The following is a 56,644-nucleotide window of genomic DNA, read 5'->3' as shown; positions in this document are numbered from 1 at the left end:
GGCACGGTCTTGCCAAGTTCGGCGACCGCCGTATCCGGATCGAAGCCACGCTTGATGAAGCCGGTGCGCAGCATGGGCGTATTGACCTCATTCGGACAGACGGCGTTGATGCGAATGTTCTGGTGCGCGTGGTCCATGCCCATGCACTGGGTCAGCGAGGCGATTGCCGCCTTGGTCATGCAGTAGACCGCATGGTTCGGGCCCGGACGAAGGCCCCAGCAGGAGGCGGTGTTGACGATCGCCCCGCCGCCGCGTGCGGCAAGCAGCGGAATGGCGGCGCGGCTGACCCGGAACGGCGCCTGGACATTGACGCCCACGGACAGGTCCCAGTCGGCATCGGTTGTTTCGGTCACCTTGCCGCGGGTGATCACGCCGGCATTGTTGACGACGATGTCGAGCCCGCCAAGCGCGTCGAAGGCCGCCTGGGGCAAGCCATCGGCATAGGATGCCTCCAGAAGGTTGCCCGGCAGATGGGCATCGGCCTCGACTGCCGACACGTCGCGGTCGGCCACGGCCACCCGCGCGCCCTCGGCACGAAGCTGTGTGACGATAGCGGCGCCAATACCGCCGGCAGCGCCGGTGACGAGAGCCAGTTTCCCTGAAAATCTCATGTTACGCTCCAAATGTCGGTTTAGAAGCTGGCGACCGGGTTGCCGAAGATGCCTTCATCGGGCGTCACGCCAAGACCAGCACCCTTCGGCAGTGCGATATGACCGCCTTCGATCCGAACGCCGTTCTTTCTGTCGTAATGGCCTTCTATGTAGGGCGAAGCAATCCACACCCCTTCGCAGTTTTTGGGGTTGATCGTCGCACCTGCCTGCGTGCAGGCGGCATTGATGACATCCCCGCCCCAAGCGTCATCGCATGTATGCGGAAGGTTGCGGGCGGCGCAGATGTCGCGAAAGGTCGCGAAATTGTGCAGGCCACCGATGCGCGTCACCTTCATGCCGAAGCCGTCGACGAGCCCGGTGCCGACAGCCGTGATGACGGTTGCGAGATTGACGCTGTTTTCATCCATGTAGATGCCGTGCTGGACCTGCGGCCGGATCTTCTGCAGGTCTTCGATCGTGTTGCACGGCTGCTCCATGATGAAGGGAATGTCAGAGCATTCACGGCTGATGCGCAGCGCATCCCGCGTGGTCCAGCCGCGATTGGCATCAACGGCAAGCCGCATGCCGGATTTTCCGATGACTTCCCAGACCTTGCGGACCACTGCGATATCGACCTCCACCGGCCGGCCGCCCACCTTGACCTGAAGACGGGGATAGCCTTCCTCCATCTTCTCGCGGGCGATACGGGCAATGTCATCCGGCGTGCCCACGCCGGTCGCGTAGTAGGATGGAACCTTGTCGGTAGCGGCACCGCCGAGCAACTGGGCCACGCTCAAACCCAGCTTCTTGCCGATCAGGTCGTGGGCCGCGATATCGATGGCTGCCTTGGCGTAGTTGTGGCCATTCAGCAGGCTCTCCATCTTGCGCTGGAGCGCCAGCGGCCAGATATCGGCGCCGACGAGCCCCGGCGCCATTTCCGTGAGTGCCGCGACGGCACCGGCGGCATGGGATTCGGCATAGGTCGGACCGACAGGACAGGTCTCGCCCCAGCCTTCGGTTCCGTCCTCGCCGACAAGCCGGACAAGCGTCGTCTTCAACGACCAGACCTGGGCATTCGCCACCGTATAGGGACCGTTTTTCACCGGCAGGTCGTGGCTATAGAGATGAACGTGTTTGATCTTCATGTTTCAAGACTCTCGGGAATTTCAAGGTTGGCGGAAGGGGTTCAGCCAATGCCCTCGGCTGCGAGCGCTGCTTTCGCCGCCCGAAGCGCCGCGGCACTGGCCCGGTCGCGCCCGTTGAGACGGGCCGTCTGCGTCATGCCCTCGTGAAGCAGGAAGAGCGTCTCTGCGAGCTGCTCGGTGTCCCGACCGGGCGCAATGGTCTGAAGGCGTCTGCGAAACTCGTCGGCGAGCCGAGCCTTGTGATCGATGACGACCGCGCGGATCGCTTCGCTGTCAGGATGTTCGGCCAGCGCATTGAGAAACAGGCAACCTGTATTGGCCACTTCGCGCAGCCAGTCGGCAAGGCGGATGATCGGATAAAGAACGTGGTCGACACCGTCCTGCGGCCCGCCGGCAAGCCAATCGAAATAGGTCTTGTCCCGGTATTCCAGCGCCCCCACCACCATCGCCTCGCGGCTGGGAAAATACTTGTAGAGCGTGCGCAGCGACACATCAGCGCCAGCCCGCAACGCTTCGACGCCCTGCTCGGCAAAACCTTGTTCGGCAAACTGCCGGTCGAGGTCGCCTGCGATTTTCTGTTTTGTCGTGTTCATGCCGACAATGGTAGAATGATCGCTCTACCATGCTGGTATCAAAACGACCCCCTTTGGTGAAAAAACGCATGGCTGGTGGCGAGACAGCTTAATGTGTGCATCGCCCTTGGAACGTCGCACCCTCGGGCGCCGACGTGACCAGCGCAAGGGTCAAAGATGCCCGCTGCCTTTCAAGGCGACTGCGAAGGTTGACAAAGGCGCGACCAGCGTCCGCGGCCGATCCCCGAGCGGTTCGGCGCCAAAGCTGGCATACCATTTCGCGGCCGGGTCGTTCTTCGCGTCGATGATCATCAGAACATCGCCGACGTCCTGTGTGCACGAATACATCGGAGTGCTGCCGCCAGCAGTAGCTGTCCGCCGAGCCCCCTGCCCACCACAAACAAAGACCTCTCCCCTCCCTTTGCCGGCCTCTACATGCGCGGCTGCGCACGCCGGCAGCCAGTGACGCTGCCAAACGAAGCTCGGCGGAACCAACTGAGATGCCTGCGTTTTCGCGTGGATTTTACGGCTCGTCACGATGAGGCTTCAACCATTTCACAGCCTTGAAACAATTGAAACGAATTTCACCGCGCCCGGACAACCGACTGAAACAAACAAGCATCAAACCCACCACCACGCAAAACAGACCGACACAAACCCAGAGGCATAACAATGACCGATACAGTTCAGATAGGCATTTCGAACGATCAGTACGATATCAACGGCTCGGACACGACCTACCAGCTGGCATATGGAAAATACATTCTTCAAACCAAAGACGACGGTTTCGCGGGCATCAAGGAAAGTTCTGCATCCCAGAACAACACTATCCAGGTAGACGGAGCCGTGGGTTCGACCGGCGTTGCAGGACGTGGAGTGGACGGCAACATTTGCTCCTTGTAAATCAATGAATTACCGAGCAAATTGCCGTACCTGTTCAATTGGGACAGCAGAAACAGCCTTCGGATGACAGTTCGCCCTCAGCCGGAACCGCCCCTATGATTATCCCACTTATGTAAATTTGGAGGTTCAAATGCATCTTATGCGTAAGATATTGACTGGATTTGCTATTCTTATTTCGCTTTCGATCGCCGGCCCGGTTTTTGGCGCGGATGACGGGTTCAAAGCGTTCTGGGCTAAATTCACTGCCGCCATGGACAAGGGGGACGTGAAAACCACGGCGAAATTGATCAAGTTCCCACAGCCGATTGGCACACCCGACATAACAGCGGCAAACTTCGCTGACCGCTGGAAGGAGTTTCTGCCGCCAGAAGTCCGCAAGTGCCTCGCCAAAGCGAAGCCGGTCGCCGACAAGGACGCGGATGGCAAACCCTACTACGCCGCCACATGCGACGAAGAGTACTATGTCTTCAGCAAGACCGGCGATCACTGGCTGTTGAGCGATATTGGACCGAATGATTGAGGCTTGATGTGCTTAGGTGATTGCTGTGCGAACTATCACCGGGCGCGGCGTGCTCGCACGGGTGTCATTTCGCCCCGAGCCGGAACCGACCCCAATAAGCGGCGCCACTTATCGCGAGGTGATCGACCCGCGCACCAAGTTCGCCTTCCCCCGTGTCGTCTCGCTCCCGGGCGGCGGCGATATCGCGCCGGTCAATGCCATGCTCGACCAGCGGCGCTGGGCTACCAACTTCGTCGGCTTTGAGTGCCTCGGCAGGGACTATCGCAGCGGTGGTTGGATGCCTATCCCGTTCGGGACTGGCGGCGCCTCGCTGGGCGGGATCGATCAAGACCGCATCTCGATTGACTATCTCAGCGACACGGTGATGACCATCCGCCAGGCCGGCCGCAGTTCTTGCGGCGGAGGGGCACCCGACGACGGCACCAGCTACTACACCTACGACGTCCGCGCGGGTCGTGCCCTCGATCCCAGCCAAATTTTCAAGGACTGGGACGCCGCCAGCAACGCTCCGACTCAGCCATTGATCGACTGGGTCATCGCGGCCTATCGCAAGGCATCCGATTACGATGCCGATCGTACCGCCGGGTGCGTAACCAACGACAATATGACCGAGGGTCTCGATGTCAGCTTTGCCCAGGACGATGTTGCGGTATTCTTCATCGGCGATATCGAGGATACCGGCTGCATGGGAGCCATCGTCTCCGTCCCGCTGGCCGATATCAAAAACCTGCTAACCGACAAAGCTGTCGATTATTTTCCGTCGCTGAAACCCTGAGGAACGATAGGTATCAGATATCGACAGTGATCCGTCCAAGGTTCTTGCCCCCGAATTCCGCTCTTTTGCGTCGGCGTGCTCTGGCGAGTGGGACAAAATCGCCGGATCGCTTTTTTGATTTGACGCCGGGTCGATAAGGGTAACATTAGCGACCGGTGCTTTGCCCAACGGCATGGCGCCGATCTGTCTATCGTCCCGGAGAACTCATATGAAGGACATCGGACTCAGATTCTCGTCAGCAGCCGTCATGCTGCTGGTGGTTTCTTCCACCGCGTCGCTCGCAATCGATCACGGCAATACGACGACCCAGCGCCTGCATGCCGTGAAAAGCGAGAAAGCGCCACTGTGGAACGCTCACTATAATGGTTGCAACGCCGGCGAAGATCCGCCTCCCGGCACCAACTGCTCGAACTGATCACGAAGCAGGTTCGGGAAAAGTGTCCCACGGTTTTCCGACAGAACCTGCGACAAGACAAAGGACTCTCAGCGGATGAATCGCCGGCTTGCCGACGAAAGTCCGCTTTGATCGGCATCCGCTTGCACAAGGATTGATGGGAAGCGGATCGAGGAAATAGGCCTGCTCCCGAAAGTATCGACGATATCCGCCGCAGCGGATGCGCCTGGTTGCTGAACCAGCGACGCTTTCGGGAGGGGCAGCAAGGGGCACCGTATGGTGCAGCCGCCGCGTCCTTGCTGTCGTCGAGATCGGTATTCCGATCCCGTTTCACTTTCTCCCGCTCCTCCCCCCGGCGACAGCGCTGGCGACGCCGCAAAAAAATGCTCGGGGGTCTTGAAAATCAGGTTGAAATTACGACTTGGATGTTGGGGAAATATGTCATTTTAGACCATCTCTATAGAGTGTGTTATTCGCGCAACGCCAAAGGCGTTTAGCGGTTTCCTGCGGCCAATTAATATGGCCTCCTGATTGTTCGCGATTTCTCGAAATGTTAGGCGTGGGTCGAGATCAGTTGTTACTGTCTCGCACGCACAAGGATCCGGACAGGGGTAGCCGCCTGGCGGCAAGGCCCGGACCCTGATCGAATTATTACTGGAGATCATCCCATGACAATCAAGAGCCTTTTGCTCGGCTCGGCAGCCGCATTGGCAGTCGTGTCCGGCGCTCAGGCCGCCGACGCCGTCGTTGCCGCGCAACCGGAACCGATGGAATATGTTAAAGTCTGCGATGCCTATGGCACCGGCTTTTTCTACATTCCGGGCACCGAGACCTGCCTCAGGATCGGTGGTGAACTGCGCTACGAGAAGCGCTTTTCCAAGGTAGGCGGTGAGTCGGCCACTTACGACAACCACGGCCGCGTCAAGTTGGACGTCGAAGCCAAGAATGATTCTGAATGGGGCACGGTCTACAGCTGGGTTCGCATCCAGGGCGATGAAATCAACAATGGCCAGGATGCTGCCGGTACACCTGGCGACAACGGCACCGACGCGCTGAAGTGGTACTACATCTTCGGCATCGGCGGCCTGGAATTCGGCAATTTCGACAGCCAATGGCAGAAGTTCTTCGGCTATGGCGGCTTCACCGACGATGGCGGTTTTTACTATTCGAACGACAATTTCCCGGATTCACGCCAGTATATCAGCTACACCGCGGAATTCGGTTCGCTGAAGGCTTATGTCTCGCTCGATAACGACGCCGATGAATACAATTCGCCTGAAGAGCACAATACAAGCGACTTCTGGGATGTGACCAAGGACACCAACGCTCCGCGGAAGGGCCATAAATACATGCCCGACGTCGAAGCCGGCGTATTGGACACGTTCGGCGACTGGCAGGTTGCCGGCGGCGTGGGCTATGACGAGTCCGACAAGACCGTCGCCTTCAAGGGCCTGATTGCCGGTCAGTTCGGCATGTTCGGCGTCCGTTTCATGCCGATGTATTCCTACAGCAACCAGAACATCTTCTTCAACTATGACGGCTTCAGCGCCATCCTCGGCCTGCAGGCCAAGGTCACCGACACGATCACGCTGTCGAACGACCTCCAGTTCTGGGATGACGGCTCGTGGCGCCTGGTTGGTGACGTGAGCTGGCAGGTGGCTTCCGGCTTCTCCGTCCTGGTCGAAGGCATCTATGGCGATCCCCATGACGGCCCGAAGACCAAAACCGGCCTCCTCCGCTTCCAGCGGTCGTTCTGATCGTATGACAATAAGCGGCAGCCCGACAGGCTGCCGCCTTCTTCCATTGCGCATGTCTTTATCCCGAAACCAGTTCCCACTGTCGGGAGACATGCGTTAGCCTTGGATGCGAACGCACTGACCTCCAGTCGTCGCGCCAGAGCCCGGTTCGCCCTCCCTGCCGAACCGGGCTTCTGGGCGTTCTGAAGAGATTGTCTTTTATGCAGGCGATCGCGCACCCGAGGCGTAGCGCTCGGCCCATAAGACGCAAACATTCATGGAAAAAGTGCCCACGTGAACGCGGCGCATAAGAGAAATGGTGCGATCCACGACAGCCGATGGATGATTCGATCCCGGGTGCCTACAAAGTAGGTGGGCGCCATGTGTTCCAGCCCACGAGCCGGAATAGGGACAGCTCCCATAAGATCGAGTATGGCCCCTGGGTATATTTGAAATCCTGTCGGGGCGCGCAGACCGCCTTCGTTATATAGTTCGAATCCGGCTAAAACAAAAGGGCGAACATCGACAATTCACCGGTGTCGTGAGAACCGGGCAGTTCGCTGTAGCCAGGAAACCTCAAGTCTCGTCCGGCGTGCCGTTGAGCTTGGCGGAAATCGCCTTCACCTGGGTGGTGAGCTCGGTCAGCATGCTTGCCACCGCCTCGTCGTTGCGTTCGGCCGCGACGGCGGCGCCATCCTGATTCTTGCGCAGGCTCGCGAGCTCTGCTTCCAGCGCCGTCCGTTGGCGGTTGGCCTCGTGCAATTCGTCCATGATCATGATCGAGGCCATGACCGTCACCCGGAGGTCGCCGATCTCGCCGAACTGACGCTTGAGATGGCCGACATATTGGTCGAAATTCTGGGCAAGCCCCATCAGGTGCTCTTCCTGGCCTTCCTCGCATGCCATGCGATAGGCCTTGCCATCGATCGTCACTGTTACCTGGGCCATGGGACCTGCGCTTTCAGTTGCTTCAGCGGTCGAGGACGGCGCGAATGGTTTCCATGGCGGTCACCAGACGTCGCGACACTTCGCGATTGACTTCCTCGAGGCGGTTGGCGCGGAATTCCGCCTGGTCGAGCTCCTGGGCAAGACGGGAACGGTCGGCATGCGTACGCCGAACCTCGCCTTCGAGCTCGGCTGAATCGTGCTCGCGCTCGAAGCGCAGGTCGACCGCCCGGTCGAGTTCACCGAGCGCCCTGCGAAGGTCTTCGATCGCCGCTTTGACTGCTGCCCCTGCCGGCATTGTCCTCGTCGTCCATGAGTGGGCGAATCGTCACTGCTCCGCCGCATTCCGCCAATATCAATTCTATGGGAAGCCCAGAGCTCCCGTCAATCAAAAGAAGTGGAGAAAAATCAGGCAATTCTGTGGAAGAGTTGCAGTTCTGCATTGCCTTCCCCAAAACTCTTCGCTGCACCGGCTTCGGCAGGGCGGCACAAATTTTCCGCAGTGCACGCACAAAGCCTGTGCGTATTTGTTGACAGAGCCCGTCCAACTGCTATGTCTCGCCTGCTTTACCGGCAGTCTCCCGCTGACTGCCGCCTGAAAAAACTCCGGAGCCGGCGAAAGACATGATCTCACGCGAAACACATGACCGGATGGCAAATGCGATCCGTTTCCTTGCCATGGATGCCGTTGAGAAGGCAAATTCGGGCCATCCCGGCCTGCCGATGGGCGCCGCCGACGTGGCGACCGTGCTGTTCACCCGCTACCTGAAATTCGATCCGAAGGCGCCGCACTGGCCCGACCGCGACCGCTTCATCCTCTCGGCCGGCCATGGCTCGATGCTGCTCTATTCGCTGCTTTATCTCACCGGTTACGAGGATATGGGCATCGAGGACTTGAAACAGTTCCGCCAGTTGCATTCCAAGACTGCCGGCCATCCGGAATATGGTCACGCCACCGGCATCGAGACGACCACCGGTCCGCTCGGCCAGGGCCTCGGCAATTCGGTCGGCTTCGCCCTTGCCGAGCGCAAGCTGCGCGAGGAATTCGGCGAGGACCTGCAGAGCCATTATACCTATGTGCTGTCCGGCGACGGCTGCCTGATGGAAGGCATCAGCCAGGAGGCGATCGCGCTGGCCGGTCACCTCAAGCTCAACAAGCTGATCGTCTTCTGGGACAACAATTCGATCACCATCGACGGCGCCGTGTCGCTGTCGGACTCGACCGACCAGATCGCCCGTTTCCAGGCGGTGCATTGGAACACGATCGCCGTCGACGGCCATGATCCGGAAGCGATCGCCGCGGCCATCGAAGCCGCGCACAAGTCGGACAAGCCGACGCTGATCGCCTGCAAGACGACCATCGGCTTCGGCGCCCCCAACAAGCAGGGCACCCATAAGGTGCATGGCTCGCCGCTTGGCGCCGACGAGATCGCCGCCACCCGTGTGGCGCTCAACTGGCCCTATCCGGCCTTCGAAATCCCGCAGGACATTCTCGACACGTGGCGCCAGGCCGGTGCCCGTGGCGCTTCCGTCCACAAGGAATGGGAAAACCGTCTGAACGGCTCTGCCAACAGGGCTGAGTTCTCGCGCCGCTTCGCCGGCGATCTGCCGGAAGCGCTCGGCCCCGCCGTCAAGGCATTCAAGCAGAAGCTCGCCGAGACCAAGCCGACGGTCGCCACCCGCAAGGCGTCGGAAGATGCGCTGGAAGTGATCAACGGCATCGTCATCGAGACGATCGGCGGCTCCGCCGACCTGACGCCGTCGAACAACACCAAGACCAGCCAGATGAAGGAAATCACACCGACCGATTTCTCCGGCCGGTACATGCATTACGGCATCCGTGAGCATGAAATGGCCTCTGCGATGAACGGCATCGCGCTGCATGGCGGCCTGATCCCCTATGGCGGCGGCTTCCTGATCTTCTCCGACTACTGCCGCCCGCCGATCCGGCTGGCCTCGCTGATGGGCATCCGCGTCATCCACGTGCTGACGCATGACTCGATCGGCCTTGGCGAAGACGGCCCGACCCACCAGCCGGTGGAACAGCTCGCCGCTCTGCGCGCCATTCCGAACATGGTGATGCTGCGTCCGGCCGATGCCATGGAAACCATGGAGTGCTGGGAAATCGCGCTTGCCGCCAAGGACCATCCGACCGGCCTGGCGCTGACCCGCCAGAATCTGTCGGCCGCCCGCACCAGCTATTCGGACGAAAACCTGTCGGCCAAGGGCGCCTATGTGCTGCATGAAGACGCCAATGCCCAGGTATCGATCTTCGCTTCCGGTTCGGAAGTCGAGATCGCGCTGAAGGCCAAGGATCTGCTCGCCGGCAAGGGCATTGCCGCCCGCGTCATCTCGGTGCCGGGCGTGGCCCTGTTCGACAGGCAGCCGGCCGAATACCAGGCCGCCGTCCTCGGCAATGCCAAGGTCAATGTCGGCGTCGAAGCGGCTGTCCGCCAGGGCTGGGATCACCTGATCGGCCGCGACGGCGTGTTCATCGGCATGCATGGCTTCGGCGCCTCGGCACCGTATAAGGCGCTCTACGAACATTTCGGCATCACGGCGGAACATGTCGCGGATGCAGCTGCGGCAAAGCTTGCATAAATCGATTAAATACGTTTGATACAGCTCTGTAACGACGGAGCTGACGGAAAGAGCTGGAGAGAAACATGGTCGTCAAGGTTGGTATCAATGGGTTTGGCCGCATTGGCCGTAACGTGCTGCGCGCTATCATCGAGTCGGGCCGCACCGACATCGAGGTCGTCGCACTCAACGATCTCGGTCCGGTCGAGACCAATGCTCATCTGATGCGCTATGACTCGGTGCATGGCAAATTCCCGGGCACTGTCACCGTTTCGGGCGACACGATCGATGTCGGCCGCGGCCCGATCCGCGTCACCGCGGTCCGCGATCCCAAGGAACTGCCGTGGTCGGATGTCGATATCGCGCTCGAATGCACCGGCATCTTCACCAGCAAGGACAAGGCCGCGGCGCATCTCGCCAACGGCTCCAAGCGCGTGCTGGTGTCCGCTCCCTGCGACGGCGCCGACAAGACGATCGTTTATGGCGTCAACCACAGTGCGCTGACCAAGGACGACGTCGTCGTCTCCAACGCTTCGTGCACCACCAACTGCCTGGCTCCGGTTGCCGCCGTGCTCAGCAAGACCTTCGGCATCGAGAAGGGTTACATGACCACGATCCATGCCTATACCGGCGACCAGCCGACGCTGGATACGATGCACAAGGACCTTTATCGTGCCCGCGCTGCAGCCTTGTCGATGATCCCGACCTCCACCGGCGCTGCCAAGGCCATCGGCCTGGTTCTGCCGGAACTGGCGGGCAAGCTCGACGGCTCGTCGATCCGCGTGCCGGTGCCGAATGTCTCGGTCGTCGACCTCAAGGTGATCACCAACAAGGCCGCCACTGCCGAAGAAGTCAACGCCGCGATGAAGGCCGCTGCCGAAGGCGAACTCAAGGGCATTCTCGCCTATACCGACGAGCCGCTGGTTTCGAGCGACTTCAACCATGACAGCCATTCGTCGAGCTTCGCCTCGGCCCAGACCAAGGTCATGGGCGGCAATCTCGTGCGCATCCTGACCTGGTACGACAACGAATGGGGCTTCTCCAACCGCATGGGCGACACCGCGGTGGCGATGAGCAAGCTCATCTGAACACGCAGTCGATATTCAGCGATCGCTGGATGCAGAGGGGCGGGTGAAAACCCGCCCCTTCTTCATGATATGGGTTTGATCTGACCGCGTTCGATTGAGAGCATGTCGCCCGAAAGCGGTCACCGGTTTGGGTACAACGACATGTGAAAACAAAGAGATAAAGCGCGTCTCCTGAATCCGGCAATACGCGACGCGCTCTATTGGGTCGCTGAGCCCCAAGCTGAGGCGCCGGCAACTTGTGYGCAGCCATAGCCGCGTCGATCACTATGCGACGTTCTGCGCACGACTTTCCTGGTTTTTGGCCTTGCGGTGATAGTAATTGAAGACAATGGCGCGGCCGACCTGCATCGGCGTGCTCGGTCTCCGCTTCGCCTCCGTGTCGGCGGTCGAAATGACCTCTCCATCGTCACCTCGAGATGATATGACCGGCGCCGCGCTCTCTCCAGTGCCGGCCCGCTGCCATATCCGATCTTTTATTCTCAACAGCGGAGAGATGAACGCACCGAAGAGTGTGTTGAATTGCTGCAAGTCGGCGTCGCTATACCCCGATATCCCGTAAATTATTTCCTCGCCTCTTGCCGGCTTGTAACCCGTGTTGAACATCCAGTCGAAGATCGACAGGTTGTTGCCGAAATTCTTGTCCCAATGCTGCTCCAGCTTGCTGTGATGCACCTGGTGCATGTGAGGGCTGATAAGGATCGTGTCGAGCCAGCCGAAGCCAAGCGGAATGTGGGAATGTTTCAGGGGGCTGAGCGTCCAGAAATTGGTTATCTTGTTTGTGAACGCCTGCAGGGCAATTGCTTCGATAAAGCTGATCTTGAACAGGAACATCAAAATGCCGGCGGTCGGGCCGACGATGAGACCCGAAACAATTCCAGAATAGACCAGCGAGATCGAATGGTTGCGCCTTGATGTCAATGGGTTGATGAAATCCGCGGAGTGGTGAACTTTGTGCAGTTCCCACAGAACAGGTATTTTGTGCTCGGCATAGTGAACGATGTAATCAGACAGTTCGACTGCCAGTAATATTGCAACGAAGCAGATGAAAGCGGCGATATAGCTGAATTGGCCCGCCGTGTAATGCGGAGCAAAGCCGGACACCCATGTGGCGACGGCATTTGACACGAGGGCCATGACGATCAATCCGGGGAAATAGAAAACAGAATCCGTCGCCGCGTGTATAATATTCATCATTACATCCATGCGAAAGCTCTTTGAATGCAAGACGTCGAAGGGTACGCAATGCTTTAGCAAAGCCTTAAGAGAAAAGTTTTTGCGATTTCTTATCAGCTGAACCAGGAAACTTATGCTTCCGGCGCCGAAGAAAAAAATTCCAGTAATTAGAAGTTGAGAACAATTCATGAAATACTTGTATAAGTCTTCCATTACTTCTACTCCCTCTTCAACGCTACTACTTCTCTCGGAATTTCACGCGGTCGTTTTTTCTGTGTCCCGCCATTCTATGGTTAATTAATTGTATATATCATCGCTATAAAATCAACTCACGTTGGCGTGCAATACATAAATTTCTACATCCACGCGTATTCTGCGGCCTCTTGATGACACTGGTCGGGATCTGGCTTTCTCATCGGGCTTGGCAACCACCTGTTGATTTCTGCCAAGGCATGGTTGGATCACAGCGGCCAGTTAGACGTCCCGGTCGTTTGCCGTCATTGCCAAATCCCCCCGAGCAGCAGCCAGACCTTTCTTCCAATCGGCGCCCAAACGTCCGTCCTTGTCATTTCCATGTGACAAAGGCCTTATTCTCGTCCAATATGATCCTATTGATTTGGATGCCGGTTTGCGAACCGTGACGTCAAAAGCCGTTGCGGACTGAATATTGTCCGCGTCACGGAATTAATGATCAGTATATTTTTTAAGGACGGGCAGTTTATCGGTCCGCCGCGCTGAAACTATATGGAAGGGGCAGGGTTTGGATTCATTTTATCTGGTCGTCCTGGTCGGCACCGCGCTGGTGTTGCTCGCCGCCATATCCTCCCTGCTTGCCTTTCGCTTTGGAGCGCCGCTGCTTCTTCTTTTCCTGGCCGTCGGTTTGATCGCCGGCGTCGATGGTCTCGGCGTGGATTTCAGCGACAACAATGCTGCCTATATGCTGGGCTCGATAGCGCTTGCCGTCATCCTGTTCGATTCCGGCTTCGGCACGCCGTTCAAGGCGTTCCGGCATGCAGCGGCGCCGGCCATGGCGCTRGCCTCAGTGGGCGTGGTGATCACCTCGGGCCTGTTCGGCCTTGCGGCCATGATGCTCCTGAAGTTCAGCCTGATCGAAAGCCTGCTTATCGGTGCAATCGTCGCCTCCACCGATGCGGCTGCGGTATTCTTCCTGCTCCGGGTCGGCGGCATCAATATCCGCGACCAGATCACCTCGACGCTGGAAGTGGAGTCGGGCACCAACGACCCGATGGCGATCTTCCTCACCGTCACGCTGGTCGAACTGGTGGCGGCCGGCAAGGGGCTGTCCGGCCTCGATTTCGGCGTGCTCTTGTCCTTCTTCGAAGAAATGGGTATCGGCCTGGTGACCGGCATTGCCGGCGGCTGGCTGATCGTCACGGCGGCCAATCGCTTCGACCAGGACCGCGGCCTTGCGCCGATCCTGGTGCTGGCGCTGGCGCTGCTGGTCTTTTCAATCACCGGCGCCGTGCATGGCAGCGGCTTCCTCGCCGTCTATGTCGCGGGCCTGGTGGCCGGCAATCGCCAGATCCAGTCGAAGATCGCCATCAAGCGTTTCCAGGAGGGCATGACATGGCTGGCGCAGATCGTCATGTTCGTCTCGCTCGGCCTGCTCGCCACGCCGTCGCAGTTCGATGTCATCGCGCTGCCGGCCGTCGTCCTCGGCCTGTTCCTGGTCTTCGTCGCCCGGCCGCTGGCGGTCTGGCTCTGCCTGCTGCCGTTCGACTTCGCCCAGAAGGAGATCACCTTCGTTGCCTGGGTAGGCCTGCGCGGCGCGGTCTCGATCCTCTTGTCGATCCTGCCGATCCTGAGCAAGCTCAAAATGGGCCAGGAAATTTTCAACGTCACCTTCATCGTCGTACTGGTCTCACTGGTGGTCCAGGGCTGGACGATCAAGCCGGTGGCGCGGCGGCTCGGTCTGTTGATCCCGAAGCAGACGGGCGAGGTCGACCGTCTCGAGGTCGATCTTCCCCGCGCCGCCAATCACGAGCTCGTCTCCTATCGTGTCATCCATGACAGCCCGGTGGTGAGGGGGACGCGCATTCCCCGCTGGGCAACGCCGTCGCTGGTGATCCGCGACGGCCATTCGCTGCGCTACCAATATGCCGGGCGGCTCAGGGAACACGACCTCGTCTATATCTTCACCGTTCCGACCCTGATCCATCTCCTCGACCGGCTGTTTGCCAGCCGTGCGGAACTCAGCGCCGACGACGAGGATTTCTTCGGCACGTTTGCCATCTCGCCGAACCGGCCCGCCACCGAGCTCGACGCGGCTTACGGCCCCGGCCTGCTCATGGAAAACGAAAAGGCGATGACCATCGGCGAGCTGATCATCAGCCGGCTCGGCGGCCGGGTCGATTATGCCGACCGCATCCGCTTCGGCTCGATCATCCTGATCGTCCGCGATATCGACGAGAACAATCATATCGCCGCCGTCGGCATGTCGATGGAGGCCGTGGCGCCGCCGAAGACGCTGCCGATCTTCTTAAACCTGCATGAAATTTCGGACCGTATCCGCGAGCGTTTTCGCCGCGCCTGAGCCCTCCATCCGACGCGGAAAGAAAGCTTGAATCCGTAAAAGGGCGGTGTATGGTCGCGCCGAATTATTCGTCCCCTCTCAATGGATTTCCGCCATGGCCCACTTCAAGACCCTCGACGATCTCGGCGATATCAAAGGCAAGCGCGTGCTGGTGCGCGTCGACCTCAACGTGCCCGTCAAGGACGGCAAGGTGACGGATTCCACCCGCATCGAGCGCGTCGCCCCGACTATCCGGGAATTGGCCGACAAGGGCGCCAAGGTCATCCTGCTTGCCCATTTCGGCCGACCGAAGGGCGGACCGGAGGCGGAATTCTCGCTCTCCACCATCCGTTCGGACGTCGAAGCGGTGCTCGACCGTGACGTCCGTTTTGCCGATGACTGCATCGGCGACGTGGCCGAAGTCGCGGTCGACGATCTGCCGAATGGCGGCATTCTGATGCTCGAAAACACCCGCTTCCACAATGGCGAGGAGAAGAACGATCCGGATTTCGTCAAGGCACTGGCCGCCAATGGCGATATCTATGTCAACGACGCCTTCTCGGCCGCGCATCGCGCCCATGCTTCGACCGAGGGGCTTGGACACAAGATGCCGGCTTATGCCGGCCGCACCATGCAGGCCGAGTTGGAAGCACTGGAACAGGGCCTCGGCAATCCGAAGCGGCCCGTCGTCGCCATTGTCGGCGGCGCCAAGGTGTCGACCAAGATCGACCTGCTGCAGAACCTGGTGAAGAAGGTCGACGCGCTGGTGATCGGCGGCGGCATGGCCAACACCTTTGTCGCTGCGCAAGGCGTGAATGTCGGCAAGTCGCTTTGCGAACATGACCTTGCCGACACCGCCCGCAAGATCATGCAAGAAGCTGAGAAAGCCGGTTGCGCCATCGTGCTGCCGGTCGACGGCGTCGTCGCCCGCGAGTTCAAGGCCGGTGCCGCCAACGAAACGGTGGCGATCGACAAGATCCCCTCCGACGCCATGATGCTCGATGTCGGCCCGAAATCGGTCGAGGCGGTCAAGCAATGGATCGGCAAAGCCGAGACGCTGGTCTGGAACGGCCCGCTCGGCGCCTTCGAAATCGCCCCCTTCGATGCGGCAACGGTTGCCGTGGCGAAATTCGCGGCCGACGAGACCAAGGCCGGCAAGCTCGTCTCCGTGGCGGGCGGCGGCGATACGGTGTCGGCTCTCAACCATGCCGGCGTCGCCGACGATCTCTCCTATGTGTCGACGGCAGGCGGCGCCTTCCTCGAATGGATGGAAGGCAAGCCATTGCCGGGCGTCGATGTTTTGAAGGCCAAGAAATAAGTGACCGAATGGCGGGCCTGGCCCGCCATTTTCTTTTGGGGGCGGAGGGCACATGCATCACGACGATTTTCCGGTGGTCTACATCATTCTGCTGATCTTCGTGCTGGTGCCCTGCTTCACCATGGCCCTGCTCACCTTCATATTCTCCATCATTGCCGCCGGCGGCTGGCGCAGGCTGTCGAAGCAATTTGCCTCGCCGCGCGGCGTGATCGGCAACACCACCTACCGGGTGACCGGCAAGGTCGGCAGCTCGACCTATAAGCAAGGCCTGAAGATCACCACGACCGGTTCCGGCTTGGGAATAGAGGTGAGCCCCTTGATGTTCATCGGCCACACGCCTCTGTTCATCCCGTTCAGCGCCATGCACGATCCGGAAAAGACAACGCTGCTGCGCTACAAGGACTATATCTCCATCAGCGTCGGCAGGCCGGAAATCGCCAAGCTCAGGCTGCCGGCGTCGCTGTTCAAGGGCTCGCCCTTCGAGCGGGCGGCGTAGTTTGAGATTTCGCGGAAGCAAGAAGCACGATGAATGGTGAAGTGAAGAAGGCCGGAATTGCGATCGTGACCGGTGCTGCACGCGGTATCGGGGCTGCGATCGCCAGGCGGCTCGCAGCAGACGGATGGCGGGTCGCGGGCGTCGATCGGGCATGGCCGGACGGGGATGGCGCCTGCGCGCTCCGCGAGACGCTTGACGTGACCGACTATGCCGCCGTCAGCACCTTTGTCGAGCGGATGGAGACAGAGGGCGGTGTTGCCGTGCTGGTCAACAATGCCGGCATTACGCGCGACGGCATCGCCCACAAAATGGACCCGTCGGATTTCAAACTGGTGCTCGACGTCAACCTGGTCGGGCCGTTTCATTTCTGCCGTGCCGCCCTGCCTTTCATGCGGGCGCGCAATGCCGGCAAGATCATCAACATGTCGTCGATGAATGCGCTCAAGGGCGCTGCCGGCCAGGCGAATTATACCGCCGCCAAAGCCGGGCTGATCGGCATGACCAAATCGATCGCGCTCGAAAATGCCGGCAGGGGCATCACCGCCAATTGCATCGCACCCGGCTTCATCGAGACGGAGATGACGCAGGCGATCCCAACGCAATTGCGTGAGGCCGAGATCGCGAAAATCCCCGCGGGTCGCGTCGGCACGCCGGACGACATCGCCGGAACCGTCGCCTTCCTGGCGTCGAGCGCGGCTGACTACATCACCGGCGAGGTGATTTCCGTCAACGGCGGACTGCTGATGTCCTGAACCTCAATCCGCCAGCACGCGCTGCGGCGGGAAGGTGATCTCCACCAGCGTGCCATCGTTGGGCGCCGACTGGATCGAGAAGATCGCCCGGTTGGCCTCGGTCATCGCCCTGGTCAGCGGCAGGCCGAGGCCGGTGCCGTCGCCGCGCTTGCGCGCGCCCGGTTGCACCTGGCCGAAAGGCTTCATCGCCTGTTCCAGYTCGGCTGCCGACATGCCGACACCCGTGTCGCGGATACGAAGCGTCACCGAGCCGTTCGGCTCATAGGCGGTAGAGACGACGATCTGGCCGCCCGAGGGCGTGAAGCGGATGGCATTGGCGAGGATATTGATGGCGATCTGCTTGATCGAGCGCAGGTCGGCCACGACATCCGGCACCGACTGCGACAGCGAGGTGCGAATGATCACCCGCTGGCTATTGGCCTGCGGTTGCACCAGCGACACCGCCTCCGAGACGCATTCATTGATGCCGACCGCAGAGAATTCCAGGTCCATCTCGCCTGCCTCGATCTTGGAAATGTCGAGCAGGTCGTTGACGATGTCGAGTACGTGCCGGCCCGAACGGCCGATATCATTGGCATATTCGGCATAGCGCGGATGGCCGGCCGGACCGAAATGCTCGCTGGCGATCATATCGGCAAAGCCGATAATGGCGTTGAGCGGCGTGCGGATTTCATGGCTGACGCGGGCGAGGAAATCGCTCTTGTGCTGGTTGGCGGTCTCGGCGGAGCGTTTTGCTGTCTTGAGCTCCTCTTCCGAGCGCTTCCACTGGGTGATGTCGCGCATGACGGCGCAATAGCTGTTCGAGCCTGGCATGCGGCCCATGGTCATGAACAGGGGGAGGAAGCCACCGGATGCTTCCCGGCCGATCACCTCGCGGCCGTCATTGAGGACGCTGGCGACGCCGTGACCAGACAGGCCGTTTAGGTAATCCTGCACTGCCTTCTGGCTCTCATGGGCGAAGAGCATGGCGAAGGGCTTGCCCTGGATCTCACTATTCTCGAAATTGAACAACGCGCTGGCCGAACGGTTCATCGAGCGGATGCGGCCGTCCGTATCGAGCACGACGACGCCATCGGTCGCGGTTTCCAAGATCGAGCGAAGTTCCTCAGCCTCGACCTTCAGCGAGGCGAGCTTGCGGGCCGCCTCATGATCCTCGGCGAGCGTATCCTGCACCGGCCTGGCGGGTTCCGCCGGCGTCAGCGTCAGCATCAGGAGCTTGGCGCCTTCGTAGCGCACCGATTGCAGCCGGGCCGAGACGGGGATTTGCGAGCCGTCGGCGCGGGTCGCATAGACGCCGGCATCCGGGCCTTCGCGGCGCGAGATCAGCGCATCGAGCCCGCCGGCGGCATCGAGCGCCTCCAGGCTCTCATAGCCGGAGAAGCGGCGGAATTCCGTGTTGGCGTGGATCAACCGATCACCGGCATGGATGAGGATCGCGAGCGGAATCTGGTCGGCGGCCGAAGCAGTCAAGCCGATATCGGCGTCCGACTGCCGGGGGGCGGCGATGATGTCATTCGTGGACGGCTGGTCGGCCGTTTCCGCGCCTGCCTCGTCGTCACTCTTTGCTTCCGTCTCACTGGATGCCGACGCTTCCTCGTCGGGGGCGCTCGCGAAAGCCTCGGCTTGCGCCTCGATCTCTTGGCCATCGCCAGTCGCCTCCGCCTCCACTGGCGCTTCGGCGGGCGTTTCGTCGGCCTGGGCGTCCTGTGGCGTCTGCTCGGTGGCAGCATCCTGCTGCTCGAACAAAGTCTCGTTCGGCCGCTTGCCGAACGGCTCGAGCTGGCGGGCGATTTCGCGGAAGGCGTTCTGTTCGGTTTGCGTCAGCCCGTCCCGGCCGCGGGCGCGGCGCTCTTCAAGCTGGATGATCTTTTCGGAGACCTGAGACAGGCTTGGCGATTCCATCCGCAGGGCCGGCACTTCGCCGCGGAACGCATCCTCGGTCTCTTTGCCCGGATCATCGACGGTGATCGTCTCCGGTTCGGAGAAGGACACTGCCGGAATCTGCTCCTCCGGCTTTTCGCTGCGGGCGTCGTCGGCGCTCTGCGGTACCGCAGCCAGCAGCGAAGACGCATTATCATTATCCGGCTCGGCGGACTTGTCCGATGCGGCTTCCGCAGGCGCGATTTCGCCGGACTCAGGCGTGGCGCTGCCCGTCTCTTCCCGAGCCTCCGCACCTGTCCTTACATCCTGCAGCCCGGCCTCGCTGAGCATCAGACCGACGGCATGCGGATCCTTCTCGGCATCGGCGACGCGGATGATGCCGAAGCCGCGAAAACCGTCGAATTCGCGGTTGCGGGAATAGGTCGGCAGCGCTGCGAGGTCGACGGGAACCACGAGATCGGTGCCCTCGACCGGCCAGCGTATGGTGCGGCCCGACCAGGTGTCGCGCCGCTCGAGCAATGTGGCGATCTCCCGGCTGGGGTCGAGGTGGAACAGGCTATCGAGGTCGCGATAGGCCATGCCGTTGATGCTGCCGGCATGCGGCCCGACGGTGCGGGAGAACTCGTCGGAGACTTCCGAGAAACGGCCCTCGGCGTCGAGCTTCCAGACGAAGCGCACCGGACGGCCATCGCGTTTGAAGGCGAAGCCCGGTTCGTGGGCGGACGATGTTTCGGCGGTAGCATGCGTGTCATCGGCCGCGGTCTGTTGCGGCTCGGCCAGCTCGTGCTCCAGCTCGGATGGCTGGGCATCATGCTCGATATTTGCCTCCGCCACATGATCTTCATGATGATCGTCAGCTATGGCCTCGACGGTCTGTTCAGCGGGTTCCGTCACCTGAGCCGGCGTGCTCTCGATAATCGACACTGTTTCGGAAAGACCGGCAAACGCCGCCTTCTCCTCAAGCGTCGGAATTCCGCCGGCGGCAATGTCCGTCACCTGCTCCGCATCGGCCGGCTCGACGAAATCTTGCGGCGCGATGGCATGATCGTCCGATGACGGCATGTCTTCCGCAAGCGGTGTCTCACCCTGCTCATCTCGATCGGTTGTGTCGGCTTGCGTGACCGTGCTGTCGACGAAACCGGCCGAGTGGGATGCATCCTCTGCGGCCGCGGCTTCAACATGATCTTCGGGCTCCTGAACCGCCTGGTTTTCCATCACGGGTTCAGGGATGGGATGCACGAACCGCTCGTCGACACCTTCCGGTGTGGAATGTGCTTCGACGTCCTCGGCGGATGCCCCATCGAGAAGCCCCAGGTCTGCTACGTCCTCGGCGGTTTCGCCATCATTCATCGCCGCCTCGGCCATATCAGCTTCAGCGTGGTCTTCGGGCTCTTGATCGGCCTCGGCGCCTGACACGGCGTCAGCGAAGAGAGGCACGGCATGCTGATCGGCATTGTCGGGCGCGGAGCGGGCTTCGATCTCGTCAGCCGACACGCCATCGATCAGTGCGAGGTCGGAGACATCCTCGACGGTGTCGGCCTCGTTCAGCGCGGCTTCCGCCATATCCGCTTCAGCGCGGTCTTGCGGCTCTCGATCGGCATTGACGTCCGGCATGGCGTCGGCGATGAGAGGCTCGGCATGCAGGTCGGCATTGTCGAGCACTGGATGGGCTTCAACATCTTCGGCCGATGCGCCGTCGATCAGCGCGAGGCCGGAGACGTGCCCGGCGGTGTCGGCCTCGTTCGTCGCCGCTTCCGCCATGTCTGCTTCGGCATGGTCCTCGGGCTCCGCGGTCGGTGCGAGTGCTGCAAACGACTGCGCCTCCGCTTCGTCGTCGCTGAGCTCCGGGTTGGCCTTGTGGGTGTCCATGTCGGTCTCGGTGGTCGACACGGGTGCATCAATCGCGGCGGATGTCTCCGCATGGTCTGCCATAAGCTCCGTCGCCGGCGGCGGCTCCGTCGTCCATCCGGCGTCATGTTCGGCTGCCGGGATCAAGTCTTCAGCCGTCTGCTCCACACGATCCGTAAAGAGCTCCAGGGTAGATTCCACCGATTGTACGAAAGGTGCGCCGTCGCTGGCCGAGGTTTCGGCATATTGTCCGGCGCGTGCGGCTTCGATCGCTTCATCCTCGTCGGCGTCTGCGGCTTTCGTCTCCGCATCCTCCTCGAAGACGGTCTCCTGAAGGCCCTCGACAGGCAGGGCCTCGGTTTCCTCGACGCCCAGCAGCGAGGGCTTGTCTTCCACCGTGTCGGTTCCGACCGGAGCCTCCGCGACGGAATGGCTTATGACCTCCGCCGGAACATTGACTTCCGGCGCATGCGTCTCCTGCGGCGCATCCATGCGGCCGAGCACGGTCTCGACGCAGAAGACCAGATTGAGGGGCGGGTCGATGGAAAGCTTGCCGATGGCGGCGGGTAGATAGCCGGCAGCCGAGGCGATCGGGCGCTTGATCAGGCCCTCGTTGCTGCGTGCCACAGCGGTGACCAGCGTGCGCACAGTCTCCGGCAGGATGCCGAGGGCGGCATAGCCCCGGGAAGCGTCGAGCACCATGCCGTGGTCGTCGACAACGGCCATATGCGTGTCGGGATCGTCAAAACCCTTGAGCATCGCGGCGATGCAGGCCGCGGGATTGGCATTGGCGGCCACCGGCGCCGAGAAAATCACCACGGTCTCGTCGCGGCGGATTTCGACCAGGCTGACCGCGGCCGCGATCGTCCGGCTCGAAAAGCCGGCACTGACGCGCATCATCAGACCGCGCCGGTCGCCCACCGTCTCCAGCTGCCGTGCCGTTGCCGCCAGCTGGCGGAAGGCCACGCCAGTCTGATCGGGGCCATTGTCGATAAGGTCATAGATATTGGCATAGCCGAACAGTTTCGCGCCTTCGCCATTCGCCCACAGCACCTGCGCCATGTCGCGCGAAAACAGCGCAATCGCGTCGCCCGCCGCGAACTTGCCGCGAATGGCCGGGTGAACGGCGATATCGATGAAGGGATACTGCACCTGCGGCATATGGGACCTGACCAACGCGAAACACCAACGGCAATCCTAATATCGGGGATGCACACCTACGATCAGCGGCAGCGGATCGTCTATATCGCTCCGGTGGCAGCGATCCCTAATATTAACAAATTATTAATACAGAACCGGGCGTCGCGGGTCCACCGGCATCTCAGGAATTACGATTTCAGGGTTAATTGTACCGCACTGCAAAATTGATGTTGCAATGCACAAAAACCGATGTTATATAACCACTATTGAATGAACAGACCGCCAAACACGCGGCGCACACCTCAAGGAGCACTATCATGGTTGTCAAGAAGTCCGAAGACGCATTCTCCATTTCCGCTTTCGATCCGTCCAAGTTCAACGAGAATTTCCGCGATTTCGCCGAGAAGAACTCGGTCAAGACCAAGGAAGCGCTTGCCAAGGTGAAGGAAGCCACCGAAGAAGCCGGCAAGACCGTCGAAGCGACGTTCACCAGCGCCCATGCCGGCACTGTCGAGCTCGGCAAGAAGGCGATCGAACTGCTGCGCACCAACACCGAGAACTCCTTCAGCCATCTCGAGCAGCTCCTCGKCGCCAAGTCGGTTTCCGAACTGTTCGAACTGCAGACCGGCTTCATCCGCAAGCAGGCCGAGCTCGCCGTCGAGCAGGCCAAGGTCCTCTCCGAGACCTCCAAAAAGATTGTCGAGCAGGTCACCAAGCCGGGCAAGGACGCCGCCGAGAAGGCCATGTCCTCTTTCAAGCTCAGCGCGTAAGCTTCGTCATCTGAGTGTGCGTGAAAAAGGGTCGGTGGAAACGCCGGCTCTTTTTGCGTCTTGTGGAGTGCACCACAGGACAGTAGCTGGGCTTTGCGCCTGCATTCATTTCTCCTTGGCCGGCGATGGCATGTTTTCTAAAACATGGAAAACCGCCTCAGCCAGAGAGGAAAAAAGTCTGTCGGTTCCCCTTGTCGAGGAGCCGTCCCAAGAGCTTTGCACTGCCCAGACCGCGCTGTCTGCCGGGTAAATAATCGAAAGCTCCTTGAAAGCCCGAACTTCATCCCCGTCGCCTGGAAATGAAAAGACGCAAATGCTGTCGCCGAAAGACCACTGACGTTCATTGGCGAAGAAGCCTGCTTCGGTCAGTATCCTGATGGCATCGGCGCGGCTCATATATCCTCGGTCTCAAGCATGTTCTGCAGCCTCATAATCTTATGCGACGTCGAAGAGGCAGGCAAAGGCGCAGCCTAGCTCTTCGTGTCGTCACGCTCAGTCAGCACCGCGGTAACGCCCGGCTAAATGTTCCCGTGGGAACGGCGATGAATTGAAATTTGGCGGATAACCGATCAATCTTAAAATTCGCGTCGGAGGGGGCTTGAAAAAACTGTCGTGCCCCGTTATGTCGCCACAACGAATGCCACACATTCGGTCATGCGGTTGTAGCTCAGTTGGTTAGAGCGCAGGATTGTGGCTCCTGAGGTCGGTGGTTCGAATCCACCCAACCGTACCATCTTTCATAACAACAATAATCCAACGTGGGGAACCCCAGACCGGGATCAGGCCTTGCGGCCAGACCGCCAATCCCCTCGCCGCTCCTCCGACAGGCTCCCGGCGGCGAGCACTACTTTTCCTTGCTTGCCCTCTTCGCACTTGCAGCATAAAACAAGGCGCCAATAGGGCAGTGGAGATCTGTCAGGATAAATATAGAAGGGACCCTATATGACCACTTCACTTAAGCGTGAAAGCGATTTCGCACAGGACGAGTTCGACCTTGTACAGGTCGGTAACCGTGTGCGCTCGCTCCGACAGTCTGTCGGATATTCCATTGAAGATCTTGCCGAGACTTGCGGTCTCACCAGCGCCGAGATTACCGCTATTGAAGAAGGCCTTGAAGCCGATATGGGCCAGCTGAAGCGTATTGCTCAGGCCTTGCAGGTGTCATTGACCAGCCTCATAGACAGCTGATGATACCTGGCGACCGGTCTCCACGCCGGTCGCCTGTCTCCATATGGCGCATCAGCGCTTGCATATCCCCTAAAATTGATTCTCTTGCCTCCGCCTGCTGGGCCGGATTGCCCAACCGCAGAACGGCCGACGGATGGATGGTCAGGAAGACCGGCGTCTCGCCATCATCGGCAATTTCAACTTTACCGCGACGTTTCAATATGTCGGCGCCATTGCCGGTGACCGCCAAAGCCGCTGTTGCACCCAAGGCGACGATCATCCGGGGTCGGACAAATTGTCGCTCCAGCCCCAGCCACCAGCGACAGCGCGTGACTTCGCCGGCATCGGGGCGCTGATGGATGCGCCGCCTGCCGCGCGGCTCGAATTTGAAATGCTTGACCGCATTGGTGACGTAAGCGCGCCGCCGCTCCAGGCCTGCCTCCTGCAGCACGCCATCGAACAGCTTTCCCGCCGGACCGACAAAGGGACGCCCCGCCAGATCCTCCATATCGCCAGGCTGCTCGCCGACGAACATGATATCGGCGCCGATCTCGCCTTCGCCGAACACCGTCTGTGTGGCATAGCGGCAGAGGTCGCAGCGGGTACAGATGACCGCGGCCTTGCGGGCCTCCTCCAGCGTGGCAGGGACAATGCCATCCTCCGGCTGCTCTTGCCGTGGCAATCTGCCGATGATCCGCTCCGTGCGCGGATTGGGCAGGGTCGGCATCGCCTCGCGCATCGCCTGCACCGACTTTTCCGCATTGGCGATCAGGTCGGGAATCAGCTGCGCCTCCGGCAGGTTCTTCCAGTATTTGACCGGCATCTCGCTTTTCATCGCCTTCACCTTCAGCCGGGCCGGATTGAAGATGCTGGCATAGTACGTGCGCCAGAGATCATCGGCGGCATCATCGGGCAAATCCGGCCGTTCGTCTGAGAGCGACAGCTCGAGATGGCCGGATTCATAGCGCGCGGCATAGCCCGGCGTGACGATCAGCCAATCCATATCGGCGAAGCGGCGGGCGAAGAACGGGGCCGTCTGTTCCAGAATGACATGTTCCGGCTCGAACCATGCGGCAAATTGCCGCCGGCCGGTGTCGGAGATGCCTATGTCGCGGAAACGGACGAAGGCCTTCATCTTGTGGGCATCGCGCTGGACAGACTTTTCCATCGCATGGAGGCCGGCGACATCGCCATCGGACCGGTCGTCAAGCAGCGTCTTCTGCTGTTGCAGCCGCCAGAGCAGGCGATAAGGCAAGGCAAAGCGATCACGGCTGGAATGACACAGCGCCGCCGCCGCCAGCGGCAGGAAGGCGGCGGGCACGGTGGGCCTTGCGATCGGCGTCGCATGCATGGCGCCAGGCAGAAGCGTCGAGAACAAATCGACCTCGTCGCCTTCGGAGAGCCAGTTGATATTTCCAGGGGCAATGCCCTCCTGCAGCAGCCCGCGTGCCTTGTTGCGCCAGGCATCGACAAAACCGAGCCGTGGAATGGTGATCGTGCGCATCAGAAGAGTGACAATTGTTTTGGCGCCGGCGTGAAGCGCTGGCGCAGATCGGCACTGTCGAGCACCTTGACCGGCCGCCAGTCGAGACAGGTGATGAACGGCTTGGCATGCGCCATCACCGCGCCGATGCGGATCAGGTCGTCATAGCGCAGCGCCTTGAGCTTGCGCGACGACAGAATCCGGTCGACCGACCTGGTGCCGAAGCCCGGCACTTTCAACAAAAGTTCGCGGCCGGCCTTGTTGACGTCGATGGGGAATTGCTGGCGGTTGGCGAGCGCCCAGCTGAGTTTCGGGTCCATGTCGAGGTCGAGCATGCCGCCCGGCTGCGCGCTCATCACTTCGCCAGCGGAAAAGCCATAGAAACGGGTCAGCCAATCGGCCTGGTAGAGCCGGTGTTCCCGCATCAGCGGCGGCTTGATCAGCGGCAGAGCCTGCGAGGAATCCGGGATCGGACTGAAGGCGGAATAATAGACCCGCCTGAGGCCATAGCCGCTATAGAGCGATTCGCTGCGCGCCAGGATATCGGCATCCGAACTGCCGTCGGCGCCGATGATCATCTGCGTGCTCTGGCCGGCGGGCGTGAAGCGCTTGGTCGTCTTGCTCGCCAGCGTCGGCTCGCCATGCTCGGCGATCTTCATCTTGAGCTCAGCCATGGATTTGCGGATCGAGAGCGGACTTTTTTGCGGCGCAAACCGGGTCACCGATGCATCGCTTGGCAGCTCGATATTGACCGACAGCCGATCGGCATAAAGCCCGGCTTCCTCGACGAGCGCGGGCGCCGCGTCGGGAATGGTCTTGAGATGGATATAGCCGCGGAAATGATGCACCAGCCGCAGGTCGCGCGCAATCCGCACCATCTCGCCCATCGTATCGTCAGGCGACTTGATGATGCCGGAAGATAGGAACAGACCCTCGATGTAATTGCGCCGATAGAATTCCAGCGTCAGCCAGACGACCTCCTCCGCGGTGAACCGCGCCCGCTTCACATTGCTGGACACCCGGTTGATGCAATAGGCGCAATCATAGATGCAGAAATTGGTCATCAGGATTTTCAACAGCGAAATGCAGCGTCCATCAGGCGCATAGGCATGGCAGATGCCCATGCTTTCGGTCGAGCCAAGGCCTTTTCCATCGGCCGAGTTGCGCTTGGTCGTGCCGCTCGACGCGCAGGAAGCGTCATATTTGGCCGCGTCGCTGAGGATTGCGAGCTTGTCTCGGAGCCTTATCTGAACCATTTGTTCATGATATGTTCCGTGACCCTATATTGCAATGGGAAAGTGGGTTGGTGCGAAAACGCACCGAAGCCGTTCGGCCGAAGCCCGATCAGCCGAAGGCTGTCAGTGATTGTGCCGCGGCGGTATCCTGGCGACCTGGCGGAATTCGTCCATGCCTTCCAATGTCGCACCTTCCGACAGCTGCGTCACCGAACGGCGGTAGAGGCGCTGCCAGGGCGTGCGGTCGGGCGGCACGGGCGGGATGCCGTCGCCCTTGCGGCGCTCGATCTCGGCCGTGTCGACCAGCATGTCGCAACGGCCCTGGTTGAAATCGATGCGGATCACGTCGCCCGAGCGTAGCCAGGCAAGCCCGCCGCCCGCGGCACTTTCCGGTGAGGCGTTGAGGATCGACGGGCTGTCGGCGGTGCCCGACTGGCGACCGTCGCCGATGGTCGGCAGGCTCTTGATGCCGCGTTTGAGCAGATGATCCGGCGGCTGCATGTTGACCACTTCGGCCGAGCCCGGCCAGCCGATCGGGCCGGCGCCGCGGATGACCAGGATGGTGTTCTCGTCCACGCCGAGCGCCGGATCGTTGATCCTGGCGTGATAATCCTCCGAGCCGTCGAAGACGACGCATTTGCCCTCGAACACGCCTTCATGGCCGGGCTCCTGCAGGTAGCGGGCACGAAAATCCTCGGAGACGACGCTCATCTTCATGATCGCAAAATCGAACAGATTGCCCTTGAGCACGAGGAAGCCGGCACGCTCCTTGAGCGGATCGTTGAACGGGCGGATGACTTCGCGGTCTTTCGCCTCGCGTCCCCTGAGATTCTCGGCCATGGTTTTGCCGGTGACGGTGCGACAGTCGCCGTCGAGCTTGCCGGCCTGAAGCAGTTCCCACATCACGGCCGGCGTGCTGCCGGCGCGATGGAAGCGCTCGCCGAGATATTGACCGGCCGGCTGGACATTGGCGAGCAGCGGAATGTCATAGCCATGCACCTGCCAATCTTCGGGATAGAGTTTGACGCCCGCATGCTTGGCCATTGCTGCGAGATGCGGCTGCGCGTTGGTCGAACCGCCGATGGCCGTATTGGTGCGAATGGCGTTAAGGAAGGCCTCGCGGGTCAGGATATCGGACGGCTTCAGATCTTCGAAGACGATTTCGACAGCGCGGCGGCCGGTCCGATAGGCCATCTGGCCGCGCTCGCGATAGGCGGCTGGAATATTGCCGCAGCCGGTCAGCGACATGCCGAGCGCCTCGGCCAGCGCATTCATCGTCGAGGCCGTGCCCATGGTGTTGCAGTGGCCGATCGAAGGAGCCGAATCCATCGCCGCCTCGAGGAACTGCTGCTCGTTGATCTCACCGGCCGACAGCTTGCGGCGCGATCGCCAGAACACGGTGCCGGAACCGACGAGGTCACCTTCGTGCCAACCGTCGAGCATCGGCCCGCCGGAGAGCACGATCGCCGGAATATCGACGGTCGACGCCGCCATGATTGCCGAGGGCGTCGTCTTGTCGCAGCCGGTGGTCAGCACGACGCCGTCGAACGGATAGGAATAGAGCACTTCGACCAGGCCGAGATAGGCGAGATTGCGGTCGAGCGCCGCGGTCGGGCGCTTGCAGTTCTCGAACAGCGGATGGGTGGGAAATTCAATCGGAATGCCACCGGCATCGCGAATGCCGTCGCGGGTGCGCTTGGCCAGCTCGATATGGTGACGATTGCAGGGATTGATGTCGCTGCCCGATTGCGCGATGCCGATGATCGGTCTGCCGGAGCGCAGTTCCTCGGGCGTGATCCCCTGGTTCATGAAGCGCTCGAGATAGATCGCCGTCATGTCGATATGGTCAGGGTTGTCGAACCAGTCCTGGGAGCGGAGACGGCGTTTCGGCGTGGTGTCGGACATGGTGCGAATTCCTTGCGGCAGGCAATGGTCTGACAATTAGTAGCGCTGTCTGGGTTCTGACCACAAGGGGTGGATTGTTGGATCGCAGGCTCGGCGCACGTGATCACCCCCCTCTGTCCTGCCGGACATCTCCCCCTCAAGGGGGGAGATTGGATGAGGCGCTGCCTCGCACCAATCTTCTGTCGTATTCCGTGCACTCGACGCTAGTTTGAGCCAGGGAGCCGGCGTCTGGCCAATCTCCCCCCTTGAGGGGGRGATGCCCGGCAGGGCAGAGGGGGGGGCAGCCCCGGATCGCTGACTTACTTGATCTTCCCCAACGCCTGATCGAAATCCTCGATCAAATCCTCCACATCCTCGATACCGGCCGAATACCGCACCATGCCCGGCCCAATGCCAAGCTCGCCACGCGCATCCTCACTCAAATTCTTGTGCGTCGTCGTCGCCGGATGGGTGATCAGGCTCTTGGCGTCGCCGAGATTGTTGGAGATGCTGATGATATCGAGCGCGTTCTGGAAGGCGAAAGCCGCGCTCTTGCCGCCCTTCAGCTCGAAGGCGACCAGCGTCGAGCCGCCGGTCATCTGCCGGGCGATGATCTCGGCCTGCGGATGGTCCTTGCGACCGGGATAGATCACCTTGGAGACGGCGCTGTGATTGGCGAGGAAATCGGCGATCTTGGCGGCGTTTTCCGTCTGCTGGCGGACGCGCAGCGCCATGGTCTCCATGCCCTTGAGCAGCACCCAGGCATTGAAAGGCGACATGGCCGGGCCGGTATGGCGGAAATAGTCATGCAGGTTGGCGTCGATCCATTCCTTGCTCGACAGCACCACGCCGCCCAGCACGCGGCCCTGACCGTCGATATGCTTGGTGGCGGAGTAGACGACGACATGGGCGCCGAGTTCGAGCGGCTTCTGGAACAGCGGCGTGGCGAAGACATTGTCGACCACGACCTTGGCGCCGATCTGGTTGGCGAGCTTGGCGACGCCGGCAATATCGACCACTTCCAGCGTCGGATTGGTCGGGCTTTCGAGGAAGAACACCTTGGTGTTCGGCCGGATTGCCTTTTCCCAGTTCTCCAGATGCTTGCCGTCGATCAGCGTAAATTCGATGCCGTATTTCGGCGCCAGCGTCTCGACCACCCAGCGGCAGGAGCCGAACAGGGCGCGGGCCRCAAGAATATGGTCGCCGGCCTTGAGCTGGCAGAGGATCGCGGCAGAGACGGCGGCCATGCCGGACGCGGTGGCGCGCGCATCTTCCGCACCTTCGAGCAGGCACATGCGCTTTTCGAACATGTCATTGGTGGGGCTGCCGTAACGGGCATAGATGAAGCCGTCATCCTCGCCCTTGAAACGCGCCTCGGCGGCTTCGGAGGAATTGTAATAAAAGCCCTGCGTCAAAAAGATCGCTTCCGACATTTCACCGAACTGCGAGCGGAGCGTGCCGCCATGGACGAGTTTGGTTGCCGGACGCCAGTTCTTCTTGCTCATGTGCATCACCCTCAAAAACAAAAAACCGGCCGCATAAAGCAAGCCGGTTTCATCACGAACCCGGCCTTTTTAGCTACTTGTTTAACGTGGCTGCAAGCCGGCCGGCCAAATCACCACGGAATAACTGCGGCTTATCGCATCTGGTCGCTTGCGTCAATGTGGATGGGTTTCTATTGTCCGGCGAAAATGAGGGCAGAATGGCAGGCATATTGGCAGACCGCGCGATCAGGGCGCTTTGGGACGAAGGCCGGCTGAAGGCCGAGAAAGCATTGGACGTCGACCAGGTGCAGCCGGCGAGCCTCGATCTCCGGCTCGGCGCGCAGGCCTTCCGAGTCCGTGCTTCTTTCCTGCCCGGCCCGCACAAACGCGTCGCCGACAAGCTCGACCGGCTGAAGCTGCATGTCGTCGATCTCAGCCAAGGTGCGGTGCTGGAAACCGGCTGCGTCTATATCGTGCCGCTGCTCGAAAGCCTGGAATTGCCGGAAGTGCTGTCGGCCTCGACCAACCCCAAGAGTTCGACCGGCCGGCTCGACATCTTCACCCGCGTGATCACCGACTATTCACAGGAATTCGACAAGATCCCGGCCGGTTACAAGGGGCCGCTCTATCTCGAAATCTCGCCGAAGACGTTTCCGGTCATCGTGCGCAAGGGCTCGCGCCTGTCGCAGGTGCGCTTTCGCGACGGCCAGTCGCTGCTGCAGGAAGGCGAGATGCTGGCGCTGCATCTGGCCGAAACCCTGGTCGCCAGCGAAACACCTGTTATCGCCGGCTCGTCGATTGCCCTTTCCATCGATCTCAAGGGCACCGGACCGGACGGCCTGGTCGGCTATCGCGGCAAGCGCCATTCGGCCGTCATCGACGTCGACGTCAAGGCAGCACACGATGTCTACGATTTCTGGGAACCGCTCTATAGCCGCGGCGCCAACGAGTTGATCCTCGACCCAGACGAATTCTATATCCTCGTCTCGCGCGAAGCCGTCCACGTGCCGCCGCTCTATGCAGCCGAAATGGTGCCCTTCGATCCCCTGGTGGGCGAGTTCCGGGTGCATTATGCCGGCTTCTTCGACCCCGGCTTCGGCCACGCACAGGCCGGCGGCTCCGGCTCTCGCGCCGTGCTGGAAGTGCGCAGCCACGACGTGCCCTTCATCCTCGACCACGGCCAGATCATCGGCCGCCTGGTCTACGAGCGCATGCGCGAACTGCCGCAGGCACTTTACGGCGCAGGTCTGGGCTCAAACTACCAGGCGCAGGGGCTGAAGCTCTCGAAGCATTTTCGCGCGCACGAGTGAGCGGCAAAATCCCGGCGGACAAGAGCCCGCCGGAATGGTTTTGCGCGGCAGGGCGACGCGTTGCGCTTTGCCCTATCCCGGCGATCGCACTTCACGCCGCTTCGAGCGCCCGCAAGCTGCTCGGCAGATTGAGCTCGACGGGGATTGTGGCAACCATGCTCGGATGCGCCACCATCCGTTCGAGCCAATCGAACAGCCCCATGCCTTCCAGCATGGCGCGGACCTCCGGCACGCCGGAGATCAAGTGCAGTTGCGGGGCCAACAGCAGGTCGGCCAGCGACAGTGCATCCCCGCCAAAAAATGGCTTCTTCCCCAGTAGACAATCCAATGCCGTTAGACAGACTTGCGTCACGGGCAAAGCCTCGGCCACCACTGCCTCGTCTGGAGTAAGGCCCATCAAGGCCGGACGTACCACCCGCTGCGCGCCGATCGGCCGAACCGACTGCGTGAACATATAGCAGTCGTGGATGCCCATGGCCTGGCTCATTTGCCCGAGGGCTTTTGGTTCGGTGGGCTGCAACGGCTGCTCGGGAAAGCGCGCGTCGAGATAACGCAGGATCGCCTGGGTCTCGTAGATCCTGAAATCGCCGTGATCGAGCACGGGAACCCGGCCGAATGGATGAAGCTTGAGGTGTTCAGGGCTTCCCAGACCACCGGCGGCAGGCCGCAGTTCAAGACGCCGATGCCGATAAGGCACGCCCTTGATCTCGAGTGCCATCGCGACGCTGCGAACATAGGGGCTGAAGGAGATTCCGTGGACAATAATGTCAGTCATGACCWGTCTTTCCTTTTGCTATGGTGGGCTCTGCCGCAATTGGCGGGGCCCTGCTGGACAAGACGACGGCGCGAGCGGAAATTCATCGCGCGGCAGGCCTTCAGCGGCATCCGCGAAGAAAAAGGCGCTTCGCGGCGAATTCTTCATTTCGGGCGATGAATTGGCGCTCTGCAATTCGTCCAATGGAGCGGAGATATCTCTTTCGAAGGGTGAGCGAAGATCATGCAGGCTAGAGCGATGACCATAATCGACGCAGAGGCGGTCTTATGAGCTCACTGAATGTGCAAAGCGGAAGCGCTCAGCCAGAGGGGCAAGCCGAGGCCGACAGCTCGACAACCGTCGAGCGTGCCGCCTTCGACCAGCTCACACGTGAGCGACAGAAGGAAATCAGGCTGCATTGCTACAGGATCATGGGATCGCTGGCGGACGCCGAGGACATCGCGCAGGAGACTTTTGCGCGTGCCTGGCGCTCGCGCAAGGACCTGGCCGATCAGGCGCATGCGCGGCCATGGCTCTACCGCATCGCGACCAATGCCTGTCTTGACGCGCTCAGGCGGCACAAGCGCGAGCGGCGCCTCTGGGGCGACCCGGTTCCGAAACGCATCCACGATTTCGCTGGACTGGGCGTGCCGGATCTCGATATCGCCTGGCTTGAGCCTATGCCGGAGCCCGCACTCTCGCTGATAGCGGACGAAGCGCCGAACCCGCATGCAAGTTACGAACTGGCGGAATCCGTGCGCCTGGCCTTTCTGGCTTGCGTGCAATTGCTGCCCGCGCGGCAACGGGCAATCTTCCTGTTGTTCGAAGTCCTCGGCTGGAGCGCCGCCGACGTCGCCTCGGCCTTCGCCATCACCCCACAGGCGGCCAATAGCGGGCTGCAGCGGGCACGCCGCGCCTTCGATGCCGCTTATCGACACGAGCCGAAATGGGCTGCCGCCAGCGATGTGGACCAGCAAATGGCAGAGCGCTACGCCGCGGCCCTCGAGAACCGCGACCTCGATGCCTTCGTGTCCTTGCTGCGCGCCGACGCGACGCTGCGCATGCCGCCCTGGCGGACATGGCTCAGCGGCAGCGATGTGCTCAGGGTGTTCATGCAGCAGGCTTTGGAGCGTTGGAGCGACTATCGCGGGCAAGTGCTGCAATCCAACGGCCGGAGCGCCGTCGCACTCTACGTTCGCGCAAACGAGGACGAGCCCTGGCGTCCCCACTCCCTCAACGTTCTCGAGGTTTCCGAAGGCGCCATCTCATCGATCGTGGCCTTTGTAGGACCATTGGCGCCTTCAATCTTCTCCAATGCAGGCCTTCCCATGCATCCCCGATGAATTGCTCATCCAGGTTAAGTTTGGCTTTGATCTCAGGAGCCAAAAATCCCAGCGAATGCCGCCGATGCAAACACCACGCTCGCAAGAGCAAGAATGACGCCCACGATAAACACCCGAACCGTGATGCTATAGGCCTTGGGATTGTCATCAGACAGGCTAAGGGCTCGGGCCAGCGCGACAATCTGCACCGTGATGGAAACGACCATCGCGATCGCTGCAATCAGGGACGGCACTGTCCAGTCTCCCGGAGCTTCGAAGTTCCAGAAGCGCAGGAAATAGAGCGAAAATCCCAATATCACGGTGATGGCCGTCACGATCGCCGGCCTGTAGCCATTGGGCATGACTACCGGTTGCTGCGGGTCTTGGTCTTCCATACATGCTCCTCTATCGCGCCAATCAAAATTACCGACCACGAACGCAAGACAATGAATATTACACTCCAGAGCGTGGCCTGTCCCGCAGGTCCCGCACTTGTCACACACGTCTTTACCCAAATGCCCCGGACCAAAGCCAATTCGGCTTGACAGCCAAACACCTGTCATGGGATTGGAAAGCAAGTGCGGGTGTAGCTCAATGGCAGAGCAGCAGCTTCCCAAGCTGAATACGAGGGTTCGATTCCCTTCACCCGCTCCAGAAACAACAAATTCAATTATCCAAAATATTGCGGTCACTCGCGCGCCGCGGCGCGAAGCTCCGCCACGTTTCGGTCCGCTTCGACCCCTCCCATGAATTGCAACGCCGCATGAATTTGCGCCACCACCGCCGCCCCCTCCCCCACAGCCGCAGCAACCCGTTTCGTCGAGCCGGCACGGACGTCGCCGATGGCAAAGACGTTCGGCACGGAGGTTTCCAGCGGTAGCGGCGCCCGGGGATAATCCGGCCGGCGGAACGGCGCGCCCGTCAGGATAAAGCCCTTGTCATCGGTCTCGACGTGATCGCGAATCCAGGCGGCGTTCGGGTCGGCGCCGATGAACAGGAACATGTGGCGCAGCGGCACGCGCTTGTCCGTTCCGGTCTGCCGGTTGCGCAGGATCGCGGCGGATAGTCCGGTGGTCTGGTCGCCTTCGATCGCCTGCACATCACAACTCGTATGCAATTCGACGTTTGGCAGGGCGCCGATCCGATCGATCAGATAGCGCGACATCGTCGCTTCCAGCGGACGCCGGACCACCAGATGCAGCCGGTTGACCTGCGGCGCCAGAAACGCGATCGCCTGGCCGGCGGAATTGCCGCCACCGACAAGCACGATGTCTTCGCCGGCACAGAGCCTCGCCTCGATCGAGGACGCCCAATAGGAAATGCCGTTGCCTTCCAGCGCCTCGATATTGGCGACATCCGGCCGCCGGTAGCGGGCGCCGGAGGCGACGACGATGATGCGGGCCGTGATTGTCCGATCTCCTGCAAGCTGCAAAATGTGCGGACCGGCCGCGTTGACGGCAGGCGAAAGGCCGGTGACCTCGATCGGCAGGGCGATTTCCGCACCGAACTTCAGCGCCTGGTTATAGGCACGGCCGGCAAGCGCCTGGCCGGAAATGCCAGTCGGGAATCCGAGATAGTTTTCGATCCGCGCCGAAGCACCGGCCTGTCCGCCGACGGAACGCTCGTCGATGACGGTGACCTCGAGCCCTTCCGAGGCGGCATAAACGGCTGCGGCCAGTCCGGCCGGCCCGGCACCGACGACGGCGACGTCGTAGATCTTGCCCGGTGTGAGGTCCGGGGTCATGCCCAGGCAGCGTGCAGCCTCGACGTCGGACGGGTGTTTCAGCACGGTGCCGTTCGGGCAGACCATCAACGGCAGTTCGGACGATTGGATGCCAAGCCGTTCGATCAAGGCCCGGCCTTCCTCATCGGACGATGCATCCAGGACAGTGTAGGGATAGGCGTTGCGGGCCAGGAATCCCTGAAGGCGGGAAAGTGCGGGGCTGCCCGGCGCTCCGATCAGCACCGAACCAGCGGTGCCGGCGCTGATCAGCGCCACCCGCCGCAAGATGAAAGCCCGCATGACGATTTCGCCGACATCGGCTGAAGCGATGACCAGGGCCCTGAGATGTGCGGCATCGAAAGCCACGGCCGTGCAGCCATCCCCACCGGCACGGGCGCCGGTCAGTGCCGGCCGGCCCGAAAGCTGGTTGACTTCGCCCGAGATCTGGCCTGGCCGGTGCGCGGTGATCGCCGCGGCATGGGACAGCCCGTCGTGACGGAAGACATCCATCGATCCTTGCAGGACAAGCCAGGCAGGAACCGGTCCATCGCCAACGTCATAGATCATTTCGCCGGCATCGAAATGCCTGGGCTCGCCATTGGCGAAGCGCCTGGCTGTCTCGATCTGGTGCGCGGTGAACACCGGAAACATCTGATAGTCGCGTGAACCTGGCTCTGCCATGCGTTCTCCGAATGTCCGTTTGCGCTTATCGTCGCCTCAGTAGTAACGCGGAATAGGGCCGCGCTGCGGCGTCTGGTCGGGAAGTTCGACCATGGTCTGATCGACGAAGCACCAGCCCCAACCCTCCGGCGGATCGTAGCCTTCGATGATGGGATGTCCCGTTTCATGGAAATGCTTGGTCGCATGTTTACCCGGCGATTGATCGCAGCATCCGACATGGCCGCATTCGCGGCAGAGGCGCAAGTGGAACCACATTTCACCAGCCTCCAGACATTCCTCGCATCCAAGGGTCTTTGGCGTGACATCGCGTATTGTGGACAAGTGGCTGCACGGATGTGGCATGGGCTCAACTCCTTGCTTCGGGCGACAGAATAGAGAAAAGCGCCGGGATTGCCACCCTTGTCATTCGGGCAACGGGATGCGACCGGCTCGCATGGATCGGGATCGCCGAGCGGCGTAGAAAGGCCTGAAAATCTCAAACCGGCATCGGACCATCTTCTGCAGACAGAGCATGTGGGACGAAAACCCTCTGCGGTTCGCGAAAGCCAGCCAGCTCGAATTCACCAATCGCCTCGAATCGCCCAGGCGCTTCAGCCGCAAAGTCGCTTGAAGCGACGATCACCCGCCCTTCCCGCGCGGCGATTTTTTCCAACCGCGCGGTCATGTTGACCGCGGGTCCGATGCAGGTGAAATCGAGGCGGGCGCCAGCGCCGATATTGCCATAGAGCGCCTCGCCGACATGCAGGGCGACGCCGAACCGGAGTGGCTCGCCACCGGAGGCGACAATCTCGTCCGACAGCGCGTTGACATTGGCTTCGGCGGTCAGCGCCGCGCGTAGCGCATGTGCGCAGGCGGCCGATTCCATCGCGGGATCGGTAATATGGAAAATGGCCAACACGCCATCGCCCATGAATTTCAACACTTCTCCGCCTTCCGCCTCGATGGGCGCAACGATCCGGTCGAAAAATTGGTTCAACAGGTCGAGCAGCGTCTCCGCCGGTTGGGAGTCGGCGCGCCGGGTGAAGCCGCGCATGTCCGACAGCCAGATCGCTGCCCGAATCTTTTCGGAAACGCCACGTTGTATGCGTCCCGACAATATGCGCTCGCCGGCGTCGCGCCCGACATAGGCGTTCAACAGGCTGATCGCCGTCGCACGCAGCGCCCGCACCTCGGCGACACGCGACAGCGGCGATGCGAGCCGTTCGAGCACGGCGAGTTGCGGCTCCGAAAAGCCGCCGGCGCGCTGCGTGGCGAAGGTTGCGACATGAATTTCCGAATTGGTGAAAAGAAGCGGCAGAGCCAGATAGTCTGTAATGCCCTCGGCGCGTAGCGTGGCAAGCAGCGAGAAATCGTCCGGGCAGTCGGGATCGACGAGATGACGGCGGATTTTCTTGCCGTCGCGGTAGATCGTCGCCACGGGGCTATCGAGAAATTCGTCGCCGTCGAGCACGGCATAGGCCGCTTCGGAGACCACGACCGCAGCACCCGGCCGCCAGACGAAACTGCGGCCCATCAGCAGTGGATGCAGGGTGCGGACAAACACCGCGACACGATCGAGCGGCAGGCCGGCATCGACAAGTTTGCTGCAGAGTTCGGCGAGCACGTCCTCGGATTTTGCCGCCGATCTCGCGCCTGCCACGAGCCAATCGATCGTCGCCGTAATCCGCTGCAGATCCGGGCCGTTGGGCGCTGTCCGGCTGTCGGTCACGAGATACCCCCTCCCCACCATTCATGGCGTTGCGAAGCCTGCGGCAGGTCATGGGATATATGCATCATCAAGACGCCTGCGGAACACCACTGGATAATCGATACACCCGGCTTGCCTTCTTGTGAAGCAAACGCATGTGATCACGCTGCGGGCCAGAACGGCAATCATGCCGGACCATTTGCAACAAAGAAAAAGCCCCGCGTAGCAACGACGACGGATTGCTCGAATTGCTGCCGATGGAAAAGGCAACGGTTCGAAATCAGTGTCGCACCCGCCCAGGATGAGCGGTTGCAAAGTGCCTATCAGCTTGGGACGGTTCCGGCATACTCCGATTCAGGAGCAGCCTGCGTCGTCTCAACATCCCCCGGCTCCGGTATCAGCCCCGTGCGGACGCCTTCCCCTTGCCACCACGCCGCATCCTTGGGCATCCGGGCACGGCGAAGAGGCTCCAATTCGGTGAAGATGAACCGACGCCTATACGCGCTCGGACTTTCCGCGAGATAAAACGGCTTCATTCTTTCCGATCCCAGGAAAAGCGGGCGACGCAGGAACCGCATCGGATTTTCCACCCAATCGGGTGGCGGCCCCAGCGACCACCTGCGGCAAAGGTGTTCCCCGATGGCCCCGACCAATGCATCGAAACTCTCGTCGCCCTTGAACGGAGGCTCGTCGATCACACGCTCTTTGCGCCCGTGCCACGTGTGGTCGAGATAAAATCCGTCCAGAAAACCTGCAAGGGGAAACCGAAACTCGATGCCGGTCTCAAGGTGTGAGCGGACTGCCTCGGCCAGCGTTCCAGGTCGGAGCAGATTCGTCCGATGCATTGTACTCATCCACCAAGCCCTCGATCCTGGCCTTCATACGCTGCGACACAATTGGAAGCACGACGCCCGGAATGTTAGGATAGCACTGGGTCATGAGATCGACAATCTTTTCAAATGTGTCGATGCCCGTCAGCTTCATCRACGCAATGGCATCGGTCGTATCCGTGAGGCCTTTTGTGTCGTCCTCTCCTCTGTCGGCCAAAACTTTCATCGCCAGGAGATACTCCGGTGACGGAGTGAAGATTCGCAGCCCGACCGGATACCCGCCTCTCGGATAGTCTCTGAACCGGAGGAGGTGGGGAGCGGGATTCCCTTTGGGCGGTGCGAACTGCTTCGCTGCCTGATTCATCCATCCCTCCGGCAGACGTCGGCGTTGTGTCACGATATCCACGATCTGGTAGGCCTGATCCCGGTGGTTGAGATAGACCGCATCTATGTCGCCCGAAGAGTCACGGATATTCGAAGCCAATACGAGGCAAGAGCCACCGTAGATCGCCATCTCCAACACCAACCCGCGCCGCTAGTTGGGCGATTTCGTCGAATGCATCCTCTATAGACTCCCTATCAAATTTTGCATCGTCGGCCATTTCACGCTCCGTTGCGTTTTTCTCGCGAACCGGTGGATTGGCTAGCAGCGCAAGCTCACAAGTTAAAGCGCGTCTGCGTCACGTCTTATTCCATATCAAATCAAGGTCATCCGGATGCTTGGAGATCAAGCTCGTTAGCCGTGAGGCGCCCCAAGCCCGGCAAGGTCCTCACATGGCCCGAAAGAATTGTGACGGCGTCAGCGACCGGCCACACACCCTTTCTGCAGCCAGTCACAAGCAGCCACGGCTATCCGTTCACGCCGCCTGGCTGAACCCGACATAGGCGATCAGGTCTTCGATCGTGACGAGCAGCAGATTATGACGCTCGGCGAACGTCTCGAGGTCCGGCAGCCGGGACATAGTGCCGTCGTCATTCGCCACCTCGCAGATCACGCCGGATGGCTTCAGTCCGGCAAGCCGTGCCAGTTCGACTGCCGCCTCGGTATGGCCGGGACGTGCCGCAACACCCTGGGGATGGGCGCGCAACGGAAAAATGTGCCCCGGCCGGGCAAAATCTTCCGGTCGGGATTTCTCGTCCAGCAGCGCGCGAACCGTCGCTGCCCGATCGGCAGCGGAAATCCCGGTGGTCGTGCCGGGGATGTAATCAACGGAGACCGTAAACGCGGTCTTCAGCGATTCCGTGTTGTTGGCGACCATCAGAGGGATATCGAGGGCATCCAGCCGTTCGCCCTGCATGGCGACGCAGACAAGACCACGCGCATGGTTCATCATAAAGGCGATATGCTGCGGCGTCACCGCTTCCGAGGCAACGACGATGTCGCCTTCGTTTTCACGATCCTGGTCATCGACGACCACGACCATTTCGCCGCGAGCGATTGCGCGAACCGCGTCTTCGATTTTTGCAAAACTCATTCTTCTGCCTTTCAAGGGTGTGCCTCGCGGCACGGTCCAGCGCATCGAAAGATGCGCCCATTTTCCCTTGGGCGAACAAGCAACACTGCTCCCTGTCAGGAGCATAGCCACGTGTCCTCTTCCATCCGGACTATACCGTCGGCCCCGGCATCTCACCGGGTCTGCTGACCTTTCACCTCGACGGCGAAAGCGCTCGCGGGCTCCAGGACAGGTCCTGATACCGCCGGTGGGGAATCTCGCCCCGCCCTGAGAACATCTGAAACATAAGCGCGACGGACCCCGGATTTCAAGAATGAATCCGCCAACCATTGTCCGGAATGCGCAAAAGCATTCCGGATCGCAACAATATTCACGACATGATCAGGCCGCCATCGACATTGATCGTCTGCCCGGTGATGTAGGCGGCATCATCGCTGGCGAGGAACGTCACCAGACCCGCGACGTCATCGCCGGACCCGGCGCGCTTCATCGGAATGTTCTGTACCCATTCCTTCATCAGTTCGCCGGGCTGATAATTGCCGAGCAGCTTACCCCAGGCCTGGTCGTTATAGGCCCACATGTCGGTTTCAATGATGCCCGGGCAGAAGGCGTTGACCGTGATATTTTCGGTCGCCACTTCCTTGGCCAAGCTCTGGGTGATCCCGACCACGCCCATTTTCGAAGCCGCATAGTGCGGCGTGAAAATAAAACCTTGCCGCGCCTGGCCGGATGCGGTGCTGATAATGCGCCCGCCCCGCTTATGCTTGCGGATGCGCAGGATTGCCTCGCGCGCGCAGAGGAAAACGCCCTTGGTGTTGACGAGCATGACCTTGTCCCATTCGGCCTCCGTCATGTCTTCCAACCTGGCAATCGTGATCACGCCGGCATTCTGGATCGAGACGTCAACGCCGCCGAAAGCCTCTTCCGCGCGGTCGTAGAGAGCAACGACGCTCTTGGCATCCGTGACATCGCCGACGAAGGAGATGCTTTTGCCGCCCTCCGCCTTAATCGCGTCGGCGACGCCGTGAACGCTGTCTTCATTGGCCGAGACCACGACATTCGCGCCCTCGCGGGCGAAGCGCCGGGCAATTGCCGCTCCAATTCCACGGCTGGCACCGGTGATCACCACCGTCTTTCCGTCAAAGCGGGACATTGCGTTCTCCTTTTCGATTGATTGAACCGTTGGACGGCACGTGGCTGATAGTGCCGGTCAAGCGCCCGGATCCAGGCGCTCAGGGCATCGACAACACCGGCGCAATCGGCGGCTTTCAGCCTCCGCCGATCAGCTTGAAAGGGGGATGACGACCACGCTGCAATCAGAGCGGTCCGCCTTGGTCGTCATCGCCATGACCTCTGCTAGGGAGAATGAGAGGCCATTCATTTCCAGTTTCCGGCAACGATCTTCCTGCGTATCACGATCACCAGCAGCAGAACCCGCCGTCGACCAGCAGGTCGACACCGGTGACAAAACTCGCGGCGTCGGACAGGAGGAACACGGCTGGACCGACCATCTCGTCGACATTGGCCATCCGCTGCATCGGCGTCTGCTCTTCGAACAGTTTTGTCTGGTGCACCATTTCCGGCCGTGTGTTCATCGGTGTCGCGGTATAGCCGGGCGAGATGGTGTTGACGCGGACGCCGCGGCCGACCCATTCCATCGCCATGGACTTCGACAAGTGAATGACGCCGGCCTTCGAGGCGTTGTAATGGCACTGGCTCAGGCCGCGATTGACGATCACGCCCGACATGGAGGCGATGTTGACGATCGAACCCTTGCCGTGCTTCAGCATCGCCCGCGCTTCCGCCTGGCAGGAGAGGAAGACGCCCTTGAGGTTGACGTCCATCAGGGTCTGATATTGGTCTTCTTCCATGTCCTCGGCAGGATTGGCATTGGCGATGCCGGCGGCATTGACGGCAAGCGACAGCGCACCGAGGTCAGCCTCCGTGCGGCTGATCGCATCGGCCAATGCGGCCTTGCTGGTCACGTCGGCCGCGATCTGGACGGATTTCCTGCCCGCCTTGGCGATGAAGTCGGCGGTCTGCGCCAGGCCGTCATCGGTGCGGCGATCCATGAGCGCAACGTCGGCTCCACATTGGGCAAGGCCCATGGCAATGCGCTGGCCGATGCCGCTGCCGGCACCGGTGACGAGCGCCACATTGCCGGAGAGATCGAAAAGTTTCGGGGCGTTGAGCGTGATTTCGGCCACCACTCGTTCCTTTCATTGCATCAGATTGTCGCTAGTTCCATGACGGACACGTCGTTTGCCTCGGCGCGGTCGAGAATACCGGCCTGCTTGCCTTGCGCCAGCACGAGAATACGGTTGGAAATGCCCAGGACCTCTTCCAGGTCCGAGCTGACGACGATCACCGCCACGCCGCTTTTGGCCAGGTTGACGATAATGTCATAAATACCGGCACGCGCGCCGACGTCGATGCCGCGCGTCGGTTCATCGAGCACGACGACCTTGGGATCGCGCATCAGCCACTTGGCGATCACCACCTTCTGCTGATTGCCGCCGGACAGGTCCGACGCCGGCTGACCGGCACGGCCCTTGACGCCGAATTTGGCGATGGCTTTGTCGCCGAACCGGCGTTTCGCCTCCGCGGTGATCCAGCGGCGGCCAACCTGATCGAGATTGGCATAGGCAAGATTCTCGCCGATCTGGTGCGAGACGATCAGCCCCTGCAGCTTGCGGTCCTCGGGCACCATGACGATGCCGTGCGAGATGGCGTCAGCGGGGCTTTTCAGCTTCAATTCCCTGCCTTCGAGCAGCACGCGGCCGGCGCTGATCGGATCCGCCCCGGTCATTGCCCGGACCAGTTCGGTGCGGCCCGCACCGATCAGGCCGGCAATACCGAGAATTTCCCCAGCTTTGACGTTGAAAGAAATGTCATTGAAGGACTTTTCCGGGGACGACAGGCCGATCACTTCCAGGACAGGCCGATCCTGCGGCACGGGGAGCGCGGGGAACATCCGGTCAAGCGGCCGCCCGACCATGCTCTCGACGATCCTGCGGACCGGGGTGGCGCTATCAGCAAATTCATTGACGCGCTCGCCGTCGCGCAGCACGACGATGCGGTCGGTGATCTGCTTTATCTCTTCCATGCGGTGCGAGATATAGATGATCCCCACGCCTTCGGATTTCAGCTTGCGCACCTGCTCGAACAGCGCTTCCGTCTCCGCGCCGCCAAGGGCTGCCGTCGGCTCGTCCAGGATCAGCAGCTTGGCGTTCAAGGCAAGCGCCTTGGCAATCTCGATCAGCTGTTGATTGGCGGTCGAAAGCCCGGCCACCTTGCGCGTTGCCGGAATATGAAGGTTCAGGCGGGCGAGCTGCTCCTGCGCTCGCCGCACCATGGTCGCACGATCCAGCACGCCATTCTTCATCGGCCAGCGGCCAATGAAGACATTTTCGGCAATCGAAAGCTCGGGCAGAAGCTGAAGCTCCTGGTGGATCAGTACGATCCCCTTGTCGATTGCCTCTCTTGGAGAGGTCGGGGCATAGGGTTGCCCCAACCAGGTCATTGTTCCTTCGGAGGGATCGCGAGAGCCCGCAATGATGCCCGACAGGGTGGATTTGCCTGCTCCATTTTCACCAAGGAGTGCCACGACTTCCCCGGCGTAAATATCAAGATCGACTTTCTTGACCACGTCCAGGCTGCCGTAGCGTTTCGTAATGCCCCGGAGCGTGAGAACAGGCTCAGCCATAACGTATCTCCCGTAGCCGATCAGGGATGGTTGGCGATGAAGCCGTCGACATTATCCTTGGTCGTCAGCGTCGCGTCCATCAGCTGGATCGGCGGCACCTTCTCGCCTGCGACGATCTTGATCGCATTGGCAACGGCATCACGGCCCATTTTCTGGGTCTGCTGCGTCGCRGTGACGTCGAACACGCCGTTCTTCAGCGCCTTGAGTGCCGCGGTATCGCCGTCAAAGCCGCCGAGGGCAATCTTCTGCGACGGATTTGCGACCTTGATCGCCTGGGCAGCGCCAAGCGCCAGAGCGTCAGCTTCAGCAAAGACGATAGTCACGTCGGGGTTGGCCTGCAGCATGTTCTGCATGATCTGGAAACCCTCGTCCTGGCTCCAGATCTGCGAATACTGTTCGGCGACGACCTTGACGCCCGGATTGGCGGCAATCACTTCGCCACAACCCTTGCTGCGGTCGACTTCCGGCGTCGTGCCCTTCTGGCCATGGATGATGACCATCTTGCCCTTATTGCCGGCCTTGTCGATGATGTATTTGCAAATCGCCTTGGCCGAGGTCACAGAGTCCGTCGCCAGGAAAGTGTCGCCGGGAGCGCCATCGGCGTTACGGTCGACATTGACCACCGGGATGCCGGCGGTGCGGGCGAGCTTGACCGGAACGGTTGCGGCAGCCGCACCAGCGGGGATGTAGATCAGGGCGTCGATGTTCTGCGTCAGCAGGTCCTGGATCTGATTGACCTGTGTCGGGCCATCACCCTTGGCGTCGACGGTGACGACTTCGATGCCACGCTTCTTGCCCTCGTCTTCGACGGCCTGCTTGATCTGGTTGAAGAAATTGGCCTGCAGGTTGGCGACCGCGAGGCCGAGCTTCTTGACTTCCTTTGCCTGCACGGCGTTGAGCGACAGGGCCAATACGGCCGCTGAGGCCAGGAGAACACGCGCGAATTTCATTTTTTCCTCCGTTGGTTTGAACTATCCCGGGGAGCTATTCCCTCCTTCCCGGGCCTCTATCCGCTCCGTCATGGAGAGGAATTCGTCGAAGGGGCTGGCGAAGCCCCATAAATCTCAGGATCTCCGCTTGCGCAGCGTTTCAGCACCGACGGCGAGCACGATGACGATGCCGATGATCACCTGCTGCAGGAAGGGAGAGACATTGAGGAGATTGAGACCGTTGCGCAGGACGCCGATGATCAGCACGCCGATCAGCGTGCCGCCGATGCCACCGGACCCGCCGGTCAGCGACGTTCCGCCGATGACGACAGCCGCAATGGTGTCGAGTTCATAGCCGAGGCCGCTGGAAGGCTGAACCGAGTCCAGCCGGGCCGCCAGAACGATGCCTGCAAGTCCGGCCAGGACAGCGCAGACGATATAGACTGAGATTGTCACGCGCTGGACGTTGATGCCGGCGAGACGGGCGACTTCCGGATTGCCACCCACGGCATAGAGCATCCGCCCTTCGGCGCGAAATCTCAGAAACAGCCAGGCGACCAGGAGAACGACAAGCATCAGAAAAACGGTCGCCGTCAGCACGCCGAAATGCCGGTCGATAGCCAGCATCATGAACCAGTCCGGAAAGCCGACGATCTGCTGGCCGTCGGTGATCATCGAAGCAACGCCACGCGCCGCCGACATCATCGCCAGTGTCGCGATAAAGGCCGGCACGCGGAACTGGGTGATCATGATTCCGACAATCAGACCGCTGACGGCCGAGGCGACGAGCGCCACGGCCATGCCGACACCCATGGGAAATCCGGCGACATTCGCCGTCCAGCCCATCACCATCATCGACAGCGCGATCACCGAGCCGACGGACAGATCGATGCCGCCGATCAGGATCACGAATGTCATGCCGACGGCCATGATACCGAGGACGGTAATCTGATCGAGGATGTTGAGGCCATTGTGGACGGAGAGGAATTTGTCCGTTGCAACGCTCAGGAACAGGCACAGCGCGATCAAGCCGATCAGCGGGCCGGTCGCTCCACGCAGCCAGGCCAGCGGCTTTCTCTTTGTCACTTGTGCTTGTTCATTGACGCTAACCGCTGCCATGGTTCCTCCCGTAGCTCGGCTATCCTGAATAAGGCGGCAGTTTAGAATATTTATTCACATCTGCTGGAAAATGCACTAACAGGTCCGATTTGGACTGTCAATCAAAAATCCGCCACCGGCAAATGCCCGCCTCGCAACGTAAAATATTGACGAGGGACTTGACTAATGCACGTTTCTCGCAAAAATATAACATACTGAATAAATATGCAGGAGCGGAAATATGGAACTGGAGGAGCTTAAGCGCGTTGCGCGGCAAATCCGTTTGCGTGATCTTCAGGCGGTGTTCGAAGCGGGCGCGGGCCATATCGGCGGGGAAATGTCGGCGATCGACATCATGACCGCGCTCTATTTCCGCGTCCTCAGGGTCGATCCGAAAGAGCCGCGCCTGCCGGAACGGGATCGCTTCGTGCTCTCCAAGGGTCACACGGCGTGCGCCCTCTACGTGACGCTGGCGAAGCGCGGCTTCATTCCGGAAGAGGAAATCTCGACCTTCCTCAAGCCCCATTCCCGGCTCAACGGTCATCCGAACTGCAACAAGGTGCCGGGCGTCGAAACCAATACCGGCCCGCTCGGGCATGGCCTGCCCGTCGCCGTGGGCATGGCGAAAGCGGCGAAGCTCTCGGGGGCTGCCTATCACACCTATGTCATGACCGGCGACGGCGAGATGCAGGAAGGCTCCAACTGGGAAGCCATCATGGCTGCCAGTCAATTCAAGTTGGACAATCTGACCCTGATCGTCGACCATAACCGCTTCCAGCAGGGCGCGGCACTGGCGGAAACCAACGATCTGGCGCCGCTTCGTCCGAAGCTCGAGGCCTTCGGCTGGGACGTGACCGAGATCAACGGCAACGAGATGGCCGAGGTGGTTCCGGCGCTCGAAACGCGCACCCCTCGCCCGCATTGCATTGTCGCCCATACGAACAAGGGACATGGCATCAGCTTCATGCAGGACCGTGTCGAATGGCATCACAAAGTGCCGAGCAAGGAACAATACGAGATTGCTGTCGCAGAACTTTCGGAGGCGATTTGATGAACGCGCATGTTCCTGCAGAGGGTCTTCATGACTGCCGTGACGCTTTCGCCGCGACCCTGGAGCGACTGGCGGCCGAGAACAACAAGGTCGTCGCCGTGTGCAACGACTCCGTCGGATCGTCGAAACTGACCGGTTTCAAGGCCCGGTTTCCCGAACGCCTGGTCAATGTCGGTATTGCCGAGCAGAACATGGTCGGTGTCGGCGCCGGTCTCGCCAATGGCGGCATGCTGCCTTTCGTGTGCGGCGCGGCCCCCTTCCTGACGGGCCGTTCGCTCGAGCAGGTCAAGGCCGACATCGCCTATTCCAACGCCAATGTGAAGCTGGTCGGCATTTCCTCCGGCATGGCCTATGGCGAGCTTGGACCGACGCATCATTCGATCGAGGATTTCGCCTGGACCCGCGTGCTTCCGAACCTGCCGGTGATCGCGCCCTGTGACCGGATCGAGACCGCTGCAGCCATCGAATGGGCCGCGAGCTATGCCGGCCCCTGCTTCCTGCGCCTTTCGCGCGTCGGCGTCCCGGACCTGCTTCCGCAAGGACACAGGTTCGAGGTCGGCAAGGCCAACCTCCTCCGCCAAGGCGCGGACGTGACCCTGATTGCCAACGGAACGTTGACGCATCGCATCCTCAAGGCTGCCGACATCCTGGCGCAACGCGGCATCGAAGCCCGCGTCCTCAACATGGCTACCGTCCGGCCGATCGATGAAACCGCAATCATCGCGGCCGCAAACGAGACCGGCGCGATTCTGACGGCTGAGGAACACTCGATCTTTGGCGGTCTCGGCTCCGCCGTGGCGGAAGTTGTCGTGGACAATGTGCCGGTGCCGATGAAACGTCTTGGCGTGCCGGGTATCTTTGCGCCGACCGGGTCCGCAGAATTCCTGCTTGATGAATTCGGCATGGCTCCGGCGTCGATTGCTGACGCTGCCGCCGAGCTGATCAGGCGCAAGTGAAATTGGATTGCAACACATGTCGCCCGAAAGGGGCTCCCGGTTTCGGGACAACGACATGCGCAAAAACAAACAGATAAAGCGCGTCACCTGATCCATAAATATGCCGACGCGCTTTAGCGGACTGACGGGGCGCGTTCATTCGCGCCCTCGCGCGTTGGAGGAGAGAATTCATGCGGGCCATTCTCGCAATCGATCAAGGCACGACCAATTCCAAGGCGCTTCTGGTGTCCACCACGGGAGAGCTGCTGGCGCGCGGATCGTCGCCGGTCGGCATTTCCTATCCCCAACCCGGCTGGGTCGAGCAGGACCCGAAGAGGATCTGGGAATCGGTCTGCGAGGCGATCCAGGCCTGTCTGGCAGCGAAGCCGGACGCCGTGGTCGAAGCTGTCGCCATTTCCAACCAGCGGGAATCGGTGACGATCTGGGATGCCGAGACGGGGAAACCGCTCGGCCCGGTCTTGAGCTGGCAGTGCCGCCGAACCGCGGCGGATTGCGCCCGGTTTATCGATGCAGGCCATCAGCCGCGCGTGCAGATGCTCACCGGGCTGCCGCTTGATCCGATGTTTCCCGGCCCGAAAATGCGCTGGCTGCTCGAACAGGCGCCAAGAGGCCGCAAGCTGCGATTGGGCACGATCGACAGCTGGCTGATCCATTGTCTGACCGCGGGCAGGMAGCACGTTTGCGACGCGTCCAATGCAGCAAGAAGCCAGCTCTTCGACCTCAATGCCCAAGTCTGGAGCGACAAGCTGTGTGCGCTTTTCGACGTGAACAAGGATGCGCTTCCCCTGGTGCTGGACAGCGCCGCCGATTTTGGCACAACGCTGAATGTACCCGGCGTGCCCAATGGCACGCCGATCCGTTCGGCAATCGGCGACAGTCACGCGGCATTGTTCGGTCACGGCGCCTTCAACACCGGCGACGGAAAGATCACCTTCGGCACCGGCTCGTCTGTCATGACGACGTTGCCCAACTTCATCGCTCCGCAGAAAGGCATCACCACCACGGTGGCGTGGCGGATCAACGGCAAGCCGACATTCGCCTTCGAAGGCAATATCCTGGTTTCCGCCGCGAGCCTTCCATGGATGGCCGAGATATTGGGCCTGCCGGATGTCGCTTCCCTGGTCGAACTCGCGGCCACGGCTGGACCCGATGGCCCGGGATTCGTGCCGGCATTCGTCGGCCTCGGTGCTCCCTATTGGAATTCTGATGCAAGAGCATTGTTCTCGCAGATCAATTTCAGCACCACGCGGGCGCAGATGGCACGCGCCGTCACCGACTCGATCGCCTTCCAGGTGAGGGATGTCTTCGCCGCGATGCAGAGCCAGTTCGGCCATGGCTTTGGCGCACTCTATGTCGACGGCGGGCCGAGCCAGAACCGTTTCCTCATGCAATGCGTGGCCGACGTGCTGCGGCATCCTGTCATCCAGCGCGAGGCACCCGAAGTCTCGGCCCTGGGAGCGGCTTATCTCGCCGGCCTGTCGCTGGGGATCTGGGAGAGCATGGACGCCATTGCCAGGTTGCCGAGAAACGGCGTCGAAATCGGGCCTGAGGACAGCGAACAATCGAGAAAACTCGACACTTGGTACGATGCAATTGATCGCTCGACGTTTGTGCGCGCTGGGACTAAGAGTGAATAAAAATTCAGCCGGGGGAATGTATGAGTCGTCTGAACGAACTGCGCCTGATTGCTCGCGTCGCTCAGATGTATCATATCGAGCACAAACGTCAGGCGGAGATCGCCGAACACCTGCATCTCTCCCAGGCCACAGTCTCCCGGATGCTGAAAAAGGCCGAAGCGGAAGACATCGTCCGCACCAGCGTCATTCCTCCCGCCGGCACCTTCATCGACCTTGAAAACGGTCTCCGCGAGCGCTTCAATCTCCCCGAGGCGATCGTCGTCGAGTGCTCGGAAGATCGCGATGGCGCGATCATGGCGCGGATCGGCGAAGCTGGAGCTCACCTCCTCGAAATGACGCTTGTTCCCGGCGAGATCATCGGCGTTTCGAGCTGGAGCCAGACCATTTTCAAGATGGTCGAGAACATTCATCCGCAGAAGAGCGCGCAGGCAAAATATGTCGTTCAGACGCTGGGGGGAATGGGCGACCCCTCCGTGCAGACCCATGCGACTCAGCTCACCACGCGGCTTGCAAAGCTGACCGGAGCGGAGCCCAAGCTGTTGCCGGTGCAAGGCGTGACCACGTCCCGGGAAGCCAAACTGCTGATGACATCCGATCCCTATGTGCGTGAGACCATGGACCTCTTCAGCAGCATCAGCCTGGCGATCGTTGGCATCGGCGCCGTCGAGCCGTCGGAACTGCTGACGCGTTCGGGAAACATCTTCTCCCAGCGTGAACTGGCCGATCTTGCCGAGGCCGGCGCGGTTGGCGACATCTCGCTGCGGTTCTTCGACAGACATGGGAAATCGGTGAAGACGCCGCTGGACGAGCGCGTGGTCGGGTTACCTATGGAAGACCTGTCCCATGTGAAGCGCGTTATCGCGGTGGCCGGCGGCGCCAAGAAGACGGAAGCGATCGCCGGTGCATTGCGAATCGGTGTCATCGATACGCTGATCACCGACCACTTTACCGCCGCCCGTCTTTTGTCTCCGCAGTCCGCCTGACTTGAAAGCCTACCGCATTTCCACCCGGCAACCAGGCTTGGAGGCACAAGTCGCCCAGGCTCGATCATGAACAGGGCCGAAACTTACCCTCTTTGGTGACGCAGATATCGAGTTCGACGACGGTTTTTTTCTTGGCCACAACCGATAGTCCCGTAGCGGTCATGCCTGGATTGGCGGCGATAAAGGCTTTCTTGATCTCCGCAGAGTCACCCTTCTTGAGCTTTTTGGGAGTACGGAATTCATCGGGAATCACGACGGCCTTCACGTCGGCCTCCGACAATTTGAAATAATCGGAGGGCGACAGACCGGAACACGTACCATGCTTGGGCCATTCGTGATCGATGAGCGATGGGTCGGCATAGATGTCAGCCCATTGTTCGTGCTCAGCATCGCTGAGGGCTGTTTGGCTGCAGGAGGTCGGATATGCCCCGCCTTCCATCTGCGGCCAGAGCCCATGCAGGACAAAGCCCTTCGGAGAACTGCACTCCTTCTGGTGCCCATGGTTCGTGGCACAGAAGCCGGGCTCCCACGACAGCGCCAGGACATAATAATCGAACTGTCCCGGCGGCCGCTTGCCGACATCGTGTGGAGCAGCGTTCAGATTGACGGGAGCAACCAGCGTGGCCGCCGCCAGCATGGCGGCAAGGCCTGTCGATACGCAATTGCGAAAGCGCTTTTTCGTCCCCATGAGATTAATCCCCTCTCGCGATTTCCAGCAGACATACCCACAATTGCCGCACTCACCTTCGGGAGAGGCTTCTACAAAGCGCTCTCGACGGAAAAATAACGGTGGCGCGCGCTTGGAGCATAACGCGACGAGCATCGCATTTCAACTATTGCGGTGAACATCGAAGAATACAATCCGGCGATTTTACGCGGGATGACTTGCCAGACGGAACGAGTTGATGAGGGCAAAGAGGAAGCCCGGTCCAGCAGGGCGGGCGGACCGGGCTTCAGGGCGATCTGCGCTTTGTGAACGGGGATCAAGCGCAGATGCGGACTTTGTTCAGATAGGGCTGGCCGGAATAATCGCGCCGCCAGCGCATTTCCACCCGGCATCCAGGCGTGGAGGCGTCCGTCCTCCAGGCGAGCCGGACCGAATTGGCAGCGTCCTGTCGGGACGAGGTGGCGGCGGTGGTCAGGTCACTTCCGGCGGGGCCGAGAGCCGCAAACGCAGCACCTGCTGCAGCAACCAACCCGACAAAGAACCTGTCCATCACCGCCATCCCATCTCAAAACGGTCGCACTTAACTTGAGATGGTTTTCGCACAGATCGGACCGTCCTGCTGTTCCCAACGGAACACGCCTGCTCAGGCGGGCGATTGAGCGCCAAAAGCAGAGAACTGGGCAACCAGCGGCGCCGGCAGCCGCTGCGGCCGGCCACGGCCATTGATGACGGCGACGATGACGTGCGCGGCGATCAGCAATGTCCCGTCGCGGCGGATTTCCTGGTCGAGGATCAGCTTGGCGCCGGCTGCCTTCTCCGTCACGGTGCGGATCGTCAGCACGTCGTCCATCCGCGCCGGCTGTTTGAAATCGATCTCCATGCGGTGCACAACGAAGACAAGGCTTTCCTCTCCCGTCGACACCTTGCTCTGATCGATGCCGAGGCAGCGCAGGAAATCGGTGCGGCCGCGCTCGAGAAAATGCAGGTAGCGGGCGTGATAGACGACGCCGGAGAAATCCGTGTCTTCGTAATAGACACGCTGGGTGAGGATATGGCCTTCGGCCGTCAGTTCGCCGGAAAGCGAAATGGATTGATACTGCATTGCGGAACTTCTCTGTTGATACGCCGCAAATCCTTATCGTCAGCCAGCCGTCCAGCCAAGCGGATTGACCGATAGGTTTGCGCTGCTATGGTCCACACCAATAGTTTGCAGGAAATGGATATTTGCAAATGATGACAATTCGATCCGGCCTTGTCGTTCTCGTCAAAACTTTGATGCTGTTGCTTGCCCTCGAATTGATCATGCGCCTGATCGACGTGTCGGCGGGAACGACAGTGCGCTGGTCTTTCATTGCTGCGGGGACCCTGCTGTTTATTCCCCTGATGCTGATCTACTGGCTCGCAGAAGCCATTGTGGATCACATGACGCCGAAATCGAACGAGACTTTTGCCGAAACGCCGTTGAAATTCGACGACCTACAAGCCATCGTCTTCAGCGCCACAGGCGCCTATGTGCTCGTCACAGCGATGCGCGAAACAATCTATCTCATGGATTTCCTATTTCAGACACAGCCACGCGCGCTGGAGATACCGATCCCGATTCCGGCTCACCTCTATCTGACGCCGATCGCCAACTGGCTATTCGGATTCTACCTGTTGATCGGCGCGCCAGTGCTGCGGCGATGGCTGGCGAATATTCGCCGCGCCTCGCCTGTCCCGCGGCCACTCGAAGAAGAGTAGAATGGTCAGCCCTTCCAAAGCCCCTCACGGCTGAGCTCATCCTGCGTCATGACGATGCTCTTGTGCAGGATGTCGGCCATCTGATCGATCTGGCTTTCCGAGATCGTCAACGGCGGGCTCATCACGCACATATTGATCAGCGGCCGCACCAGGAGGCCAAGCTCCTGGCAGTGCTTGTCGATGCGTTTTCCCACTTCGAGATCGAGCGCCAGCGGATTGTTGCTGACATGGTCGGCGACGCATTCGATGCTCGCCATCAGCCCGACGCCACGGACCTCACCCACCAGCGGCAATTCTTCGAGCGCCTTCAACCGGCTCTGGAAATGCGGCGCAATCGTCCGCGTCCGCTCCAGCAGACCGTTTTCCAGCATGTCGAGATTTTTGAGCGCCACCGCACAGCCGATCGGATGGCTGGAATAGGTGAGGCCATGCGCAAACATCGCATCCGGATGGTTGGACTGGCGCAATTCCTCGAACAGTTTCGAGCGGATCATCACGCCGCCAAGCGGGAAATAACCCGAGGTCACGCCCTTGGCGAAGGTGATCATATCCGGCTCGATACCGAACTCATCCTTCGACGCGAAGACATGCCCGAGCCGGCCGAAGGCGGTCACCACTTCGTCGGAAATATAGAGAATGTCATGCTCGGTGCAGAGCGCCCGCATGCGCGGCAGATAGCCTGGCGGCGGCACGATCACGCCGCCAGACGCCATGATCGGCTCGCCGATGAAGGCTCCGATCTTGTCGGCGCCGACCCGCTCGATCGTCGAGCGAAATTCGTCGATCAGGAAATCGGTGAAGGCCTCCACAGTCATGCCCTTCGGCCTGCGGAACGGATTCGGGCAGGAGAGCTTGATCACCAACTCTTTGGCGCTGTCCATCCAGTCCTGGTCGCGCGGCCGGCCATTCATCGAGGCGGCGAGATAGGTCGAGCCGTGATAGGCGCCCTCGCGGCTGACGATCAGCTTCTTCTCCGGCCGTCCCCGGACATTGTTGTAGAATTGCAGGAAGCGGAAGGCCGTCTCCACCGCCGAGGAACCACCGGTCGTGTAGAACACATGGTTCATGCCCGCAGGCGCATGGCCTGCCAGCCGCTCGGCCAAAAGCGCCGACGGCTCGTTGGTCGTATACCAGGGCGAATTATAGGAAAGCGCCATCGCCTGGTCGAACATGACCTGCGCCAGCTCCTTGTTGCGATGGCCGACATTGACGCACCACATGCCGGCGGGGCCGTCGATCAGCTGCCGTCCGGCACTGTCGGTGACATAGATGCCGTCGCCGCTTTCGATCAGGCCGCGCGCTTCCGCGCCGATCGAGCCGGCCACTGGCCAGGGCTGCACGAGATGCTTCTCGGCAATCGCCTCGATGGCGGAAGGGCTCTCTTCCATCTCGATCTCTTCCCGTTTCGCAGCCATGATCGCCTCCCGTGCAAATTTAAGACATTACCTCAACAGACTGTTTTACAATAGAATATATGATTCTTATTGAATGTCTGTTCAGTCAATATCCCAGAAACGATAAGGAAGATCAATCCCGCTCGGTAGATTTCTTTGCTGTGAGAGAGCGCTTGACCGCCAGCGCTCAGCCGCCGGCTCTCAGCCGCTTGCGCGTCTCAGACGGGCTCTCGCGGAATTGGGCGCGATAGGAGCGGGAGAAGGCCGAGGCCGAATTGAAGCCGGCCGAAGCGGCGATGTCGGCGAAGGAAGCGCGGCTTTCGATCACCTTGCGCCGCGCGGTATTGAGCCGAAGCGCGAGGTAATGCACATGCGGCGAGACGCCGAAACTTTCGTTGAACAGGCTTTGCAGGTGGCGCGCGCTGATGCCGGTACGCTTCGCCAGCCGCTCCAGCGAAAACGGCTGGTCGACGCTTTCCTCCATCAGCCGCACCGCCTGCACCAGACGCTTGTCCATCTCGCCGGAACTGCCGGATGGCGACGGCAGCGGACCGGCGCCGGCATCGCGCTCATAGAGGAAGGCGCGCGACACTTCGAGCGCCAGCGAATAGCCCTGCCGGCGGCGGATGATTTCCAGCATCATGTCGATCGTCGGCAGCGAGCCGCCGGATGTCATGCGCTTGCGGTCGATGACGAAGCGTTCCTTGACCACATTGATCTGCGGATAGCGGCCGGCAAATTCATCGCGGTCCTCCCAGTGGACGCTGACCTGGTGGCCATCGATCAGGCTCGCCTCGGCCATCAGCCATGTGCCGGATTCGATGCCGGCGATCATCGAGCGGTGGCGGGCGGTTCGCGATAGCGCCATCTTCATCGGCGCGATATTGTTACGCCGCCAGTTGTAGCTGGAGACGACGAACAGCGGATTTTCATCCTTGTCGGGCCGGAAGGCGCCATCGACCGAGATGTTGATATGCGCCGTGGTCTCTACCGGCTTGCCGTCGGGGCTGAACAGCCGCCAGCTATAGAGCGTCTGGCCGGCGACGCGGTTGGCGGCGCGCAGCGGTTCGAACACCGACGCGAGCAGCAGCACTGTCGTTTCGGGGAAGGCGAGGATATCGATTTCCAATGGCCGGTCGGGATGGTCGAACATGGAGGCTCCGCAAGCTTCCGATTATGTATAGAATTCTGCCGAAACTGCAAAGCAAAGAAACGCAAGCACTGGCCTAATTGCCGCCAAGCTGCTCCGAGGGAGGTTTTCGAAATGCCGCTCACCATGAACCGTGAAGTCTTCATCACCTGCGCCGTCACCGGCTCGGGTGACACTGCCGGCAAGTCGCGCCTTGTGCCGCGCTCGCCGAAGGAAATCGCCGATTCAGCCATCGATGCCGCCAAGGCCGGTGCCGCAATCGTCCATTGCCACGTGCGCGATCCCGAAACCGGCGCCCCCTCGCGCCTGAATTCGCTCTACAAGGAAGTCACCGACCGCATCCGCCAGGCCGACACCGATGTGGTGCTCAACCTGACCGCCGGCATGGGCGGCGATATCATTTTCGGCAGCCCGGAAAATCCGCTGCCGCTCAACCCGGCAACCGACCTCGCCGGCGCCACCGAGCGCGTCTCCCATGTTGCCGAATGCCTGCCGGAAATCTGCACGCTCGATTGCGGCACGATGAATTTCTCGCTCGGCGACTATGTGATGACCAACACGCCCGGCACGCTGCGCGCCATGGCCAAGCTGATGACCGACCTGGGCGTCCGTCCGGAAATCGAAGCCTTCGACACCGGCCATCTCTGGTTCGCCAAGCAGCTGGTCCAGGAAGGCCTGATCGAGAATCCGGTGCTGGTGCAGCTCTGCATGGGGGTTCCGTGGGGCGCGCCCAATGACCTCAACACCTTCATGGCAATGGTCAACAACATACCCTCGGACTGGACTTTCTCGGCCTTCGCCATCGGCCGTGATGCGATGGCCTACCCGGCCGCAGCCATCCTCGCCGGCGGCAATGTCCGCGTCGGCCTCGAAGACAATCTCTATATCGGCAAGGGTGAGTTCGCCACCAATGCCCAGCTGGTCGAAAAGGCCGTCGGGGTTATCGAGGGTATGGGCGCCAAGATCATCGGGCCGGCAGACGTTCGCAAGAAGCTGAAGCTGCAGAAGCGCTGAGATCGGAGTTACCCCCCTCTGCCCTGCCGGGCATCTCCCCCTCAAGGGGGGAGATTGGCTGGGGGCACGCTCCGGCCTCCACTCCTAACTTCGAGATCGGGGCGAGCGGCAGCCGCGCATCAATCTCCCCCCTTGAGGGGGAGATG

Annotated in this window: 51 protein-coding genes, 2 tRNA genes, 1 other RNA gene, 1 pseudogene and 2 riboswitches (1 of these 57 cut by a window edge); of the genes and pseudogenes, 23 read left to right on the top strand and 32 right to left on the bottom strand. The window is 60.9% G+C overall.

What is annotated here, in order from left to right; all coding sequences use genetic code 11:
* The 4 genes and pseudogenes from AC1DYF_RS12745 to AC1DYF_RS12730 all read right to left on the bottom strand — a co-directional run.
* On the bottom strand, positions 1 to 611 hold the 5' portion of the coding sequence (locus tag AC1DYF_RS12745) for an SDR family NAD(P)-dependent oxidoreductase (protein WP_477877106.1). The gene continues 121 nt to the left of window position 1, outside the view; only the first 611 of its 732 coding nucleotides appear in the window; its start codon is at positions 609 to 611; its stop codon lies off the left edge, out of view.
* A 20-nt stretch (positions 612 to 631) separates the two neighbouring features.
* On the bottom strand, positions 632 to 1,735 hold the full coding sequence (locus AC1DYF_RS12740) for a mandelate racemase/muconate lactonizing enzyme family protein (RefSeq protein ID WP_477877105.1): 1,104 nt from the start codon (positions 1,733 to 1,735) through the stop codon (positions 632 to 634).
* Positions 1,736 to 1,776: 41 nt separating this feature from the next.
* Complete coding sequence (locus AC1DYF_RS12735) at positions 1,777 to 2,328, bottom strand: TetR/AcrR family transcriptional regulator (RefSeq protein ID WP_477877104.1); 552 nt, start codon at positions 2,326 to 2,328, stop codon at positions 1,777 to 1,779.
* Between the two features lie 150 nt (positions 2,329 to 2,478).
* Positions 2,479 to 2,705: pseudogene (locus AC1DYF_RS12730) on the bottom strand (GNAT family N-acetyltransferase); the annotation flags it as partial.
* Positions 2,706 to 2,979: 274 nt separating this feature from the next.
* Between AC1DYF_RS12730 and AC1DYF_RS12725 the strand changes: the two are divergent.
* From AC1DYF_RS12725 to AC1DYF_RS12705, 5 genes are all read left to right on the top strand, one after another.
* On the top strand, positions 2,980 to 3,210 hold the full coding sequence (locus AC1DYF_RS12725; protein ID WP_477877103.1) for a hypothetical protein: 231 nt from the start codon (positions 2,980 to 2,982) through the stop codon (positions 3,208 to 3,210).
* A gap of 130 nt (positions 3,211 to 3,340) precedes the next feature.
* The gene (locus tag AC1DYF_RS12720; protein WP_477877102.1) at positions 3,341 to 3,730 is read left to right on the top strand and encodes a hypothetical protein; all 390 of its coding nucleotides are present in this window, start codon (positions 3,341 to 3,343) and stop codon (positions 3,728 to 3,730) included.
* A 25-nt stretch (positions 3,731 to 3,755) separates the two neighbouring features.
* On the top strand, positions 3,756 to 4,505 hold the full coding sequence (locus tag AC1DYF_RS12715) for a hypothetical protein (protein ID WP_477877101.1): 750 nt from the start codon (positions 3,756 to 3,758) through the stop codon (positions 4,503 to 4,505).
* 208 nt (positions 4,506 to 4,713) lie between these two features.
* Complete coding sequence (locus tag AC1DYF_RS12710) at positions 4,714 to 4,920, top strand: hypothetical protein (protein WP_477877100.1); 207 nt, start codon at positions 4,714 to 4,716, stop codon at positions 4,918 to 4,920.
* Positions 4,921 to 5,567: 647 nt separating this feature from the next.
* Positions 5,568 to 6,656 (top strand): porin, encoded by a 1,089-nt coding sequence (locus AC1DYF_RS12705; protein ID WP_477877099.1) that lies wholly within the window; start codon positions 5,568 to 5,570, stop codon positions 6,654 to 6,656.
* 298 nt (positions 6,657 to 6,954) lie between these two features.
* Here AC1DYF_RS12705 and ssrS read toward each other — a convergent pair.
* The 3 genes from ssrS to AC1DYF_RS12690 all read right to left on the bottom strand — a co-directional run bounded on the left by ssrS (position 6,955) and on the right by AC1DYF_RS12690 (position 7,878).
* Positions 6,955 to 7,114, bottom strand: a non-coding RNA gene (gene ssrS, locus AC1DYF_RS12700) — 6S RNA.
* Between the two features lie 97 nt (positions 7,115 to 7,211).
* A complete protein-coding gene (locus tag AC1DYF_RS12695) occupies positions 7,212 to 7,583 on the bottom strand; it encodes a cell division protein ZapA (RefSeq protein ID WP_477877098.1) in 372 nt (123 codons plus the stop codon).
* A gap of 22 nt (positions 7,584 to 7,605) precedes the next feature.
* A complete protein-coding gene (locus AC1DYF_RS12690; RefSeq protein WP_477877097.1) occupies positions 7,606 to 7,878 on the bottom strand; it encodes a DUF4164 domain-containing protein in 273 nt (90 codons plus the stop codon).
* 326 nt (positions 7,879 to 8,204) lie between these two features.
* On the opposite strand from AC1DYF_RS12690, the gene tkt reads away from it, so the two are divergent.
* Both tkt and gap read left to right on the top strand, forming a co-directional pair.
* Positions 8,205 to 10,181, top strand: coding sequence for a transketolase (tkt, locus tag AC1DYF_RS12685; RefSeq protein WP_477877096.1), 1,977 nt, complete (start codon positions 8,205 to 8,207; stop codon positions 10,179 to 10,181).
* 65 nt (positions 10,182 to 10,246) lie between these two features.
* Positions 10,247 to 11,248, top strand: coding sequence for a type I glyceraldehyde-3-phosphate dehydrogenase (gene gap, locus AC1DYF_RS12680; RefSeq protein WP_477877095.1), 1,002 nt, complete (start codon positions 10,247 to 10,249; stop codon positions 11,246 to 11,248).
* 264 nt (positions 11,249 to 11,512) lie between these two features.
* Here gap and AC1DYF_RS12675 read toward each other — a convergent pair whose 3' ends face one another.
* The gene (locus tag AC1DYF_RS12675; RefSeq protein WP_477877094.1) at positions 11,513 to 12,634 is read right to left on the bottom strand and encodes a sterol desaturase family protein; all 1,122 of its coding nucleotides are present in this window, start codon (positions 12,632 to 12,634) and stop codon (positions 11,513 to 11,515) included.
* 547 nt (positions 12,635 to 13,181) lie between these two features.
* On the opposite strand from AC1DYF_RS12675, the gene AC1DYF_RS12670 reads away from it, so the two are divergent.
* The 4 genes from AC1DYF_RS12670 to AC1DYF_RS12655 all read left to right on the top strand — a co-directional run bounded on the left by AC1DYF_RS12670 (position 13,182) and on the right by AC1DYF_RS12655 (position 17,520).
* Complete coding sequence (locus AC1DYF_RS12670; protein WP_477877093.1) at positions 13,182 to 14,975, top strand: potassium/proton antiporter; 1,794 nt, start codon at positions 13,182 to 13,184, stop codon at positions 14,973 to 14,975.
* Between the two features lie 94 nt (positions 14,976 to 15,069).
* Positions 15,070 to 16,272: a phosphoglycerate kinase gene (locus AC1DYF_RS12665; protein WP_477877092.1), complete on the top strand. Its 1,203-nt coding sequence runs from the start codon at positions 15,070 to 15,072 to the stop codon at positions 16,270 to 16,272.
* A 52-nt stretch (positions 16,273 to 16,324) separates the two neighbouring features.
* The gene (locus tag AC1DYF_RS12660) at positions 16,325 to 16,768 is read left to right on the top strand and encodes a hypothetical protein (protein WP_477877091.1); all 444 of its coding nucleotides are present in this window, start codon (positions 16,325 to 16,327) and stop codon (positions 16,766 to 16,768) included.
* A gap of 29 nt (positions 16,769 to 16,797) precedes the next feature.
* Positions 16,798 to 17,520 (top strand): SDR family oxidoreductase, encoded by a 723-nt coding sequence (locus AC1DYF_RS12655; protein WP_477877090.1) that lies wholly within the window; start codon positions 16,798 to 16,800, stop codon positions 17,518 to 17,520.
* Positions 17,521 to 17,523: 3 nt separating this feature from the next.
* Here AC1DYF_RS12655 and AC1DYF_RS12650 read toward each other — a convergent pair whose 3' ends face one another.
* The gene (locus AC1DYF_RS12650) at positions 17,524 to 22,410 is read right to left on the bottom strand and encodes a PAS domain S-box protein (RefSeq protein WP_477877089.1); all 4,887 of its coding nucleotides are present in this window, start codon (positions 22,408 to 22,410) and stop codon (positions 17,524 to 17,526) included.
* 296 nt (positions 22,411 to 22,706) lie between these two features.
* Here AC1DYF_RS12650 and AC1DYF_RS12645 point away from each other — a divergent pair, with 296 nt between their 5' ends.
* The gene (locus tag AC1DYF_RS12645) at positions 22,707 to 23,159 is read left to right on the top strand and encodes a phasin (protein ID WP_477877088.1); all 453 of its coding nucleotides are present in this window, start codon (positions 22,707 to 22,709) and stop codon (positions 23,157 to 23,159) included.
* Positions 23,160 to 23,264: 105 nt separating this feature from the next.
* Here AC1DYF_RS12645 and AC1DYF_RS12640 read toward each other — a convergent pair whose 3' ends face one another.
* Entirely contained in the window at positions 23,265 to 23,555 is a 291-nt protein-coding gene (locus tag AC1DYF_RS12640) for a hypothetical protein (RefSeq protein WP_477877087.1), read from the bottom strand.
* A gap of 260 nt (positions 23,556 to 23,815) precedes the next feature.
* Here AC1DYF_RS12640 and AC1DYF_RS12635 point away from each other — a divergent pair.
* Both AC1DYF_RS12635 and AC1DYF_RS12630 read left to right on the top strand, forming a co-directional pair.
* A tRNA-His gene (locus AC1DYF_RS12635) sits at positions 23,816 to 23,892 on the top strand.
* A gap of 209 nt (positions 23,893 to 24,101) precedes the next feature.
* Positions 24,102 to 24,347 (top strand): helix-turn-helix domain-containing protein, encoded by a 246-nt coding sequence (locus AC1DYF_RS12630; RefSeq protein WP_477877086.1) that lies wholly within the window; start codon positions 24,102 to 24,104, stop codon positions 24,345 to 24,347.
* On the opposite strand, the gene AC1DYF_RS12625 is transcribed toward AC1DYF_RS12630, so the two are convergent.
* From AC1DYF_RS12625 to AC1DYF_RS12610, 4 genes are all read right to left on the bottom strand, one after another.
* The gene (locus AC1DYF_RS12625; RefSeq protein ID WP_477877085.1) at positions 24,334 to 25,830 is read right to left on the bottom strand and encodes a UdgX family uracil-DNA binding protein; all 1,497 of its coding nucleotides are present in this window, start codon (positions 25,828 to 25,830) and stop codon (positions 24,334 to 24,336) included. The two genes, AC1DYF_RS12630 and AC1DYF_RS12625, sit on opposite strands and share 14 nt — an antisense overlap.
* On the bottom strand, positions 25,830 to 27,065 hold the full coding sequence (locus AC1DYF_RS12620; RefSeq protein WP_477877084.1) for a putative DNA modification/repair radical SAM protein: 1,236 nt from the start codon (positions 27,063 to 27,065) through the stop codon (positions 25,830 to 25,832). Before AC1DYF_RS12620 ends, AC1DYF_RS12625 begins: the two co-directional genes overlap by 1 nt.
* A 102-nt stretch (positions 27,066 to 27,167) precedes the next feature.
* On the bottom strand, positions 27,168 to 28,949 hold the full coding sequence (locus AC1DYF_RS12615; protein WP_477877083.1) for an IlvD/Edd family dehydratase: 1,782 nt from the start codon (positions 28,947 to 28,949) through the stop codon (positions 27,168 to 27,170).
* 299 nt (positions 28,950 to 29,248) lie between these two features.
* Complete coding sequence (locus AC1DYF_RS12610; RefSeq protein WP_477877082.1) at positions 29,249 to 30,433, bottom strand: O-succinylhomoserine sulfhydrylase; 1,185 nt, start codon at positions 30,431 to 30,433, stop codon at positions 29,249 to 29,251.
* Positions 30,434 to 30,481: 48 nt separating this feature from the next.
* Positions 30,482 to 30,560: riboswitch (SAM riboswitch) on the bottom strand.
* 70 nt (positions 30,561 to 30,630) lie between these two features.
* Here AC1DYF_RS12610 and AC1DYF_RS12605 point away from each other — a divergent pair.
* Positions 30,631 to 31,722 carry a 2'-deoxycytidine 5'-triphosphate deaminase gene (locus AC1DYF_RS12605; protein WP_477877081.1) on the top strand — a complete coding sequence of 364 codons (1,092 nt, stop codon included), beginning with the start codon at positions 30,631 to 30,633 and terminating at the stop codon, positions 31,720 to 31,722.
* A gap of 91 nt (positions 31,723 to 31,813) precedes the next feature.
* Here AC1DYF_RS12605 and AC1DYF_RS12600 read toward each other — a convergent pair whose 3' ends face one another.
* Positions 31,814 to 32,497, bottom strand: coding sequence for a glutathione S-transferase family protein (locus AC1DYF_RS12600; RefSeq protein WP_477877080.1), 684 nt, complete (start codon positions 32,495 to 32,497; stop codon positions 31,814 to 31,816).
* A gap of 266 nt (positions 32,498 to 32,763) precedes the next feature.
* Between AC1DYF_RS12600 and AC1DYF_RS12595 the strand changes: the two genes are divergently transcribed.
* The gene (locus AC1DYF_RS12595) at positions 32,764 to 33,819 is read left to right on the top strand and encodes an RNA polymerase subunit sigma-70 (RefSeq protein WP_477877079.1); all 1,056 of its coding nucleotides are present in this window, start codon (positions 32,764 to 32,766) and stop codon (positions 33,817 to 33,819) included.
* A 32-nt stretch (positions 33,820 to 33,851) separates the two neighbouring features.
* Here AC1DYF_RS12595 and AC1DYF_RS12590 read toward each other — a convergent pair whose 3' ends face one another.
* Positions 33,852 to 34,193, bottom strand: coding sequence for a hypothetical protein (locus AC1DYF_RS12590; protein WP_477877078.1), 342 nt, complete (start codon positions 34,191 to 34,193; stop codon positions 33,852 to 33,854).
* A gap of 185 nt (positions 34,194 to 34,378) precedes the next feature.
* Here AC1DYF_RS12590 and AC1DYF_RS12585 point away from each other — a divergent pair.
* Positions 34,379 to 34,452, top strand: a tRNA-Gly gene (locus AC1DYF_RS12585).
* 34 nt (positions 34,453 to 34,486) lie between these two features.
* Here AC1DYF_RS12585 and AC1DYF_RS12580 read toward each other — a convergent pair.
* The 11 genes from AC1DYF_RS12580 to AC1DYF_RS12530 form a co-directional block, all read right to left on the bottom strand.
* On the bottom strand, positions 34,487 to 36,202 hold the full coding sequence (locus tag AC1DYF_RS12580; protein WP_477877077.1) for an FAD-dependent oxidoreductase: 1,716 nt from the start codon (positions 36,200 to 36,202) through the stop codon (positions 34,487 to 34,489).
* Between the two features lie 36 nt (positions 36,203 to 36,238).
* On the bottom strand, positions 36,239 to 36,544 hold the full coding sequence (locus tag AC1DYF_RS12575) for a UBP-type zinc finger domain-containing protein (protein WP_477877076.1): 306 nt from the start codon (positions 36,542 to 36,544) through the stop codon (positions 36,239 to 36,241).
* Between the two features lie 133 nt (positions 36,545 to 36,677).
* Positions 36,678 to 37,910 (bottom strand): adenylate/guanylate cyclase domain-containing protein, encoded by a 1,233-nt coding sequence (locus AC1DYF_RS12570; protein ID WP_477877075.1) that lies wholly within the window; start codon positions 37,908 to 37,910, stop codon positions 36,678 to 36,680.
* 302 nt (positions 37,911 to 38,212) lie between these two features.
* A complete protein-coding gene (locus tag AC1DYF_RS12565) occupies positions 38,213 to 38,734 on the bottom strand; it encodes a hypothetical protein (RefSeq protein ID WP_477877074.1) in 522 nt (173 codons plus the stop codon).
* Complete coding sequence (locus AC1DYF_RS12560; protein WP_477877073.1) at positions 38,673 to 39,233, bottom strand: hypothetical protein; 561 nt, start codon at positions 39,231 to 39,233, stop codon at positions 38,673 to 38,675. Before AC1DYF_RS12560 ends, AC1DYF_RS12565 begins: the two co-directional genes overlap by 62 nt.
* Before the next feature lie 343 nt (positions 39,234 to 39,576).
* Positions 39,577 to 40,194, bottom strand: a complete 618-nt coding sequence (gene ribB / locus AC1DYF_RS12555; protein ID WP_477877072.1) for a 3,4-dihydroxy-2-butanone-4-phosphate synthase — start codon at positions 40,192 to 40,194, stop codon at positions 39,577 to 39,579.
* Between the two features lie 109 nt (positions 40,195 to 40,303).
* Positions 40,304 to 40,452, bottom strand: a riboswitch (FMN riboswitch).
* 91 nt (positions 40,453 to 40,543) lie between these two features.
* Positions 40,544 to 41,326: an SDR family oxidoreductase gene (locus tag AC1DYF_RS12550; protein ID WP_477877071.1), complete on the bottom strand. Its 783-nt coding sequence runs from the start codon at positions 41,324 to 41,326 to the stop codon at positions 40,544 to 40,546.
* A gap of 265 nt (positions 41,327 to 41,591) precedes the next feature.
* The gene (locus AC1DYF_RS12545) at positions 41,592 to 42,380 is read right to left on the bottom strand and encodes an SDR family oxidoreductase (RefSeq protein ID WP_477877070.1); all 789 of its coding nucleotides are present in this window, start codon (positions 42,378 to 42,380) and stop codon (positions 41,592 to 41,594) included.
* A gap of 20 nt (positions 42,381 to 42,400) precedes the next feature.
* Positions 42,401 to 43,879, bottom strand: coding sequence for a sugar ABC transporter ATP-binding protein (locus AC1DYF_RS12540; protein ID WP_477877069.1), 1,479 nt, complete (start codon positions 43,877 to 43,879; stop codon positions 42,401 to 42,403).
* A gap of 20 nt (positions 43,880 to 43,899) precedes the next feature.
* Positions 43,900 to 44,829, bottom strand: a complete 930-nt coding sequence (locus AC1DYF_RS12535; RefSeq protein ID WP_477877068.1) for a substrate-binding domain-containing protein — start codon at positions 44,827 to 44,829, stop codon at positions 43,900 to 43,902.
* A gap of 114 nt (positions 44,830 to 44,943) precedes the next feature.
* On the bottom strand, positions 44,944 to 45,927 hold the full coding sequence (locus AC1DYF_RS12530; protein ID WP_477877067.1) for an ABC transporter permease: 984 nt from the start codon (positions 45,925 to 45,927) through the stop codon (positions 44,944 to 44,946).
* 220 nt (positions 45,928 to 46,147) lie between these two features.
* Between AC1DYF_RS12530 and AC1DYF_RS12525 the strand changes: the two genes are divergently transcribed.
* From AC1DYF_RS12525 to AC1DYF_RS12510, 4 genes are all read left to right on the top strand, one after another.
* Positions 46,148 to 46,957, top strand: coding sequence for a transketolase (locus tag AC1DYF_RS12525; protein ID WP_477877066.1), 810 nt, complete (start codon positions 46,148 to 46,150; stop codon positions 46,955 to 46,957).
* Positions 46,957 to 47,913, top strand: a complete 957-nt coding sequence (locus AC1DYF_RS12520; RefSeq protein WP_477877065.1) for a transketolase family protein — start codon at positions 46,957 to 46,959, stop codon at positions 47,911 to 47,913. Before AC1DYF_RS12525 ends, AC1DYF_RS12520 begins: the two co-directional genes overlap by 1 nt.
* A 170-nt stretch (positions 47,914 to 48,083) precedes the next feature.
* Positions 48,084 to 49,550: an FGGY family carbohydrate kinase gene (locus AC1DYF_RS12515; protein ID WP_477877064.1), complete on the top strand. Its 1,467-nt coding sequence runs from the start codon at positions 48,084 to 48,086 to the stop codon at positions 49,548 to 49,550.
* A gap of 20 nt (positions 49,551 to 49,570) precedes the next feature.
* Entirely contained in the window at positions 49,571 to 50,533 is a 963-nt protein-coding gene (locus AC1DYF_RS12510) for a sugar-binding transcriptional regulator (RefSeq protein WP_477877063.1), read from the top strand.
* Between the two features lie 64 nt (positions 50,534 to 50,597).
* Here the strand turns inward: AC1DYF_RS12510 and AC1DYF_RS12505 are convergent, their stop codons facing one another.
* The 3 genes from AC1DYF_RS12505 to ybgC all read right to left on the bottom strand — a co-directional run bounded on the left by AC1DYF_RS12505 (position 50,598) and on the right by ybgC (position 52,302).
* On the bottom strand, positions 50,598 to 51,356 hold the full coding sequence (locus AC1DYF_RS12505) for a ribonuclease T2 family protein (RefSeq protein ID WP_477877062.1): 759 nt from the start codon (positions 51,354 to 51,356) through the stop codon (positions 50,598 to 50,600).
* Positions 51,357 to 51,516: 160 nt separating this feature from the next.
* Positions 51,517 to 51,750, bottom strand: a complete 234-nt coding sequence (locus AC1DYF_RS12500) for a hypothetical protein (protein ID WP_477877061.1) — start codon at positions 51,748 to 51,750, stop codon at positions 51,517 to 51,519.
* A 93-nt stretch (positions 51,751 to 51,843) separates the two neighbouring features.
* The gene (gene ybgC, locus AC1DYF_RS12495) at positions 51,844 to 52,302 is read right to left on the bottom strand and encodes a tol-pal system-associated acyl-CoA thioesterase (protein WP_477877060.1); all 459 of its coding nucleotides are present in this window, start codon (positions 52,300 to 52,302) and stop codon (positions 51,844 to 51,846) included.
* A gap of 128 nt (positions 52,303 to 52,430) precedes the next feature.
* Between ybgC and AC1DYF_RS12490 the strand changes: the two genes are divergently transcribed.
* Complete coding sequence (locus AC1DYF_RS12490) at positions 52,431 to 52,940, top strand: hypothetical protein (RefSeq protein ID WP_477877059.1); 510 nt, start codon at positions 52,431 to 52,433, stop codon at positions 52,938 to 52,940.
* A gap of 5 nt (positions 52,941 to 52,945) precedes the next feature.
* On the opposite strand, the gene AC1DYF_RS12485 is transcribed toward AC1DYF_RS12490, so the two are convergent.
* Positions 52,946 to 54,355 carry an aminotransferase gene (locus AC1DYF_RS12485; protein ID WP_477877058.1) on the bottom strand — a complete coding sequence of 470 codons (1,410 nt, stop codon included), beginning with the start codon at positions 54,353 to 54,355 and terminating at the stop codon, positions 52,946 to 52,948.
* A gap of 166 nt (positions 54,356 to 54,521) precedes the next feature.
* Entirely contained in the window at positions 54,522 to 55,487 is a 966-nt protein-coding gene (locus tag AC1DYF_RS12480) for a GlxA family transcriptional regulator (protein WP_477877057.1), read from the bottom strand.
* A 111-nt stretch (positions 55,488 to 55,598) separates the two neighbouring features.
* Between AC1DYF_RS12480 and bcoG the strand changes: the two genes are divergently transcribed.
* Complete coding sequence (bcoG, locus tag AC1DYF_RS12475; protein ID WP_477877056.1) at positions 55,599 to 56,498, top strand: 3-dehydrocarnitine:acetyl-CoA trimethylamine transferase BcoG; 900 nt, start codon at positions 55,599 to 55,601, stop codon at positions 56,496 to 56,498.
* The last annotated feature ends 146 nt before the right edge of the window (positions 56,499 to 56,644 follow it).

This window comes from Rhizobium sp. P2_G9 (genome assembly GCF_056403475.1).
This window is presented reverse-complemented; position numbering and strand designations above follow the sequence as displayed.

Excerpts from the sequence above, each read along its gene's own strand:
- AC1DYF_RS12485 (WP_477877058.1), bottom strand. The coding sequence starts at position 54,355 with ATGGCTGCGAAACGGGAAGAGATCGAGATGGAAGAGAGCCCTTCCGCC.
- AC1DYF_RS12490 (WP_477877059.1), top strand. The coding sequence starts at position 52,431 with ATGATGACAATTCGATCCGGCCTTGTCGTTCTCGTCAAAACTTTGATG.
- AC1DYF_RS12625 (WP_477877085.1), bottom strand. The coding sequence starts at position 25,830 with ATGCGCACGATCACCATTCCACGGCTCGGTTTTGTCGATGCCTGGCGC.
- AC1DYF_RS12595 (WP_477877079.1), top strand. The coding sequence starts at position 32,764 with ATGAGCTCACTGAATGTGCAAAGCGGAAGCGCTCAGCCAGAGGGGCAA.
- bcoG (WP_477877056.1), top strand. The coding sequence starts at position 55,599 with ATGCCGCTCACCATGAACCGTGAAGTCTTCATCACCTGCGCCGTCACC.
- AC1DYF_RS12705 (WP_477877099.1), top strand. The coding sequence starts at position 5,568 with ATGACAATCAAGAGCCTTTTGCTCGGCTCGGCAGCCGCATTGGCAGTC.
- AC1DYF_RS12735 (WP_477877104.1), bottom strand. The coding sequence starts at position 2,328 with ATGAACACGACAAAACAGAAAATCGCAGGCGACCTCGACCGGCAGTTT.
- AC1DYF_RS12520 (WP_477877065.1), top strand. The coding sequence starts at position 46,957 with ATGAACGCGCATGTTCCTGCAGAGGGTCTTCATGACTGCCGTGACGCT.
- AC1DYF_RS12500 (WP_477877061.1), bottom strand. The coding sequence starts at position 51,750 with ATGGACAGGTTCTTTGTCGGGTTGGTTGCTGCAGCAGGTGCTGCGTTT.
- AC1DYF_RS12740 (WP_477877105.1), bottom strand. The coding sequence starts at position 1,735 with ATGAAGATCAAACACGTTCATCTCTATAGCCACGACCTGCCGGTGAAA.
- AC1DYF_RS12655 (WP_477877090.1), top strand. The coding sequence starts at position 16,798 with ATGAATGGTGAAGTGAAGAAGGCCGGAATTGCGATCGTGACCGGTGCT.
- AC1DYF_RS12525 (WP_477877066.1), top strand. The coding sequence starts at position 46,148 with ATGGAACTGGAGGAGCTTAAGCGCGTTGCGCGGCAAATCCGTTTGCGT.
- AC1DYF_RS12720 (WP_477877102.1), top strand. The coding sequence starts at position 3,341 with ATGCATCTTATGCGTAAGATATTGACTGGATTTGCTATTCTTATTTCG.
- AC1DYF_RS12550 (WP_477877071.1), bottom strand. The coding sequence starts at position 41,326 with ATGTCCCGCTTTGACGGAAAGACGGTGGTGATCACCGGTGCCAGCCGT.
- AC1DYF_RS12580 (WP_477877077.1), bottom strand. The coding sequence starts at position 36,202 with ATGGCAGAGCCAGGTTCACGCGACTATCAGATGTTTCCGGTGTTCACC.
- ribB (WP_477877072.1), bottom strand. The coding sequence starts at position 40,194 with ATGAGTTTTGCAAAAATCGAAGACGCGGTTCGCGCAATCGCTCGCGGC.
- AC1DYF_RS12615 (WP_477877083.1), bottom strand. The coding sequence starts at position 28,949 with ATGTCCGACACCACGCCGAAACGCCGTCTCCGCTCCCAGGACTGGTTC.
- AC1DYF_RS12660 (WP_477877091.1), top strand. The coding sequence starts at position 16,325 with ATGCATCACGACGATTTTCCGGTGGTCTACATCATTCTGCTGATCTTC.
- AC1DYF_RS12725 (WP_477877103.1), top strand. The coding sequence starts at position 2,980 with ATGACCGATACAGTTCAGATAGGCATTTCGAACGATCAGTACGATATC.
- AC1DYF_RS12530 (WP_477877067.1), bottom strand. The coding sequence starts at position 45,927 with ATGGCAGCGGTTAGCGTCAATGAACAAGCACAAGTGACAAAGAGAAAG.
- AC1DYF_RS12675 (WP_477877094.1), bottom strand. The coding sequence starts at position 12,634 with ATGGAAGACTTATACAAGTATTTCATGAATTGTTCTCAACTTCTAATT.
- AC1DYF_RS12695 (WP_477877098.1), bottom strand. The coding sequence starts at position 7,583 with ATGGCCCAGGTAACAGTGACGATCGATGGCAAGGCCTATCGCATGGCA.
- AC1DYF_RS12505 (WP_477877062.1), bottom strand. The coding sequence starts at position 51,356 with ATGCTCGTCGCGTTATGCTCCAAGCGCGCGCCACCGTTATTTTTCCGT.
- AC1DYF_RS12480 (WP_477877057.1), bottom strand. The coding sequence starts at position 55,487 with ATGTTCGACCATCCCGACCGGCCATTGGAAATCGATATCCTCGCCTTC.
- AC1DYF_RS12540 (WP_477877069.1), bottom strand. The coding sequence starts at position 43,879 with ATGGCTGAGCCTGTTCTCACGCTCCGGGGCATTACGAAACGCTACGGC.
- AC1DYF_RS12590 (WP_477877078.1), bottom strand. The coding sequence starts at position 34,193 with ATGGAAGACCAAGACCCGCAGCAACCGGTAGTCATGCCCAATGGCTAC.
- AC1DYF_RS12620 (WP_477877084.1), bottom strand. The coding sequence starts at position 27,065 with ATGGTTCAGATAAGGCTCCGAGACAAGCTCGCAATCCTCAGCGACGCG.
- AC1DYF_RS12690 (WP_477877097.1), bottom strand. The coding sequence starts at position 7,878 with ATGCCGGCAGGGGCAGCAGTCAAAGCGGCGATCGAAGACCTTCGCAGG.
- AC1DYF_RS12605 (WP_477877081.1), top strand. The coding sequence starts at position 30,631 with ATGGCAGGCATATTGGCAGACCGCGCGATCAGGGCGCTTTGGGACGAA.
- AC1DYF_RS12600 (WP_477877080.1), bottom strand. The coding sequence starts at position 32,497 with ATGACTGACATTATTGTCCACGGAATCTCCTTCAGCCCCTATGTTCGC.
- AC1DYF_RS12640 (WP_477877087.1), bottom strand. The coding sequence starts at position 23,555 with ATGAGCCGCGCCGATGCCATCAGGATACTGACCGAAGCAGGCTTCTTC.
- AC1DYF_RS12575 (WP_477877076.1), bottom strand. The coding sequence starts at position 36,544 with ATGCCACATCCGTGCAGCCACTTGTCCACAATACGCGATGTCACGCCA.
- AC1DYF_RS12710 (WP_477877100.1), top strand. The coding sequence starts at position 4,714 with ATGAAGGACATCGGACTCAGATTCTCGTCAGCAGCCGTCATGCTGCTG.
- ybgC (WP_477877060.1), bottom strand. The coding sequence starts at position 52,302 with ATGCAGTATCAATCCATTTCGCTTTCCGGCGAACTGACGGCCGAAGGC.
- AC1DYF_RS12565 (WP_477877074.1), bottom strand. The coding sequence starts at position 38,734 with ATGCATCGGACGAATCTGCTCCGACCTGGAACGCTGGCCGAGGCAGTC.
- tkt (WP_477877096.1), top strand. The coding sequence starts at position 8,205 with ATGATCTCACGCGAAACACATGACCGGATGGCAAATGCGATCCGTTTC.
- AC1DYF_RS12630 (WP_477877086.1), top strand. The coding sequence starts at position 24,102 with ATGACCACTTCACTTAAGCGTGAAAGCGATTTCGCACAGGACGAGTTC.
- AC1DYF_RS12510 (WP_477877063.1), top strand. The coding sequence starts at position 49,571 with ATGAGTCGTCTGAACGAACTGCGCCTGATTGCTCGCGTCGCTCAGATG.
- gap (WP_477877095.1), top strand. The coding sequence starts at position 10,247 with ATGGTCGTCAAGGTTGGTATCAATGGGTTTGGCCGCATTGGCCGTAAC.
- AC1DYF_RS12665 (WP_477877092.1), top strand. The coding sequence starts at position 15,070 with ATGGCCCACTTCAAGACCCTCGACGATCTCGGCGATATCAAAGGCAAG.